Origin of the sequence: Kaistella palustris DSM 21579 (assembly GCF_000422265.1) — a bacterium.
Classification (GTDB): domain Bacteria; phylum Bacteroidota; class Bacteroidia; order Flavobacteriales; family Weeksellaceae; genus Kaistella; species Kaistella palustris.
Genome location: NZ_AULL01000017.1, coordinates 1 through 57,671 on the forward strand (window position 1 = coordinate 1; position 57,671 = coordinate 57,671).

The 57,671-nt window shown below is 41.7% G+C and carries 56 protein-coding genes and 1 pseudogene (1 of these 57 running past the window's edge); 37 read left to right on the forward strand and 20 right to left on the reverse strand.

The window, feature by feature from the left end; translation table 11 throughout:
* From H562_RS15735 to H562_RS0106865, 5 genes and pseudogenes are all read left to right on the forward strand, one after another.
* Positions 1–183 (forward strand): hypothetical protein (locus H562_RS15735; RefSeq protein WP_034690904.1); only part of this gene is annotated, 183 nt, incomplete at its 5' end.
* Positions 184–229: 46 nt separating this feature from the next.
* Positions 230–457 (forward strand): annotated as a pseudogene (locus H562_RS15545) (aminomethyltransferase beta-barrel domain-containing protein); the annotation flags it as partial.
* A gap of 179 nt (positions 458–636) precedes the next feature.
* Positions 637–1,587 carry a hypothetical protein gene (locus H562_RS0106850; protein WP_027376818.1) on the forward strand — a complete coding sequence of 317 codons (951 nt, stop codon included), beginning with the start codon at positions 637–639 and terminating at the stop codon, positions 1,585–1,587.
* Between the two features lie 859 nt (positions 1,588–2,446).
* Complete coding sequence (locus H562_RS0106860; RefSeq protein WP_262493288.1) at positions 2,447–2,839, forward strand: DUF4365 domain-containing protein; 393 nt, start codon at positions 2,447–2,449, stop codon at positions 2,837–2,839.
* Positions 2,824–3,738 (forward strand): NmrA family NAD(P)-binding protein, encoded by a 915-nt coding sequence (locus H562_RS0106865; RefSeq protein ID WP_027376821.1) that lies wholly within the window; start codon positions 2,824–2,826, stop codon positions 3,736–3,738. Before H562_RS0106860 ends, H562_RS0106865 begins: the two co-directional genes overlap by 16 nt.
* A gap of 37 nt (positions 3,739–3,775) precedes the next feature.
* Here the strand turns inward: H562_RS0106865 and H562_RS0106870 are convergent, their stop codons facing one another.
* The 6 genes from H562_RS0106870 to H562_RS0106895 form a co-directional block, all read right to left on the reverse strand.
* Positions 3,776–4,519, reverse strand: coding sequence for a LytR/AlgR family response regulator transcription factor (locus H562_RS0106870; RefSeq protein ID WP_084466342.1), 744 nt, complete (start codon positions 4,517–4,519; stop codon positions 3,776–3,778).
* A gap of 123 nt (positions 4,520–4,642) precedes the next feature.
* Positions 4,643–4,933: a 2TM domain-containing protein gene (locus tag H562_RS0106875; protein ID WP_027376823.1), complete on the reverse strand. Its 291-nt coding sequence runs from the start codon at positions 4,931–4,933 to the stop codon at positions 4,643–4,645.
* Positions 4,920–5,219: a 2TM domain-containing protein gene (locus tag H562_RS0106880; RefSeq protein ID WP_027376824.1), complete on the reverse strand. Its 300-nt coding sequence runs from the start codon at positions 5,217–5,219 to the stop codon at positions 4,920–4,922. The genes H562_RS0106875 and H562_RS0106880 overlap by 14 nt, the downstream gene beginning before the upstream one ends.
* Before the next feature lie 4 nt (positions 5,220–5,223).
* Positions 5,224–6,540, reverse strand: coding sequence for a 2TM domain-containing protein (locus tag H562_RS0106885; protein WP_027376825.1), 1,317 nt, complete (start codon positions 6,538–6,540; stop codon positions 5,224–5,226).
* 46 nt (positions 6,541–6,586) lie between these two features.
* Complete coding sequence (locus tag H562_RS0106890; protein ID WP_027376826.1) at positions 6,587–6,877, reverse strand: 2TM domain-containing protein; 291 nt, start codon at positions 6,875–6,877, stop codon at positions 6,587–6,589.
* 166 nt (positions 6,878–7,043) lie between these two features.
* Positions 7,044–9,164 (reverse strand): carboxy terminal-processing peptidase, encoded by a 2,121-nt coding sequence (locus tag H562_RS0106895; RefSeq protein WP_027376827.1) that lies wholly within the window; start codon positions 9,162–9,164, stop codon positions 7,044–7,046.
* Positions 9,165–9,298: 134 nt separating this feature from the next.
* Between H562_RS0106895 and surE the strand changes: the two genes are divergently transcribed.
* Positions 9,299–10,066 carry a 5'/3'-nucleotidase SurE gene (gene surE, locus H562_RS0106900; RefSeq protein WP_027376828.1) on the forward strand — a complete coding sequence of 256 codons (768 nt, stop codon included), beginning with the start codon at positions 9,299–9,301 and terminating at the stop codon, positions 10,064–10,066.
* Between the two features lie 40 nt (positions 10,067–10,106).
* A complete protein-coding gene (gene guaC / locus H562_RS0106905) occupies positions 10,107–11,147 on the forward strand; it encodes a GMP reductase (protein WP_027376829.1) in 1,041 nt (346 codons plus the stop codon).
* A 13-nt stretch (positions 11,148–11,160) separates the two neighbouring features.
* Here guaC and H562_RS0106910 read toward each other — a convergent pair whose 3' ends face one another.
* The 7 genes from H562_RS0106910 to H562_RS15400 form a co-directional block, all read right to left on the reverse strand.
* The gene (locus tag H562_RS0106910) at positions 11,161–11,826 is read right to left on the reverse strand and encodes an aspartate/glutamate racemase family protein (protein WP_027376830.1); all 666 of its coding nucleotides are present in this window, start codon (positions 11,824–11,826) and stop codon (positions 11,161–11,163) included.
* The gene (locus H562_RS0106915; protein WP_027376831.1) at positions 11,823–12,776 is read right to left on the reverse strand and encodes an L-histidine N(alpha)-methyltransferase; all 954 of its coding nucleotides are present in this window, start codon (positions 12,774–12,776) and stop codon (positions 11,823–11,825) included. Before H562_RS0106915 ends, H562_RS0106910 begins: the two co-directional genes overlap by 4 nt.
* Complete coding sequence (gene egtB / locus H562_RS0106920; RefSeq protein ID WP_027376832.1) at positions 12,773–13,924, reverse strand: ergothioneine biosynthesis protein EgtB; 1,152 nt, start codon at positions 13,922–13,924, stop codon at positions 12,773–12,775. The genes H562_RS0106915 and egtB overlap by 4 nt, the downstream gene beginning before the upstream one ends.
* A gap of 74 nt (positions 13,925–13,998) precedes the next feature.
* A complete protein-coding gene (gene fabG, locus H562_RS0106925) occupies positions 13,999–14,742 on the reverse strand; it encodes a 3-oxoacyl-[acyl-carrier-protein] reductase (protein ID WP_027376833.1) in 744 nt (247 codons plus the stop codon).
* A gap of 6 nt (positions 14,743–14,748) precedes the next feature.
* A complete protein-coding gene (gene rsmI / locus H562_RS0106930) occupies positions 14,749–15,480 on the reverse strand; it encodes a 16S rRNA (cytidine(1402)-2'-O)-methyltransferase (protein ID WP_027376834.1) in 732 nt (243 codons plus the stop codon).
* Positions 15,481–16,857, reverse strand: coding sequence for a UDP-N-acetylmuramate--L-alanine ligase (locus H562_RS0106935; RefSeq protein WP_027376835.1), 1,377 nt, complete (start codon positions 16,855–16,857; stop codon positions 15,481–15,483).
* 42 nt (positions 16,858–16,899) lie between these two features.
* Positions 16,900–17,943 carry a hypothetical protein gene (locus H562_RS15400; RefSeq protein ID WP_051190436.1) on the reverse strand — a complete coding sequence of 348 codons (1,044 nt, stop codon included), beginning with the start codon at positions 17,941–17,943 and terminating at the stop codon, positions 16,900–16,902.
* Between the two features lie 60 nt (positions 17,944–18,003).
* On the opposite strand from H562_RS15400, the gene H562_RS0106945 reads away from it, so the two are divergent.
* The 6 genes from H562_RS0106945 to H562_RS0106970 all read left to right on the forward strand — a co-directional run bounded on the left by H562_RS0106945 (position 18,004) and on the right by H562_RS0106970 (position 26,446).
* Positions 18,004–18,585, forward strand: coding sequence for a thymidine kinase (locus tag H562_RS0106945; protein WP_027376836.1), 582 nt, complete (start codon positions 18,004–18,006; stop codon positions 18,583–18,585).
* Between the two features lie 5 nt (positions 18,586–18,590).
* Positions 18,591–21,032, forward strand: a complete 2,442-nt coding sequence (locus H562_RS0106950) for a bifunctional UDP-N-acetylmuramoyl-tripeptide:D-alanyl-D-alanine ligase/alanine racemase (protein ID WP_027376837.1) — start codon at positions 18,591–18,593, stop codon at positions 21,030–21,032.
* Positions 21,033–23,198: a patatin-like phospholipase family protein gene (locus tag H562_RS0106955; RefSeq protein WP_027376838.1), complete on the forward strand. Its 2,166-nt coding sequence runs from the start codon at positions 21,033–21,035 to the stop codon at positions 23,196–23,198.
* Between the two features lie 3 nt (positions 23,199–23,201).
* Positions 23,202–23,609, forward strand: coding sequence for an rRNA maturation RNase YbeY (gene ybeY, locus H562_RS0106960; protein ID WP_027376839.1), 408 nt, complete (start codon positions 23,202–23,204; stop codon positions 23,607–23,609).
* A gap of 77 nt (positions 23,610–23,686) precedes the next feature.
* A complete protein-coding gene (gene mnmG / locus H562_RS0106965; RefSeq protein WP_027376840.1) occupies positions 23,687–25,549 on the forward strand; it encodes a tRNA uridine-5-carboxymethylaminomethyl(34) synthesis enzyme MnmG in 1,863 nt (620 codons plus the stop codon).
* Positions 25,550–25,627: 78 nt separating this feature from the next.
* Positions 25,628–26,446 carry a class I SAM-dependent methyltransferase gene (locus H562_RS0106970; protein ID WP_027376841.1) on the forward strand — a complete coding sequence of 273 codons (819 nt, stop codon included), beginning with the start codon at positions 25,628–25,630 and terminating at the stop codon, positions 26,444–26,446.
* 176 nt (positions 26,447–26,622) lie between these two features.
* On the opposite strand, the gene H562_RS0106975 is transcribed toward H562_RS0106970, so the two are convergent.
* Positions 26,623–27,813 (reverse strand): phosphoglycerate kinase, encoded by a 1,191-nt coding sequence (locus H562_RS0106975; protein WP_027376842.1) that lies wholly within the window; start codon positions 27,811–27,813, stop codon positions 26,623–26,625.
* A gap of 625 nt (positions 27,814–28,438) precedes the next feature.
* On the opposite strand from H562_RS0106975, the gene rpiB reads away from it, so the two are divergent.
* From rpiB to tsaB, 8 genes are read left to right on the forward strand one after another with little or no spacing between them, the layout of a single operon-like run.
* Positions 28,439–28,870 carry a ribose 5-phosphate isomerase B gene (gene rpiB, locus H562_RS0106980; RefSeq protein ID WP_027376843.1) on the forward strand — a complete coding sequence of 144 codons (432 nt, stop codon included), beginning with the start codon at positions 28,439–28,441 and terminating at the stop codon, positions 28,868–28,870.
* 25 nt (positions 28,871–28,895) lie between these two features.
* A complete protein-coding gene (gene rnr / locus H562_RS0106985) occupies positions 28,896–31,049 on the forward strand; it encodes a ribonuclease R (protein WP_027376844.1) in 2,154 nt (717 codons plus the stop codon).
* A 47-nt stretch (positions 31,050–31,096) separates the two neighbouring features.
* Positions 31,097–31,777 carry a LysE family translocator gene (locus H562_RS0106990; RefSeq protein ID WP_027376845.1) on the forward strand — a complete coding sequence of 227 codons (681 nt, stop codon included), beginning with the start codon at positions 31,097–31,099 and terminating at the stop codon, positions 31,775–31,777.
* On the forward strand, positions 31,777–32,706 hold the full coding sequence (locus H562_RS0106995; RefSeq protein ID WP_027376846.1) for a S66 peptidase family protein: 930 nt from the start codon (positions 31,777–31,779) through the stop codon (positions 32,704–32,706). The genes H562_RS0106990 and H562_RS0106995 overlap by 1 nt, the downstream gene beginning before the upstream one ends.
* Positions 32,707–32,710: 4 nt before the next feature.
* On the forward strand, positions 32,711–33,064 hold the full coding sequence (locus tag H562_RS0107000; protein ID WP_027376847.1) for a DoxX family protein: 354 nt from the start codon (positions 32,711–32,713) through the stop codon (positions 33,062–33,064).
* The gene (locus H562_RS0107005; RefSeq protein ID WP_027376848.1) at positions 33,064–33,435 is read left to right on the forward strand and encodes a YraN family protein; all 372 of its coding nucleotides are present in this window, start codon (positions 33,064–33,066) and stop codon (positions 33,433–33,435) included. The genes H562_RS0107000 and H562_RS0107005 overlap by 1 nt, the downstream gene beginning before the upstream one ends.
* A 9-nt stretch (positions 33,436–33,444) precedes the next feature.
* On the forward strand, positions 33,445–34,197 hold the full coding sequence (locus H562_RS0107010) for an SDR family NAD(P)-dependent oxidoreductase (RefSeq protein WP_027376849.1): 753 nt from the start codon (positions 33,445–33,447) through the stop codon (positions 34,195–34,197).
* Between the two features lie 44 nt (positions 34,198–34,241).
* Positions 34,242–34,919, forward strand: coding sequence for a tRNA (adenosine(37)-N6)-threonylcarbamoyltransferase complex dimerization subunit type 1 TsaB (gene tsaB / locus H562_RS0107015; RefSeq protein ID WP_027376850.1), 678 nt, complete (start codon positions 34,242–34,244; stop codon positions 34,917–34,919).
* A gap of 75 nt (positions 34,920–34,994) precedes the next feature.
* Here the strand turns inward: tsaB and porW are convergent, their stop codons facing one another.
* From porW to H562_RS0107035, 4 genes are all read right to left on the reverse strand, one after another.
* Positions 34,995–37,520, reverse strand: a complete 2,526-nt coding sequence (gene porW / locus H562_RS14825) for a type IX secretion system periplasmic lipoprotein PorW/SprE (protein WP_051190437.1) — start codon at positions 37,518–37,520, stop codon at positions 34,995–34,997.
* Between the two features lie 73 nt (positions 37,521–37,593).
* Entirely contained in the window at positions 37,594–38,169 is a 576-nt protein-coding gene (locus H562_RS0107025) for a Maf family nucleotide pyrophosphatase (RefSeq protein ID WP_027376851.1), read from the reverse strand.
* Positions 38,170–38,189: 20 nt separating this feature from the next.
* Entirely contained in the window at positions 38,190–38,708 is a 519-nt protein-coding gene (locus H562_RS0107030) for a KdsC family phosphatase (protein WP_027376852.1), read from the reverse strand.
* Positions 38,698–39,450, reverse strand: coding sequence for a Rossmann-like and DUF2520 domain-containing protein (locus tag H562_RS0107035; RefSeq protein WP_027376853.1), 753 nt, complete (start codon positions 39,448–39,450; stop codon positions 38,698–38,700). The genes H562_RS0107030 and H562_RS0107035 overlap by 11 nt, the downstream gene beginning before the upstream one ends.
* Positions 39,451–39,553: 103 nt before the next feature.
* Between H562_RS0107035 and H562_RS0107040 the strand changes: the two genes are divergently transcribed.
* The 7 genes from H562_RS0107040 to H562_RS0107075 all read left to right on the forward strand — a co-directional run bounded on the left by H562_RS0107040 (position 39,554) and on the right by H562_RS0107075 (position 46,432).
* Positions 39,554–40,105 carry an RNA polymerase sigma factor gene (locus H562_RS0107040; RefSeq protein ID WP_027376854.1) on the forward strand — a complete coding sequence of 184 codons (552 nt, stop codon included), beginning with the start codon at positions 39,554–39,556 and terminating at the stop codon, positions 40,103–40,105.
* Between the two features lie 13 nt (positions 40,106–40,118).
* The gene (locus tag H562_RS0107045) at positions 40,119–40,667 is read left to right on the forward strand and encodes a hypothetical protein (protein WP_027376855.1); all 549 of its coding nucleotides are present in this window, start codon (positions 40,119–40,121) and stop codon (positions 40,665–40,667) included.
* Between the two features lie 10 nt (positions 40,668–40,677).
* Positions 40,678–41,190, forward strand: a complete 513-nt coding sequence (locus H562_RS0107050) for a hypothetical protein (RefSeq protein WP_027376856.1) — start codon at positions 40,678–40,680, stop codon at positions 41,188–41,190.
* Between the two features lie 98 nt (positions 41,191–41,288).
* A complete protein-coding gene (locus tag H562_RS0107055) occupies positions 41,289–42,296 on the forward strand; it encodes a hypothetical protein (protein WP_027376857.1) in 1,008 nt (335 codons plus the stop codon).
* 69 nt (positions 42,297–42,365) lie between these two features.
* Complete coding sequence (lepA, locus tag H562_RS0107060; RefSeq protein ID WP_027376858.1) at positions 42,366–44,162, forward strand: translation elongation factor 4; 1,797 nt, start codon at positions 42,366–42,368, stop codon at positions 44,160–44,162.
* Between the two features lie 167 nt (positions 44,163–44,329).
* Positions 44,330–46,027, forward strand: a complete 1,698-nt coding sequence (locus H562_RS0107070; protein WP_027376859.1) for a M14 family zinc carboxypeptidase — start codon at positions 44,330–44,332, stop codon at positions 46,025–46,027.
* A 21-nt stretch (positions 46,028–46,048) separates the two neighbouring features.
* Positions 46,049–46,432: a DoxX family protein gene (locus H562_RS0107075; protein ID WP_034690910.1), complete on the forward strand. Its 384-nt coding sequence runs from the start codon at positions 46,049–46,051 to the stop codon at positions 46,430–46,432.
* Positions 46,433–46,473: 41 nt separating this feature from the next.
* Here H562_RS0107075 and H562_RS0107080 read toward each other — a convergent pair whose 3' ends face one another.
* Entirely contained in the window at positions 46,474–47,355 is an 882-nt protein-coding gene (locus tag H562_RS0107080; RefSeq protein ID WP_027376861.1) for a cupin-like domain-containing protein, read from the reverse strand.
* A 151-nt stretch (positions 47,356–47,506) separates the two neighbouring features.
* On the opposite strand from H562_RS0107080, the gene H562_RS0107085 reads away from it, so the two are divergent.
* Positions 47,507–50,239 (forward strand): TonB-dependent receptor, encoded by a 2,733-nt coding sequence (locus H562_RS0107085; protein ID WP_027376862.1) that lies wholly within the window; start codon positions 47,507–47,509, stop codon positions 50,237–50,239.
* A 6-nt stretch (positions 50,240–50,245) separates the two neighbouring features.
* On the forward strand, positions 50,246–51,121 hold the full coding sequence (locus tag H562_RS0107090; RefSeq protein WP_233701981.1) for a GLPGLI family protein: 876 nt from the start codon (positions 50,246–50,248) through the stop codon (positions 51,119–51,121).
* A gap of 3 nt (positions 51,122–51,124) precedes the next feature.
* On the opposite strand, the gene H562_RS0107095 is transcribed toward H562_RS0107090, so the two are convergent.
* Positions 51,125–51,625: a DinB family protein gene (locus tag H562_RS0107095; RefSeq protein WP_027376864.1), complete on the reverse strand. Its 501-nt coding sequence runs from the start codon at positions 51,623–51,625 to the stop codon at positions 51,125–51,127.
* Positions 51,626–51,755: 130 nt separating this feature from the next.
* Here H562_RS0107095 and H562_RS0107100 point away from each other — a divergent pair, with 130 nt between their 5' ends.
* The 7 genes from H562_RS0107100 to H562_RS0107130 all read left to right on the forward strand — a co-directional run.
* Positions 51,756–52,649 (forward strand): GLPGLI family protein, encoded by an 894-nt coding sequence (locus H562_RS0107100; RefSeq protein WP_027376865.1) that lies wholly within the window; start codon positions 51,756–51,758, stop codon positions 52,647–52,649.
* 161 nt (positions 52,650–52,810) lie between these two features.
* On the forward strand, positions 52,811–53,065 hold the full coding sequence (locus tag H562_RS0107105; RefSeq protein ID WP_027376866.1) for a FeoA family protein: 255 nt from the start codon (positions 52,811–52,813) through the stop codon (positions 53,063–53,065).
* A 29-nt stretch (positions 53,066–53,094) separates the two neighbouring features.
* The gene (gene feoB / locus H562_RS0107110; RefSeq protein ID WP_027376867.1) at positions 53,095–55,131 is read left to right on the forward strand and encodes a ferrous iron transport protein B; all 2,037 of its coding nucleotides are present in this window, start codon (positions 53,095–53,097) and stop codon (positions 55,129–55,131) included.
* Complete coding sequence (locus H562_RS15625; protein WP_156831975.1) at positions 55,131–55,283, forward strand: hypothetical protein; 153 nt, start codon at positions 55,131–55,133, stop codon at positions 55,281–55,283. Before feoB ends, H562_RS15625 begins: the two co-directional genes overlap by 1 nt.
* Before the next feature lie 55 nt (positions 55,284–55,338).
* On the forward strand, positions 55,339–55,488 hold the full coding sequence (locus tag H562_RS15685; protein WP_169463266.1) for a hypothetical protein: 150 nt from the start codon (positions 55,339–55,341) through the stop codon (positions 55,486–55,488).
* Between the two features lie 108 nt (positions 55,489–55,596).
* Positions 55,597–56,979 (forward strand): phosphoglucosamine mutase, encoded by a 1,383-nt coding sequence (gene glmM / locus H562_RS0107125; RefSeq protein ID WP_027376868.1) that lies wholly within the window; start codon positions 55,597–55,599, stop codon positions 56,977–56,979.
* A 94-nt stretch (positions 56,980–57,073) separates the two neighbouring features.
* On the forward strand, positions 57,074–57,671 hold the beginning of the coding sequence (locus H562_RS0107130; RefSeq protein ID WP_027376869.1) for a tetratricopeptide repeat protein. Its footprint extends 773 nt past the window's final position; only the first 598 of its 1,371 coding nucleotides appear in the window; the start codon lies at positions 57,074–57,076; its stop codon lies off the right edge, out of view.

Here is a 57,671-nt window from a genome sequence, read left to right on the forward strand (position 1 = left end):
GAAGTGTACGGTAAGGAAAATTTTAAAATTAAGGATATTGACACCCCTAAAGTACCTATTGGAAATACTTTTGGTAGGAAACGAATTGTAAAACATGAGGATAAAGAGGTCGAATTCATTTTTATTAGGCATCCAAGTGCTTTTTTTTCTTGGAAAATATGGAACGAAAAAATGATTAAATAGTACAGCCCTTAGAGCTGTTGCATACCTGCACGGCTTTATAAATAGAAATGTGGAAGTTCACTGGGTTCGTGAGGATCTGCGTTTGCAAAACGGCGAATCGATGAAAGTTCAGGCCCGGATCCGGTACCGACAACCGCTGGAAGAAGCGACGCTTTACCAGTTTGAAGATGGTTTCTACATCGAGTTTGAAAACCCACAATCCGCGATTGCAGAAGGACAGTTTGCTGCGTGGTATCTGGACGATGAGCTGGTGGGAAGTGGCGTGATTGCGTAAAATATTCTCTTTTAATGAATTATATAATTCCTTTTGATTTTTCGAGAGGAATTTTTTGGTATTTTAGCAAGGAGATATTGTATGAAAATTCTGATACCAAATCCGCAAACTAGCTTGGTTTTTATTTTGTAATTTACATAAACGTCTTACTTGCAATATTTAACAAAAAACATAAATAAATGAGTGAAAGAATTCTACTTAGTTCATATTCAATTAAAATTAAAAATAATAAAGATTTCGCTTATTTAAGTGCATTTAATGACGTTGATGATTTTTATAAAGTTCTTGAAAAGTTTCTTGATTTTATCCTTAAAAATGTTAATGAATTAACAGACAGATCTGGTGAACATAAGATATATTTAACCCTAGAAGAGAAGCCTAAATTTCTAAAAAAGGAAAGGGTTTGTTATGGTTATTTTTCCAGTGGAATAAGTGGTGATGATTATAAGGTAAAAGAACTTGCAACAAATACAACTGTTCTAAATGTAGATCGTACAAATCACGCATCATTTCGAGACGTTTTCTTTTACTTTTATATTCCACAAAATAAATCTTTAGGTTATCTAATCCTACAAAGAAAAAAAAACTTTGGAATTAAGACAAAATTACATCCTGCATTGAACAGTTTTCTTATAAATGAAGGATATGTAAATAATTATCTTATTCTTCAAAACATCATTCACATCTCCGTATATCAACAAATGATGAAATTAGGAAAACTTAAGAAGGTTGAACTAGTTAAAAATAAAATCCCCGATAGTTTAGAGGACTATGTAAATAATGATCAAAATTACAAACAAACGAAAGGAACTTTTAGAACTTCATTCTCAAGTAGAATTTCACTGCCAGAAAAATGGAAAACTTATATTGATAACTTAATGAGAAAAGAACCTAATGAAACAGTTGAAATTGACGGTCTTGACGATAATTTTACGGAATTAGAATTTCAATTAGACTTAAATGGAAAACAAAAAACATTTTATATCAAAAATCGTCATAGAGTTCAGCCAGATATTGATGTCACAAATAGTATTGAGTTTGAAAATGACATCCCAAAAACCGAATCGCTTGTTCAAAATTCTAAAGAACTTATCGATGACATTCTTAATTTAGCTCCGAAAAATGCTTAGTAGAATTGATATTAGAAAAATTATAATTGCCCACTATGGATCACTTTCGAGTCTTAACTCTAAAGGAATATCATTTAGTGATATTTTTCTATTTATCATTGTGCCAATATTAATTTCATTCGGATTGACATATAATAACATTTCAATTCAAAATCAAGTTCCAAATCTGATAACAGCAATGTCAATATTAGCAGGTTTCTTATTCAACCTACTCGCAATTATTCATACATCATTAGGAAAAATTAAACAAAGAGTGAAAAATAAAAATGAAGAAAAAAATTTAATAAAATTTAGATTTGCAAATGAGATACACGCAAATATCTCTTATAATATTTTAGTCGCATTGTTTCTTATAATATTTTTAGTGATTTTCGCATTTGATATAAAATTTAATAATATTAGTTTTAGCTGTCTATTCACAGACTCTCTAAATTTCATTTGTTTATTTCTCTTAAGCCAGTTTATATTAAATCTTCTAATGATATTAAATAGAATTTATATTTTACTTGATAAAGAAGACGACTGATATCAGAGGCAAAAAGTTATTCAGTGAGTATGAATTTTTTAGTGAACATTTTAGCAAGGAGAAAGTTTTCTTGTTTTATAAAACTAGCATAAATAGCCAATCGAAAGGTATCTTAAAAAAGATAATATGAATACAATCGCATCATGATAAGTCAGAAATAGTAGCTCGTTCTTATAAACCAGCAGATCACTAATTTGGTCTGAGTTTACCAATAAATCACATTTTGACCAATAAAAAATGAAATTTCCGAAGCGACATAAAAACCATAGTTTAGAAGAAGAGTCTATTACATTTTTCAGATAAAAACTTCCAATAGATTGGAATTTAAATTCAATCGATCGAGACTATGGACAAGACTTAAATATTGAAATTTGTGAAGATGGAGAGTATCGTGGATTAGAATTTATTACTCAGTTGAAATCTTCTGCTAATCAAAACGATAATTACGAAACCGAAAAAATTACGTTAAGGTTATCAACTTATAATTATCTATGGAACAACTTGAAGGTAGTACTATTGATAAAATATGTACAATTAGAAAATGAAGCATATTGGTTGCTTTTAAAAGATGTCCCCGAACCAAATCAAGAAAATGACACATTTACAATTCATATACCTAAAGAGAATACCTTATCAAATTTAGATTGGAATCTCATTTCGGAATATGTTCGAGAAGTAACAAATGATAAATTAAGTGCAAGAAGAACCAAATGCCCAACAAAATAATAACCATCGCCGGCGGAACCGGAAATCTTGGTGGCAGAATCATCAGGGAACTGCTGAAAAAAGAAGTTGAAGTTCGGGTTCTCGTTCGTTCCGGCAGCAACCAGGAAAAAATCGCTGAACTGGAACAACTTGGTGCGAAAATTTTTACGGTGGATATGAACAGCGAACAGGAAATCGCCGAGGTCTGTAAAGGCGCAAGCTGCGTGGTTTCTGCTTTGGCCGGCTTGGAAGATGTAGTGATTGAGGCGCAAAAGGTGTTATTAGACGCTGCGATTTTGGCGGGAGTTCCGCGTTTTATTCCCTCGGATTATTCTTTGGATTTTACGAAATTCAAGGACGGAGAAAACCGGAACTTGGATTTAAGAAGACAATTCCACAAATACCTGGATGCACAACCTATCGCAGCAACGAGCATTTTCAATTTTACATTTATGGATATGTTGACAAACGAAATCCCGATGATCATCTTTAAGAAAAAATGGGTTTTATACTGGGGAAATGCAGATCACAAAATAAGTTTCACGACGATTGAGGACACCGCAACTTACACGGCAAATGTCGCTGTTGATGATTCTTCGCCGCGCTATTTAAGAATTACGGGCGATCAGATCAGTCCAAAGGAAATTCGGGAAGTTCTAAATGATCTGACCGGAGAAAAATTTCGTCTGATCAGAACAGGCGGACTTGGTTTGCTGAGCGCGCTGATTAAGATCACGAGATTATTTTCTCCCGCAAAAGACGAATTGTATCCCGCGTGGCAGGGAATGCAATACATGCGGAATATGATGGATGAACGCGCGGACCTCAAAACCACCGACAACGACCGCTATCCGGGGATGGAGTGGACAAAAGTGGAAGATGTTCTTGCGCAATATCTCCAGGAAAATCCCATTTCGTAGAAAATAATCTTGACTTTGAATGTTGTTCCCGTAAGACCTAATTACTCAGCCAGTCTTTAAAATCCCTTACCCGGTCACGGCTTACTGTGATTTCATCCTCCGGCTGAAACTCCATTTCAACTTTATAGTAAGGCGAAGTATGAATGTTTTTAATGTAGTTTGAACTGATGATAAACTGCCTGTTCACCCGGAAAAACTTTTTTTTATCCAGAACTTCCTGCAGTTCATCCAGCGTAAAATCCGTGGGAAAATTTCGCTCTTTGGTTTGAAGATAGACGATTTTGTTCTCGCTGTAAAAGCACGAAACCTCATCGGTTTGAACGATTTTTAAATTGTAGCCGATCTTCACCAGAATCCGCGATAATTTCTGCTTCTCTTCTTTAATTAAGGATTTGATTTCCAAAGGATTATTAGATAATTCTGAAGGTAAGAAGCTTTTGAATTTATTGATGGCTTTTTCCAGGTCTTCTTCCATGATCGGCTTCAAAAGATAGTCGATGGAATTCAGTTTGAAAGCCTTTAAGGTATATTGGTCAAAAGCCGTCGTGTAAATCATAAAGCTTTTGGTAGGAATTGTTTCGAATATATCGAAAGACAAACCGTCGCCTAAAACAATGTCGGAAAAAACCAGATCCGGATGCGGATTGTTCTGAAACCAGTCAAGACCTTCTTCCACTGAATTAAGCGTTGCAACCAATTCTAAATCAGGAAACAAAGTAATTAACCGCTCAAGTTTACGAGCTGCAGGTTTTTCATCTTCGATGATAACGGTTTTGATCATGCTTTAAAATTAAATAAAAGAATCTGGTTTTTGTCTTTTGTGAGAAAGGCAGACTTTAAATATCTAAAATTCAAAAGGAAAAATATATAAGTCAGTGAGATTCTACACATATTGATTGCGATACTAATGGTTTTTATCCATCAGTTCACGGATCTTTTTTTCTTCCCAATCTTTTCCCATCACCATATTGGGCAGAAAAACACTAGCAGCATGTCCCAACAGACCTACGCCCCAGAAAATAGCCGTCCAGTAGGTATTGATGCTGTAAAGAGAAGAGCCGGTCTGCACACCCTGTGCAATGATCAGCAGATTGACAAGCGCGTAAACCAATGCGTGAATGTAAAACCCTTTCAGGCGTTTTACGCGCTTTTTGGCTTCTAAATATTTGATGTTGTCTTCGTTAAAATTTTCCATGATGTCCGTTGTTTAGTTCTTTCTGAATCATTCGTTTTTCCCAGGCGTGGTTGAAGAAAAATATTTTAAAAGCTTTGGCAGCTAAAATAATTCCCCAGATCCAAAACAGTATGGTGAATTCTCTGAACTCGAAAAAGGTGAGATCACCGGTTTTATAGTACTTCCGGAGACTGTATGCCGCAAATACGAGTATAAAGATGGCTGCGCTGGCATAGAATTTTTTCATCTGTTCCACTTTTGCCCTGGCAACTGCATAATCGGTTTGCGTATTGGTTAAATTTTCCATTGTTTTATTTTTTTGAATGTTGTTTATTGAGAATTTTCTGAATCTGTTTTTCCTCCCAGTTTTTACCGACGCCAAATGTTTTCAGCGCGTGCATCGAGAGTCCAAAACCCCAACCAATCATCGGCCATATAAACCAGTAATACTGTGGCGAAGTGTAGATATTTATAAAAATCAAGGCCGGGATGACCAGACAATATGAGATCAGGTTGCTGTAGAAACCTTTCAGTTCCTCAACCCTCCTGGCTGCCCGCCGGTAAGCGACGGATTCTTTTGATGGCTGTGTTTCCATAGCGGTTGTTTTTGTAGTAAGCATGGGTATCTTAACCCTGAAAAATGAATCTGACTTTTCAATGAACACATTCTGTCTCGTGAGTAAAGAATATCGCTGCACAATATTTGAAATGCCGATTCCGGCGCTTTCCTTCACCTGTTCGCGCTGCTGTAAATTATTTTCGATGAAAAGAAATCCGTTTTCTGAAAAGATCTTAATATTCAGCGGTTTGCTGGAGGTGGCAAAATTATGTTTGATGCAGTTCTCCAGCAGCAACTGCAGTGAAAGAGGCACTACGTATGATTTCAGTGAGTTTTGATCTACATTGAAAGCAAAACTCACACTGTCTTCAAAGCGGGTTTTCAGCAGGTTACAGTAGGTTTTTGCAAACTCAATTTCCTCTTCAACCGTCACGAGTTCCTTATCTTTCTGCTCCAGCACATATCTGTAGATTTTCGACATGGAGGAAGTAAACCGCTGGGCCTGATTTGGATTTTCATCAATCAGTGCGCTTAGAACATTCAGCGAATTAAACAGAAAATGGGGATCGAGTTGGTTTTTTAAACTTTCGAACTGCGCATTAGCTGATTTTGCGATCAGTTTCTGCTCTACCACTTCTTTTCTGGTGGCTTTTTTCCATTCATCAATGAAACCTTTTGCATGCAGAATTGCGGAAATCAGTAAGGCAATATTGATGGTAAACCAGTTCGAGAAAGCCAGGTCGCCCTGAAAGAATTCGGCAGAATCCCTTTTCTGAAAAACGATATAATTTACATAATTACAGCCCAAAACCAATATGATGTTTACGATAACCGTGGTGACTACACCATATGCCGTGCGTTTCCGGGTTTCCTCCACCCACGAGAACCGGCTGTTCAGATAATCATTAACGACGCCATTACCAAAGGCAATTGTGAAGGAATAAAGGCCTGCGACCAGGAGATAAAAAAAGTAATTCTGAATTGTTTTTTCACCACTGTAAATCAGGAAGAGAAATGTGCCCACGATAAGCGTGATCCAGGCGGTGGTGATGAAATTCTTTTTAGTCATTGGGCCGTAATTCAAACAAAGATATAATCATTAAAGAAATCCCGAATTATTTATTTAAGATTTTCTGAACCTGTTTCTTTTCCCAGTTTTGGCCGAAAAGCAGATCCTGGCCGAAAACCGCCATGCCGTGTGCCGCCAGCCCAATACCCCAAAACACTGCGGTCATATAAGGATCTGTGGTAAACAGACTTTGCAGATCATCTGCCGCGCAGCCCGCGATGATGAACAAGTTTACGAATACGAATACGGTGGCGTGCACGTAAAAACCACGTATGCTTTTTACTTTTTTTTGCGCTTCCTGTAATCTTTCCTGCTGAGTTGAACTGTAGATTTCCATTGTTTTTGTTTTAGTGTTATTTAATGGTGTAAAGATACAGCGCGGAGTATCTGCCATCAACTTTTTCCGACCGAGTGGGAGGTTTTGGCGACTGAACGGCAGTAAAAAACAAAAAACCACCGTTCGCGATTGGAAACGGTGGTTTGTGCAAAGTTGGTGTAATATATTATTTCATTTCCGAAACTACGTTTACCGCTTCCTGCAGGTACAGGTCACGCACCAGATTTTTGGTCCAGATCTGTGTTTTTTTGGTAAAGGCTTCGTCGGTTTTTTCGCGAACGACTTCATCGGTATTCAGGGTAAATTTCAGACCGTTGTTGAATTTATCAAGCGCTTTAAATTTTTCGATCTGCGCTTTCCGTGTTTTCATCACTTCATTGAATTTTGCCTGATTCAGGGAGATTGTTTCTTCTTTATCCAGATTTTCCTTCCATTGCGCCGATTCCTGCATCAGTTGGTAAGTTCTGTTGTTTTTCAGTCTGCCTTCAATGTTCTTCTGCAAAGCAGCTACCGAAAAATAATTCACCGGCTGGTAAGGTACGGCCGGGATTTTGTCCCACGCCAATGCGTAATCGTCATAACGCTCGCCGATCTCTGCATAGGTGAAGAAATCTTTCATTTTAATGTCGGACTCAATTCCTTTGCGCTGTGTTGATTCTCCTGTTATTCGGTAGAACTTCTGGATGGTGAGCTTCAGGGAACCGAAATCATCATTCGTATTTAAAAATCTGTTCAGATCTACAAAAGTCTGTACCGTTCCTTTTCCGAAAGACTGCGGCGAACCGATCACCACGCCTCTACCGTAATCCTGCATGGCACCTGCAAAAATTTCAGAAGCGGAAGCTGAAAGTTCGTTCTGCATAATTACAAGCGGACCTGTCCAAAGCGGTGTATTAGCTTTATTTTTTAAGGTCTGGATCTTTCCGTTGCCGTCTTTCACCTGAACATAAGGACCGGCGTTCATGAACAGTCCCATGATATCGCCGACTTCCGTCAGACTGCCACCACCGTTATTGCGGAGGTCAAGAATAATTCCCTCTACATTTTGGGTTTTTAGTTTGATGAGTTCATTTTTAATGTCATCGGAAGCGTTTCTTCCCTTAGCATCTTCAAAATCCGCATTGAAACTCGGCAAATTGATCAGACCATATTTTTTTCCATTCGGTGCGTTTACGATGATACTTCTCGCAAATGTATCTTCAATCGCCACTTCTTCGCGGATCATGGTGACTTCCTTGATGCTTTTATCTTTTTTCTCGACCGTCAGCGTAACTTTGGTTCCTTTCTCACCACGGATCAGGCGTACTGCTTCATCGGAAAGCATGCCAACTACGTTTACCGCATCTTCATTGGGTTTGGAGCGGACTTTCAGTATTTTGTCACCTTCAGAAAGCTGCTTCGACTTCCACGCCGGTGCACCAATCGTTAACGCGCCCAGATATAGGAAACCTCTTTTTTCCTGAATTATGGCACCAATACCGATCACTTTCCCTTTGAACTGCGTATCGAAATCTTCTTTGTTTTTCGGCGAGTAATAATTGGTATGCGGATCGAAAACCTCGGTATATGCGTTCATATACACCGTAAACCAGTCCATTTTATTTCTTTTCTTAAACCTGCGGAAGGTATCTGTCACCAGATCTTTTACCTCTTCGGTGGCTTTTATTCTTTTTTGTTCCGGCGTCAGGATCTCCAGTTTGATGGTATCTTTCAGATTAAACCGCTGTACAGAATCTTTCTTTTCTTTCTGCATTTCTTCCTTGGAAGTCAGCGATTCCATTTCCTGCAGGATATTATACTTGATGTATTTCTTCCATTCGGCGGCCAGCTCCGCCTGGGTTTTCGCATTTTTTTTCAGTTTCGGTTCGAGCACCAAGGTTTCATCCTCATTCAGATCGATCGGTTTGCTCAGAATATCCTGAGTTATTTTATCGATGTCATCAACTCTTTTATAAAGCCGGTCAACGGTAAGTTTGTAAAAAGTGAGATCGCCCTGATTCAAATAATCGTCGAGTTTGGTTTCATGTTTGGCAAATTCATCCATATCCGACTGCAGGAAATACCTTTTGGAGGCATCTACCATTTCGAAGTAATGCTTATAAACTTCCTGAGAATAAGCATCGTTGACGGCTTTTGGGGAATAGTGAAGATAACTGAGCGTGTTTTTTACGCTGACCATGATGGTCGACATTTTCTCATCATCATTTTTGGGGGAATTAAAGCAGAACACCAAACTTGTGAGCGGAATGAAAAGCAGTAATGTATTGATTTTTAAGTTTTTGAACATATAATTTATTAATATCTAATTTGTTGGTAAGAATACCCTTTTGTTACAGGATTTTACAAAGTATCAAAATTAATACCTTATTTATTTCCGACCACCATATTTTAATTAAATTTGTAGAAATCGAAAGAAAGTATATGCAAAAACCCCTAATCCTGGTGACAAATGACGACGGCATTACCGCGCCCGGCATCAGACACCTTGTAGAATTTATGAATGAGATCGGCGATGTGGTGGTTGTAGCACCAAACTCACCGCAATCCGGAAAAGGCCACGCAATTACTATAAATTCCACCCTTACCTTCGAAGAGATCAGTCTTGAGGGACCTCAAAATGATTATTCGCTGAGTGGAACTCCCGTGGACTGTGTGAAATTTGCGCTTGACAAGATTCTGCCGCGACGCCCGGATCTTGTAGTTTCCGGCATTAATCACGGTTCCAATTCTTCCATTAATGTCATTTACTCCGGCACCATGAGCGCCGCGGTAGAAGCTGGAATGGAAGGCTTGCAGGCTATCGGCTTTTCGCTTCTTGATTTTTCCTGGGATGCAGATTTTACCCAGGCAAAAGAATTTATACAGAAAATTGTAAAAAAAGTGCTGGAGAACCCTTTACCAAAAGGCGTTGTGCTCAATGTGAATATTCCGAAACTAAAAAAAGAAGAGATAAAAGGCGTAAAAGTCTGCAGACAGGCAGAAGCGAAATGGGAAGAAAACTTCGATGAGCGAATAAATCCGCACGGCAAAAAATATTACTGGCTCACAGGCTATTTCAATAATATGGATTCCGGCGCTGACGCTGATGAAACAGCGCTATCCGATGGATACATTTCAATTGTTCCGGTTAAATTTGACCTTACAGCCCACGAGCATCTGCAGCATCTTCGGAATACTTTGGAATTTTAAGATATCGACTTTTTCCTTTAATGAATTACACCACAAAAAAATGCGCATAGAAAACGACCTTAAACTGGGATTTAAAGATGTCATGATCCGTCCGAAACGGTCAACTTTACAATCCAGATCGCAGGTTTCGCTGGAACGCAGTTTCACTTTCCGAAACTCGCAGAAAACCTGGAGCGGCGTGCCGATCATCGCTGCCAATATGGATACCGTGGGAACTTTTGAAATGGCGGTGTCACTTGCCCGGCACAAAATTCTGACCGCCGTGCACAAGCATTATTCCCGCGAAGAATGGCAGGCTTTTCTGGCGGACCAACCAGTATCAATTTTTAATTATATCGCCCTTAGTACAGGCATTGGCGAAGCTGACGAAGAAAAAATCGCACAGATCATTTCCGATCATCCGCAGATCCAGTTTTTATGCATCGATGTGGCCAACGGTTATTCGGAGCATTTTGTAGCTTTCGTAAAAAAAATGCGCCAAAACTTTCCGGAGCAGACCATCATTGCAGGCAATGTGGTGACGGGTGAAATGGTGGAAGAACTTATTTTGGCGGGCGCAGACATCATTAAAGTAGGAATCGGTCCAGGCTCGGTCTGTACCACGCGTATTAAAACCGGCGTCGGTTATCCTCAGCTTTCGGCGATCATTGAATGTGCTGATGCGGCGCACGGGCTTGGCGGCCACATTATTTCTGATGGTGGCTGCAAAATCCCTGGTGATGTATCCAAAGCTTTTGGTGGCGGTGCAGACTTTGTGATGCTTGGCGGCATGTTTGCCGGTCACGACGAAAGCGGCGGTGAGATTGTAGAGGAAAACGGCAAGAAGTACCGGCTTTTCTACGGCATGAGTTCCCAAACTGCGATGGAAAAGCATTCCGGCGGTATTGCAGAATACCGTGCATCTGAAGGTAAAACAGTTCGGGTTTCGTACAAAGGTGCCGTTGAAAGTACGGTGAAAGATATTTTGGGCGGTGTACGTTCCACCTGTACTTATGTAGGTGCGTCGCAATTGCGCGAACTTTCCAAACGGACCACATTTATCCGCGTACAGGAACAGGAAAACCAGATTTTTGGTGAATAACCCTTTTGCTTTTTTACTCCTTTAAAAAATCTTCGATCTGCAGTTCCGCGATATCAATACAGAATGTTTCTTGTTTTAAAGAATATACAGAAAGTTCGGTGCATGCAAGAACTACGGTCCTTTCTTGTCCGTATTTCCTAATCAAATTCTGGAAATATTCAATATCTGAAGTTGTAGTTTGCCCGGTATAAACCGTTTTTCGGAAACTGTCGAGCCACTGCTGATCTTCGTCGGAGGGCAATATAATTTCGATATCATTGAAAGTGAATTTCTGTTTAAACCAGCCGGATCTCATGGTGAATTTTGTACCAAAAAGAATAATTTCCGGAATATTTTTCTCACGGAGAAAATTTAGTGTTAAATTGACAGGATGACAAACAGAAAGCGATGTTTCGATCTGATCCAGTGCTTCGTGAAGTGTAATATTAGGAATGATTAACTTTGAAATTCCGATATTTTCGACTGCTTGTAATACATTTTTTAGTCTCGGCAAAAGCACGTCAAACTGCCGCGGTAAATAAGGGTTTATTTCCTGAAAATCAATTTGATACATCATCAGCGGGCAGGTTGAAAATTCCAGATGCCGCTTCTGATACTTTTTGTGGATGCGCTGCAGATAATATTGAGTTGAAACCGCACCTAAGCCCAAGACTCCACGCAATGGTAACTCGCTGCTCATTGTTTGTTGATGATATAATCGGCAAAATATTTTCTGGAATCCAGAAACTTCTGCTCAATTTCCAGGGAAGTGCCTTTCATTAAATCATTTAAGATCATATCGTTATATTTCCTGGAAATCTCGGTATGAATTTTTTCACCTTCGTCAAAATCAAATGATCTTCCCAAATCCCTGATGAAGACTTTTTGCGCTTTGGTACTCTTTAAATAACTTTTTGCAATACCTTCAGATTCATCATATTCCGGTACATGTTCAAACTCCGCGATATTGAAATCTGCGCCAAATTCCCGGTTGATCCGTTTCAAAAGATTCAGGTTAAAATCTCTGGTAATGCCGGCCGCATCGTTGTAAGCGGGCAGAATTATCTCCGCCGACTTCATCAAATCCAGACCCAGTAAAAGTTTTTCCCCTGATTTAAGATGGCGCGAAATCTTAGCCAGAAACTGTACCGCAACCTCATCTACCATATTACCGAGATTGGAACCGATGAACATGATCACTTTGGGATTTGGCGACCTGAAAAGCGCGTCCAGGACCTGAAAATACTCGCCCTGCCGCGTTTCGATATTCAAACCGGGAAAGAGATTTCGCAGCCGGCCGGAAATCACCTGCAGACTGTTTGCAGAAATATCCACCGGGATGTATTTAAAATTATATTCCTTTTGTAGAAGCGCCTGCAGCAGGTGCTGTGTCTTTTTTCCGTCGCCCGCGCCGAGTTCTATTAACTCAAATTCTTCCGTCGGCACCATGGAGAAAGCCTCAATAATCGTCTCAGACTGTTCCCGGAAAATTTCCATTTCCGAATTGGTCAGATAATATTCCGGCATTTCCATGATTTGCTGAAACAGCACATCACCGGCTTTGTCGTAAAAGTAATGGGACGAAATAAATTTTGGTTTATTACTTAAACCTAATTCGACATCCTTTAAGAAAGATATGTTTCCACTCATTTCACCAGTCTTAATCCGGTTATTTGCCACCGGTATTTCGGGTGAAAAAAATTTCGGTAGGTTTTTCTTTCGTGTCCTTTAGGAGTCGCGGTCGAGGCGCCGCGCAGCACCATTTGACTGATCATGAATTTGCCATTGTATTCGCCCACGGCTCCTTCTGCAATTTTGAAATTAGGGTAAGGAAGATATGCAGAATAAGTCCATTCCCAGCGTTTCCCCCAATCGAGTTGGTCTGCCGCAGCTTCCCATTCAAATTCTGTCGGCAGACGCAATCCTTTCCAGGCAGCAAAAGCCTGCGCTTCGTAGAAAGAAATATGTGTTAAAATATGGTCACCTTTTAGCGGCTGTAAACCTTCAAGCGTGAAGGTGAACCATTCTCCATCTTTCTTCTGCCAGTAAAGCGGTGCGCTGATGTGGTTCTCATTTACCCAGCTCCAGCCTTCATCCAGCCAGAATTTAAAGTTTTCGTAACCGCCTGCCTCTATAAATTCCAGAAATTCTGCGTTTGTTACCAACGCCTCGGAAATCTCAAAGCTGTGGAGAAAAACCTTATGCCGTCCTTCCTCATTGTCAAAATGGAAACCTTCTCTTTCAAAACCGATTTCATAAATTCCTTCAGGTATTTTAAGCCACCCGGTTTTCCCATTCGTTTGGGCGGTCAGATTAAATCCTTCGCTGTAAACAGGATGGATCGGGTTGTAGGACAGGGTATGTTTAAGATCCGTTATTAATAATTCCTGATGCTGCTGTTCGTGATTGATCCCTAAAGTCAACAGGTCCTGGAGCTCTTGACTCATCTCTCCTGCCAAAAGTTTTTCGATATGTTCATCTACATATTTGCGGTACTCATATACTTCCGAAACTGTCGGTCTTGTCATCACGCCACGTTCCGTGCGGAGGGCGCGCTCCCCAACGGTTTGGTAATAACTGTTGAACAAAAACGAAAAATCAGGATGAAAGATCTGATAATCTTTATAAAATTTTTTCAGAATCATCTCTTCGAAAAACCACGTCGAATGACTTAAATGCCATTTCGGCGGACTTGCAAAATCCACGGGTTGCGGTATGTAATCCTCAGTTTCCAGCGGTTCGCACAACCTTTCGGTCTGCCTGCGGGTCTGCTTAAATTTTTCTGCTAATGACTTCATCTGGAAATGGTAGTGTCGGTATAATTATAAGCCCGAATCTATACAATAATTGTTCCGCGAAACCGCAGAAATCATTAAGTAAGCATTCCGCCATCTACATTCAGCACCTGCCCTGTAATATATGCGGACATATCGCTCGCCAGAAAAACGCATGCATTGGCAACATCTTCCGGGTGACCGCCGCGTTTCAAAGGAATAGCTTCCCGCCAACCCTGCACCGTTTTTTCATCCAGAGCTCCTGTCATTTCAGTTTCAATAAAGCCTGGCGCAATCGCATTGCAGCGGATGTTACGCGAACCCAATTCCAGCGCGATTGATTTTGAAAAACCTATTACACCTGCTTTGGAGGCTGCATAGTTTGCCTGTCCCGCATTGCCTTTTACACCAACTACAGAAGTCATATTGATTATTGAACCGGCTCTTGCCTTCATCATCGGTTTTACAACGGCTTTGGTCAGATTGAAGACGGAATCCAGGTTTACCCGCAATACAGTATCCCAGTCATCTTTAGACATTCTGAGCATCAGGTTATCGCGTGTAATTCCCGCATTGTTGATCAGAATATCGATTTGCCCGAATTCTTCCAGCACATCAGCAACGAGCTTTTGTGCAGCATCATAATCCGACGCATCCGACTGATATGATTTCACGGTGGTAATCTTTGCCAACTGCTCTTCGAGCGCCTTCGCCTTATCTACAGAACCTGCATAAGTGAAAGCAACCTTTGCACCTTCCTTTGCGAAAATCTCGGCAATCCCTTTTCCAATTCCACGTGTTGCGCCTGTGATCAGGGCTACTTTTCCTGCTAATAATCCCATGGTATTTTAGTTTTCTATATTTTTATATTTATTTTTTGTAGGATTTACTTCTACCAGTTCCTTATTTCCCACATTGTTGACGACAAGAACAATTTCACCCTTCAGTGTTTTTGTTTTTGAAAAGGCAATTACGTCGCTGATGGAACCCCGTTTTGTTTCTTCGAATTTTTTTGAAATTTCGCGGCTTAAGCTCACCTGTGTTTCATCGCCGAAAAACTCTTTGATCTGTTCTAAGGTGGTGTTGATCTTGTGCGGACTTTCGTACAGTATCACTGTTCTTTTTTCTGCGGCCAGCTGTTTCAGTTTTGTCTGTCTGCCTTTTTTCTGTGGCAGAAATCCGGCAAACAGAAACTCATTATTTGGCAAGCCGGAAACAACGAGTGCCGGCACAAAAGCGGTGGCGCCCGGCAAACACTGCATTTCCAGATTCTCATCGGCGATAGCTTTTGCCAGAAGATATCCCGGGTCGGAGATTCCGGGTGTACCGGCATCTGTAATAATCGCAATATTCTGACCTTTTTTCAGATCATCAATGATTTTCTGCGTGGCCTGATGTTCATTGTGTAAATGATAGGATTTCAGTGGTTTAGCTATTTCATAATGCTTTAATAAAATACCTGATGTTCGGGTGTCTTCACACAAAATATAATCGACTTCCTTTAGAATACGTACAGCCCGAAAGGTCATATCTTCGAGATTGCCGACAGGCGTAGGAACAAAGTACATCATGCCGCTCATCTAAAGATTTTCATAAAGGTTTGAACAAAAATTCTCTAAACCGGGATCCCTTGCACCCATCAGTAACAGTACGGTACCAGGCTGTAAATCAGGCCTCAAAATTTTCAGCAGGGCATTTCTGTCCTCCACAAAAAAGGCATTCTTTCCGCTGGCTTCGATACCATCGGTCAGTTCTTCGGCGGAAATGTCTTTTACAGCGGTTCCGCCGGCATAAAATATTTCGCTCATCCAGATTTCATCCTGCGGTCTTAGCGCTTCGGAAATCTCTTTAATAAAGTCATCTTTCAGAAACCGTGTGGGCTTGTAACCGTGCGGCTGAAACCACGCAACCACTTTTTCGGCCAAAGGTTGGCAGGCGCGGATTGAGGCTGCACATTTTGCAGGATTGTGCGCATAATCATCGATTACCCAGACGCCATTCTTTTTGCCCAATATTTGGTGGCGGCGATAGATACCTTGATATTTGGCCAGACTGGCGGCACAGGTTTCCAGATCAACGCCGATTTGATTCGCCACAGCTACAGCAGCCGCAGCATTTTCTACGGAATGTTGCCCGAGGGAATTCATCTGAAATTGTTGACCTCTGATTTCAAAAGTCAGTGACAGACTGTCCTGCTTAAACCTTTCAGCATTATATCCGGCATTACTGTCTTCGAAACCAAAATCATTTTCAGAGTTTGCAGACAAAGATTTCGCCAGTGTATTTGATTGGTTTACAATAAATAAGCCTTTGGTATTTTTTTTAAATACAGTGAATAAATCAGTCAGTTCCTCAATCTCCTGGTGGTCTTTATCGATATTTAAAAGGAGCCCAATCTCGGGGGTGTACTGGACCACGGAACCATCGCTTTCGTCAGCTTCAATAATGAGCCATTCACCAGCTCCTACGGCGGCATTACCTATTTTCCCCTTTTTAATGATGCTCGTTAAACCTGCGCCGGAAATGATGCTCGGGTCAAAACCCGCATCCAGCAAGATCTGGTAGAGCATTGCTGAGGTCGTAGATTTACCCGAAGTTCCGGCCACGGCTATTGTTTTTTTACTTTTTGCAATCAGAGCAAGTAATTCACTCCTTCTGATCACGGGGATTCCCAGTTCTTTGGCTTTCTGAATTTCGTAAACCGTATCTTCAATAGCTGTAGAAGCCACCACGAGGTCTGTTTCGGCACCTATTCCGCTGCCATCCTGCAAATAACATTTGATGCCTTCATTTTCCAGCTGTTCCTTCGTTTTGTTGGATTCTCCGGGGTGAAAATAGCGGTCACTTCCCGAAACATCTTTGCCCGTGCCCTGCAGATATTGCGCCAGCGCGCTCATACCCGTACCGGCCACGCCGATAAAAAATACATGTTGAAAGTCGTGGATATCTTTAATCATTCGATGTGTTCGTAATTTTTGCTGAAGTGCTTTTTTAGATTTTTAAAGGAATTTGCTTTCTACCAAATCCCAGAGCCGTTGCGCATATTCATCGACCTTACTCCAGTCTTTCTCGTAGTAAAGTTCGCTCAGGTACTGTTTTGCATCCTCCATATTTTCGAAGGTATTCAGGTGCGCAACAGTTGCCCTTAAAGCTTCTTCGTCACCATTGAAAAGGAGTTTGGTAAAGGCGATCTTATCATTGAAATCAATTTTGAACTCAGGTTTTTTCTTGGGCGCTTCCATATATTCAGTGGGAATATTGGCTTTTAACAGGCTTCCGGAAGTTTCCGGCGATTCGGAGTCGGCTGGTTCTTCCTCATAATTATCCAGCGGATCGCCATCGAACAGATTTTGCACCGCCTTCAGACCTTTGATATTTGCAAGCTTAAATTTTTTCTCAATATGCGGTTCCGGCGTCCTGGTTTCATGAAAAATCGTTTCCGGTGTACCCACTGGAGTTTCCTCTTTGGTAATTTCCACGATTTTCCGGCGACGTTCCTCGAGTTCCTGAAGTTCGTGTTCTTTCTCAGCAACGCGCTGGTCGTAGGTCAACTGCTCTTCTGGCTGACCTTCATTTTCAGTAAAATTTCCACCGGTAGATTCAGTATTCTCCGCGGTGGCTGAAGTTTCTGTTATATTGTAGTAGACGTTATCGATCTGATCTCCAGAATTTTCTGCTTCCAGTTCATCATCTTCCATATTCTGGTCTTCTTCCAGATCGTCAATTTCATTTATCTCGTTGGTGAAGATAACTTCTTCTTCGATGATTTCATCTTCGGGCGCTTCATCAGCCGGATCAGAATTCTGTGCGTTATATGCACTGAAGTTTTCGGCGTGTTCGCCAAAGATTTCGTGGTTCGCCTCCTGGATAAAAAAGTCCTTATTTTGATCTAAAATCCTTAAGAAAGCCAGGCGGTCGGCGATCTCAGCGAAGATATCCTGTTTTGCGAGAAGTTCTTCTTTGGTGTCGACTTTCGCCAGATTATCCAGCACATTTTTTAATTCAAAAAAAATTTTATCTTCTAGTTCCCGGACGTTCTGCATAATAAAGTCTTATTAAATTTCCTTAATTTTGGCATTTAAATAGTACGGCTAAATTACCAAATGTTTTTAGAAAATACAATTAATCACGCAAAACAAAGCGGTTGGATGGAAGTCATCTGCGGCTCCATGTTTTCGGGCAAAACGGAAGAATTAATCCGCCGTCTGCGCCGTGCTGAAATGGCCGGACAAAAAGTCGAGATCTTTAAACCAAAGCTCGATGTACGCTACGCCGAAGAGGAAGTAGTATCACACAATAAGAATAAAATTCGAAGCACACCTGTCGAAAGTCCGAATGAAATTCTACTGCTTGGCTCTACGTGCGATGTGGTAGGAATTGATGAAGCGCAGTTTTTTGATGAAAGTATCGTAGATGTAGCTAATCACCTGGCGAACACAGGAATACGGGTAGTTATTGCAGGCCTGGACATGGATTTTATGGGCAGGCCGTTTGGGCCGATCCCCAACCTTATGGCCACCGCGGAGTATGTGACCAAAGTACACGCAATCTGTAAAAGAACCGGGAATCTTGCCAACTATTCCATGCGGATTTCTGCCAGCCAGGATCTTGTTGAACTTGGCGAGATGGAGAGTTATGAAGCCGTGAGCCGCAAAGTCTTCAACGAAGAATTTCTGAACAGATAACTTAAATGAATTATACTACAGGCCAGATCGCCGAGTTCACAGAAGCCAACCTGATTGGCGACAGTCAAATCATCATTAAAAATATTGAGTTTGACAGCAGGAATATTTATTCCTGGACCGAAACTGCCTTTATCGCTATTCCCACAGCCAAAAATTCTGGTGAGAAATACATTCAGTCCGCGGTGGAAAAGGGCATTCAGGTGATTATTTCTGAACATCAGCTACCGCATGTAGAAAATATCACCTGGATCATTGTTGATGACGCTGTACAGTTTCTGCAGCGTTTCGCAAAGTATCATTTGTCACGGTTTAATCTCAGAACGGTTGGTATTACAGGGAGCAACGGAAAAACAATTGTAAAGGAATGGCTTTACAGAAGCTTGTTTCAAAGTTTTGTTACGGTAAAAAGCCCGAAGAGTTTCAATTCCCAGCTTGGGCTTCCGCTTTCGCTCCTTCAGATTAAAGGTCAACATGAAATCGGCATTTTTGAGGTCGGCATTTCGAAGCCGGGCGAAATGAAAAAGCTGGAAGACATTTTCTCTCCGGAAATTGGCATTTTAACGCATATTGGTTCAGCGCATTCCGCCAATTTTGAAAGCGAAGAACAACTTATCAACGAAAAAATTGTTCTTTTCAAGGATTCCAAAACCATTATTTTCAACGGAGATAATGATGCGGTTTTAAAACTTATTGATGAACATTTTTCCGACAGGAAATTAATTTCATACGGTTTTAAAGAACGTAATGACCTGTCCATTAAAGATGGCTGGCTTCACAGCAAAGAAATTACAGTGCAATATTTCGGTGAAAGCCTTTCTATACCGGTACGCCAGCGAGATGAAGCTACGCTGAGCAACGCACTGGCTGTGATCGCGGTTCTAAAAGAACTTAAGTTTGACAATGCAGCAATTGTCGAAAAAATCAATTTGCTGAAATCGGTTGAAATGCGCCTGGAAAGCGTAGATGGCGTACGCAAAAATCTCCTCATCAACGATTCCTACAATCTGGATCTGGACTCGCTTATCATTTCATATCAATTTATAAAACAGTATAATAAGAAAAAGAAAACCCTCATTCTAACGGATTTTCTGGAGGGAAAAGATGCGGGCTCACTTTATCAGACTGTTGCAAACCTTACCAATCTTCAGGATTTTGGCACTGTTTTCCTGATTGGTGACGAAATTACTCAGTCTGCTCACCTCTTTGAAGCAGAAACATTTACCTTCCAAACCACCGAAGAACTGATTCACAGCACGCTTTTGAACCAGATCGAAGATGAACTTATTCTGCTGAAAGGCGCACGGCGTTTCGAAATTGAAAAAGTAAAAAATCACCTTGAACTGCAAAAACATGATACTGTGCTGGAGGTAAACCTGAATGCAATCCTTCACAATATTAATGTTCATAAATCTCTCCTGAAACCGGAAACCAAAATGATGGCGATGGTGAAAGCATATTCTTACGGTTTGGGTGGTTATGAAATTGCAGAATTCCTGCAGCATCATCACATTGATTACCTGGGAGTTGCGTACGCTGATGAAGGTGTGGACCTTCGGAAGAACGGTATAACTACTCCTGTGATGGTGATGAATCCGGAACAGCACAGTTACAGCAGTATAATTGATTATAATCTGGAACCGGAAATTTACAGTCTGCGGGTATTACGCTTGTTTAATGAGCAACTTATTCAGAAAGGAATAGACCGCAGGTACCCCATCCACTTAAAAGTTGAGACCGGCATGCACAGGCTTGGTTTCAAACAGAGCGAAATCCCTGAACTGCTGCAGACGCTTCAAGGCATGAATGTAAAGGTAGAATCGATTTTCAGCCACTTATCTTCCGCTGATGATTTATTGGAAAAAGAGTTTACCTTTGATCAGCTGACGGAATTTGAAGCGTTTTCAGGAAAACTGATTTTAGGACTAGGTTACAAACCTTTACGACATATTTTAAATTCTGCAGGAATCGCGACTTATTGTGATTATCAGTATGATATGGTTCGTATCGGCATCGGTATGGTCGGCATTTCGCCGGTTCCCGAGGTGAGTAAACATTTATTGCAGGCTGTAGCTTTCAAGACGGTAGTGTCACAAATCTCGGAAGTTCATGTGGGTGACTCTGTAGGGTACAACCGAAAACACCGCCCCGCTAAAACTACCAAAATAGCGACTGTTCCGGTAGGTTATGCCGACGGGATTCCGCGGCTCATCGGAAACTCCAGAGGAAATGTGGGGATCCGCGGAAAGCTTTTTCCAATCGTCGGAAATGTCTGTATGGATATGATGATGGTCGATATCGGTGACGAACCCATTGCTGAGGGCGAAGAAGTGGTCATTTTTAATGAAAATCCAAGTCTGTCCCAATTTGCAATATACTGCAATACAATTCCGTACGAGGTTCTCACTTCTGTTTCCCGGCGGGTGAAACGAATTTATATAAAAAAATAGATGAAAAAATTTCTGATTTTTCTGAGCCTTTTCCTCTGCAGTTACATTTTGAGAGCGCAGGTGAAGAGCGGATTCAACGTACCGCCACATGCTAAGGTTGGCCTTTCGCTTTCGGGTGGTGGTGCCAAAGGTTTTGCGCACATTGGTGTGCTGAAAGTTCTCGATTCCCTGGGTGTGAAAGTGGACTATATTTCGGGAACCAGTATGGGTGCCATTGTCGGTGGACTCTATGCCTCCGGATACACCGGCAAAGAAATAGAAAAAATCGTAATGGATACCGATTTCTACAATATCATCGCCAACGAAAAAACCCGGCAGGAAACTACTTTTTTTAATAAAGCCGTGGATAAATACATCCTGACTGTTCCTGTGAAGAACGGAAAAATCAATGTGCTGCCGAAAGCAATCTCTACAGGACAAAAAAACATTTATCTGCTGAAAGAACTATTTAAAAACGTTTCCACCATCGACGATTTTTCTAAGCTTCCGATTCCATTTATGTGCGTGGCTACAAATCTTGAGAGCGGTACAAAACAAATCTTCGAGAAAGGAGACCTGGTAAGTGCGATTATGGCGAGTTCAGCATTTCCCTCGTTGATGGATCCTGTGAAAATTGGTGATTCCCTTTACATTGATGGCGCAATGACCGTGAATTACCCCTCAAAACCATTAAAGGACAAAGGAATGGACATTGTAATTGGTGTGGATCTAAGCCAGGGTTTGGCAAGTGGTAAAAACCTGCAGAGTGCGATTGAAATTTTAAATCAGGTCATCGATTTCGGAATACAAGCGGAAACAAAGAACCAGTATCAGTATACTGATATCAATATTCACCCCAACCTGGACGGCACCGGAGCGACAAGTTATGACGCCAAGAAAAGAATTCTGGACTCGGGCTATGCAGAAGCTGTAAAATATGTCGAGCCGCTTTCGCTGTTGCCTAAAAAACAGATCGACCTCCTGCGTGCGCCCATGAGTTCGGTTTACACCAATGTCTATAAGATCGACAGCCTGATACTGGAAAACAATCATATTTTTTCGCGCAACTATATCCGTGGAAAAATGAATCTGCAAATCCCCTCGCTTCAAACCTACGGTGGCATTAATAAGATGATTGACCGCCTGTATGCGACGAACAATTACACACTCATCAATTACGATATCATTCACGAAGGTGAAAGGAACTATTTAAAACTAAATGTAACCGAGGATAATACACGCTTCTTTTTGAAGTTCGGCCTTCATTATGATGAGATCTTTAAAACCGGTCTCTTGCTCAATGCTACTGCGAAAAGACTGCTTTTCCGAAACTCCACCATTTCTCTGGATGTCATTGTGGGCGATAAACCGCGGTATTATTTTAATTACTTTATCGATAACGGTTATATACCCGGTTTCGGCGTTTACGCTTCAGGAATGACACTCGACTTAAAGGATATAAGTGGCAATCCTTATGAGCGCTGGAATTGGTTTCGCAATGATGCCTTCATTCAGTCTGTCTGGCGCGATCGCTACGCTGTTGGTGGCGGCCTGAGTCATGATTATTTTGAAAATAAATTCGCCGGAGCAGCAGATTTTACCGACAGCCAAAACATCATTAATGCTTATGGATTTATAAAAAGCGATACGCAGGACGACAAAAGCTTCCCTACCAAAGGAATTTTGCTGGATATCGAGGGAAAACTTCTCGATCTATTTAAGAAAGACGGCGAAGGGCGCACCTTTCAGGGCAGCTTATATGCGAGGCTAAACTTCCCAATTTCCCGCAAATTTACGTACCGGGTGGGGCTGAGAGGCGGCATTACGCTGGGTGATGAACTTCCGAAATATTACCGCTATCATCTGGGAGGAATTTTCGAACAGAATCTGGGGAATTTCATCAGTTTTCCCGGCTATGAATTCGGACAGCTGTTCGCTGAAAATGCGCTGATGGCTTCAAATGCATTGCAGTACAACGTTTACAGGAACTATTATTTGGAAGCCAATGTAAACCTGGCAAATCTTTTTGATGATATTAAAGTCGACAGTCTGTTCCACGTTACCGCATCATCAGTTGGTTTAACTGCCGGATACAAATCGCCCTTTGGCCAGATAAAAATAAATTACAGCAGATCACTTTCTGTGAAAAATGACATCTTCAGCGTAATCCTTGGACATTACTTCTAAAACATGATACAGTTTTTTTTTGAGAATATTGATGAATTAGCCATTGAACCCTCCACTACACGCTGGCTGGAAGATCTGCTGTATTCCGAACACAAAAAAGTAGGCGACATCAATTATATCTTTTGTGATGATGAATATGTGCTGAAAGTGAACAGGGAATATTTACAGCACGATTATTACACCGACATCATCACTTTTGACTACGTAAAGGGCAATACCATCTCCGCTGATATTTTCGTATCTTTGCCCCGCATTTTTGAAAATGCTGATACCCATTCTACTGCTTCTAAGATAGAGATGCACAGGGTTTTAGCACACGGTCTTTTACATCTTTGCGGCTATAAAGATAAGACAGATATGGAAATTAAAGAAATGCGCTTTAAAGAAAACTTTTACCTCAATAAGCTATAGATACTGATTCTAGTACAGCTTGAACAGGTGAAAAATCTTAAATGTTTCACGTGAAACATTAAATTAAAAAAAAAGAAATGATAAGCGAAATATACGATGTAATAGTAGTGGGTGGTGGTCACGCAGGATGTGAAGCCGCAGCGGCCGCAGCTAATCTTGGATCAAAGACTCTCTTGATCACTATGAACATGCAGACCATTGGCCAAATGTCCTGTAATCCGGCAATGGGCGGAATTGCGAAAGGTCAGATCGTTCGCGAAATCGATGCAATGGGTGGTTACTCGGGAATTATTGCCGATAAATCTGCAATACAGTTTAAGATGCTGAATTTATCAAAAGGTCCGGCAATGTGGTCTCCAAGAACTCAAAATGACAGAATGCAGTTTGCACAGGAGTGGCGAATTGCCCTTGAACAAACGCCAAATCTCGACTTTTTCCAGGATATGGTAAAAAGCCTTCTGATCGAGAATGGAAAAGTTACCGGCGTAGTGACCTCCCTGGGTTTAACCATCAGGTCAAAATCTGTTGTTTTGACGAACGGAACATTTCTTAATGGCCTCATTCATGTAGGTGCGAAACAGCTCGGCGGCGGAAGAATGGGCGAACCACGCGCCATGGGAATTACAGAGCAGTTGGTTTCTCTCGGTTTCGAAGCAGGAAGGATGAAAACAGGAACTCCTGCACGTGTTGATGGCCGAAGCCTCGATTACTCGAAAATGGAGGAACAGAAAGGAGATGAAAATCCACAGAAATTTTCCTTCAGTAACACCGCCAAACTGACAAAACAGTTGAGTTGCCACATTGTGTATACAAATGAAACCGTACACGATATTTTACGTGAAGGATTCTCGGAAAGCCCCATGTTTAATGGAACCATTCAAAGCACAGGACCAAGATACTGCCCAAGTATCGAAGATAAAGTGAACAGATTTGCAGAACGCACCCGTCATCAGCTTTTCGTTGAACCCGAAGGTTGGAATACTGTTGAAATTTATGTTAACGGTTTCAGTTCTTCTCTGCCGGAAGATATTCAAATGAAGGCAATGCGACATATTCCCGGTTTCGAGAATGCTAAAGTTTTCCGACCCGGATATGCAATTGAATACGATTACTTCCCTCCTACCCAACTTCACCACACGCTTGAAACCAAAATTATCGATAATCTCTATTTTGCCGGTCAAATCAATGGTACCACAGGTTATGAGGAAGCTGCGGGACAAGGTATTATGGCAGGAATTAACGCGCACAATAAAGTCCACGAAAAAGAACACTTCATCTTAAACCGCGACGAGGCTTATATTGGTGTCCTTATTGACGACCTTATCACTAAAGGCACAGAGGAACCTTACCGTATGTTCACCTCACGGGCAGAATACCGGTTACTTCTGCGACAGGATAATGCCGATATCCGCCTGACCGAAAAGGCTTATAAATTAGGTCTTGCTGATGCAGAAAGGCTTCGAAATGTCGAGAAAAAAATAGAAGATAGCGCGAAACTGGAAAGCTATCTGAAAGAAACTTCATTAAAACCTGGCACTATAAATCCCCTTCTAGCTTCTATAGACTCCGCACCGGTCGATCAGGCATTCCGCGCCTCGCAAATACTTACACGTCCAAACATGACAGTGGAAAAACTCGAAGAAATTGACTTTATTAATCAGGAATTGTCAGTATTCTCTGGCGAGATTAAAGAACAGGCAGAGATCAATATCAAATACCGCGGCTACATTGAAAAGGAAAAAGAAAATGTAGCAAAATTAAACCGGCTCGAAACCATTAAGATCCCGGAAGATTTTGACTACCAAAAAATCTCATCTCTGTCTTCGGAAGCAAAGCAAAAGTTGACCAAAGTGCAGCCTAAAACAATAGCACAAGCCGCAAGAATCAGCGGTGTTTCGCCGTCTGACATCAACGTACTTTTAATTTTCCTCGGTAGATAATATATATGTTTCACGTGAAACGTCATTTAAAGATTATAGATTAATAAAAGAATATTCCTGAAATAAATTATTGGAAGCATGACTATTAAAGACCATTTTCTGACTCAGGAAAATTTTCAACTTACCGAAACAGATATTCCTGGTGTTTATAAAACTTCTCCCATACCCAAAGAGTTGGACAAATATTACGAAACTGTCAACTATATTTCACACCACCAGGATGCAAAAAGTTTTAAAGTCCAGCTATATAAATTTTTCCAAAGGTTTAATCTAAAATATAAATCGAAAATCTTAAAATCGGAAATTGACCTGCAATCACCTGTCCTGGATTATGGCTGTGGCGCAGGAGAATTTCTTCATTTTATAGAAAATGATTACAAGACATTTGGGTTCGAACCGAATATTTCCGCAAGAAATGCAGCAGCTTCGAAACTGCACAGATCTGTACTGCTGGAAAATATAAACGATATTGCAGATGAAAGCCTTGGCGCAATAACGCTTTGGCATGTGTTCGAACACGTAGGAAATCCCGAAGAACTTTTGGATACTTTCCACCGGAAACTGAAACCAGAAGGCTGTCTGATTATTGCGGTTCCAAATCATACATCTTATGACGCGGTTCATTATGGCGAATATTGGGCGGCTTATGATGTACCCCGACATCTCTACCACTACACCAGAAAAGGAATGACGAACTTCCTTAAGGATAAAACCTGGAAACTGAAAAAAGTGAAACCACTTCGCCTGGATTCATTTTACATATCTATGTTGAGCGAAAAATACAAAAAATCAGCCTTAATATGGCTAAAAGGAGCCGTTTTTGGAACTATTTCCAATTTTAAGGCATCAAAAACCGGCGAATATTCCAGTCTGATATATGTTATCGGAAAAAATTAGAAAATTGATTTTTGACCTGTTTCTGAAGGTCAAAAATCGACCTTTTTTATTAAAGTTTTAAAATTTTCACGGAAATCCAATTTAAATTTTATTTCAGTTTAATTATTGCCAAAAAAAAATCCCCGAAATTTGAAATGATTTCAAGTTTCAGGGAAATTTACTGTAACAAAATTTCTTTAGTCATTGATGGCTTTTACGCCCGGGAGTTCTTTTCCTTCTAAACTTTCCAGCATGGCACCACCGCCTGTAGACACATAGCTCACTTTATCTTCGTAGCCAAACTGTTTCACAAAAGCAACACTGTCGCCACCACCGACAAGCGAAAAAGCGCCCAACTCAATAGCCTCCGCAATACTGTCACCTAAAGATATAGTTCCTTCTGAGAAATGCGGCATCTCAAACACACCGATCGGTCCGTTCCATAAAATTGTGCGGGAATTGATAATAACGTCGTGAAATAGTTTTCTTGATTTTTCGCCGGCATCCATCCCCATCCATTCCTCGGGAATGTCGAATATATCTACTTCACTGCGGTCCGCATCATTGCTGAATTCATCAGCAATCACCGAGTCAACCGGCAGATGAACTTTTACATTCTGCGCCTTTGCTTTCTCCAGAATCTGCAGCGCCAGTCCCAGTTTATCTTCCTCTACAAGGGATTTTCCAATAGAACCTCCAAGCGCTTTTACAAAGGTAAATGCCATTCCACCACCAATAATCAGGTGATCGACGGCCGGCAACATATTCTCAATAATCGTAATCTTTGTGGAAACTTTGGAGCCTCCCAAAATAGCCAGAACGGGTTTTTCACCGTTTTTTAAAACTTTGTCAATAGCGGTTAATTCTTTAGCCATCAGTAAACCGAAAAACTTAGTTTTAGGAAAAAACTGTGCAATAACTGCTGTTGATGCATGTTCCCGATGTGCAGTTCCAAAAGCGTCATTAACATAAGCATCTGCATATTTCGCAAGTTTATGTGCAAATTCCACATTTCCCTCCTCCTCTTCATTATAAAACCTAAGGTTTTCGAGTAAAAGGATTTCGCCATTTTTCAACGCACCGGTCATATTCTGCGCATCCTCGCCAAGGCAGTCGCTACAAAACTCTACATGGTGACCTAAAACGTGCTCAATTTCAGGAACGATATTCTTTAATGAAAATTCTTCCGAAGGCTTACCTTTCGGCCTGCCCAGGTGCGTCATCAGGATCACGGAACCGCCGTCATTCAGAATCTTATCAATCGTCGGTTTTACGGCCTGAATTCTGGAATTATCGGTAACTTTCAAATCCGCACTCTGTGGCACATTAAAATCTACGCGAACTAAAACCTTTTTATCTTTAAAATTATAATCATTCACTGTTTTCATAGTTTTTCCCGTTTTGAGTAGCACAAATCTAAGATTAATTCGGCCGAATTAAAACTAATTCTGATTTAAAATTCCCCAATCCCCAAAATACATTTTCTCTACATTATCTTCTTATTTATAAAAAAAGAAATGAATAGTGTTGTTGTAATGTGGGAGTTCGTGGAGAACTAAAATGCCGTTTTCTGTATACATTGAACCAAGCTGATACCGGTACTTTACTAACAAAGTAGAGCGCTTATTTTCAAGCTGATAATAAAGTTATCAATAAATGTTCGCAGCTGTATTTTCGCCGGTTTATGGAGAAGTGCAGTATGGAGAAGTTCTGTTTTGAGCCCTGAAAAAATTCTTTAAAGTTTTTCGGAAATGTTGGTTAACAATTTGCACTATGGATTTTAACCGGATAAAAAAAGAGAATCTTTCTGCGACTTATCCACAGTGTACTGATAACAAGTCCACATACTTTCGGCATCGCTTTCGGTACGGTTTTTACTTTTGAGCTTCTATTAAAAAGCTGATTCAAAATTCCTGCCGAAATTTTAAAATATTAGAGCCAATAAAACGCGGTTTATATTAATAGTATTAAATTTGTCAGAACTGTATACATATTAAGGAAACAAATTTCTTCATGAAAAAAATTGCTCTTGGCTGTGACCATGCCGGTTTCAACTATAAAGAAATGCTTAAAGCGTCTTTAAAAGACCATTTCATTATTCAGGATTTTGGAACTTTTTCCACGGATTCTGTAGACTATCCGGATTTTGCGCACGCGGCGGCTGAATCGGTAGAAAAAGGTGAAAATGATTTTGGAATTCTACTTTGCGGCAGCGGAAATGGTGTTCAGATCACGGCCAACAAACATCAGCATATCCGGTGTGCATTATGCTGGATGCCTGAAATTGCAGAACTCGCCAGAAAGCATAACGATGCAAATATGATGGCGCTTCCTACGCGTTTTATCGCGGAACAACTGGCATTGGAGATTGTACAGAAATTCCTGTCCACAGAATTCGAAGGTGGACGACATCAAAACAGAGTGGGAAAAATAGCCTGCTGCTGATAACCACTTACTTTAACAAAAATTAATGGCAAACAAAAAATTTATATCTCATAAAAACAACCAGAAGCTCCAGCAAATTGGCCGCTTGATCATGTCCTTTATGAATAAAAAGTCGACCAAGATCTACAATTACAAACAGATCGCGGAAGGTATCGACTATAAAAATCCCCGCCAGCGCGAACAGGTCATCCAGACACTGCATAAACTTCTTGCAGATAAACACATCAAAGAAGTTGAGAAAGGCAAATATATACTGAACCTGAATATTGAGGGAACGCTCACCGGAACCATCGATTTTAACCAGGCCGGAAATGCGTATGTGAATGTAGAAGGTATGGATGACGATATATTCGTACATTCCAAAAACGTGAAAGATGCGCTGCAGGGCGACAAAGTTCTGATCGTCACTTACAACTTCAAGGGAAAAAAAATCGAAGGTTCGGTCCTGGAAGTCCTCGAAAGGAAACGCGATGAATTTGTAGGAACTTTTCAGCTGATAAAACATAAAGATTTTGGATTCGTGGTAAGCGATAAGAAATCGATGAATACAGACATTTTTGTACCGCGCGGTAAAATCGGCGGTGCGCAGGATGGCGATAAAGTCGTAGTAAAAATGACCGACTGGAAAGCCGGTGAGAAAAATCCTGAAGGCGAAATCATTAAAGTTCTGGGTGCGCCCGGCGAGCACGAAACCGAGATTCACTCCATTCTTGCAGAGTATGGTCTGCCCTACGCTTTTCCGGAGGAAGTTGAAAAAGAAGCACAGAAAATAGACCAGAGAATACACGACAGCGAGGTCGCAAAACGCCGCGATATGCGGAATGTCTGCACTTTTACCATCGATCCCAAAGATGCAAAAGATTTTGATGATGCACTTTCAATTCAGAAACTTGAAAACGGAAACTGGGAAATTGGCGTGCATATCGCCGATGTGTCGCATTATGTTGTGCCGGGAACATTGCTTGACGACGAAGCGTATGACCGTGCAACTTCAGTTTATCTCGTAGACCGTGTGGTTCCCATGTTGCCTGAAGTATTGAGTAATGAAGTATGTTCCCTGCGTCCAAATGAAGATAAATACACTTTTTCGGCAGTTTTTGAACTGAATGAGAAAGCCGAAGTTATAAAAGAATGGTTTGGCCGAACCGTAACGCATTCTGACCGGCGGTTCACCTATGAAGAAGCTCAGGAAAGAATCGAAACGCAAAACGGCGATCTGACCGACGAAATTTTGACTCTCAACCGGCTTGCAAAAATTCTGAGAAAGGAAAGGATTGAAAACGGAGCGATTACTTTCGACCGCAGCGAGGTGCGCTTTAATCTAGATGAAAACAGCGAACCGATCGGTGTTTATTTCAAGGTCAGCAAAGATTCCAACCATCTTATTGAAGAGTTTATGCTTTTGGCCAACCGCAAAGTTTCGGAATTCATTTCGCTGACGCGGAACGGAAAACCAACCAACAATACTTTCATTTATAGAATTCACGATGATCCGGATCCTACAAAACTTGAGGCTTTACGGGAATTTGTGTCCACTTTTGGCTATAAGATGGATTTAGCGAACACTAAACAAGTTGCTCAGTCCCTGAATAAACTTTTAAGCGATGTGCAGGGCAAAGGAGAAGAAAATATGATTGAAACCCTCGCGATGCGGTCTATGAGCAAAGCGATCTACTCTACTGATCCTATTGGCCATTATGGTCTGGGCTTCGAATATTATTCCCATTTTACCTCGCCCATCCGCCGATATCCGGATCTTATTGCGCACCGTCTCCTGCAGCATTATCTTGATGGAGGAAAGTCGCCCAATAAACCGGAATATGATGAGAAATGCAAACACTGCAGTGCGATGGAAAGGCTTGCGGCAGATGCCGAACGCGATTCGATTAAGTTCATGCAGGTCAAATTTATGGAGAAACATTTGGGACAGGAATTTACCGGCGTCATTTCAGGTGTTGCAGATTTTGGTTTCTGGGTTCAGATTCCTGAAAATGGAGCCGAAGGACTCATCAAATTGCGCGATCTTATGGATGATTCATATTCCTACGATGCTAAAAATCATCTGGTTGAGGGCAGCCGCACCGGTAATAAATACCAGCTTGGCGACAAGGTCACCATCAAGGTGATGAAGGCCAACCTTATTCAGAAGCAGCTGGATTTCAAGATCATCGGTGATTAAATTTAATTTACTTTTTTCTAAAGTAAGCGGAACATTAAAGTAGCAATATGCTGGAACTCATTCTCTCTGCAGTTGGCTTAGGAATAATGCTGAGTTTGGTTTTTATAGGACCTATATTTTTTTTGTTAATTGAAACCAGTTTTTCACGAGGTCCCAGACATGCGCTGGCCCTGGATCTGGGGGTTATATTTGCCGATATCCTCTGTATTGCTGCCGCATTTTTTGCAAGCGGTGATCTGGTAGAGATCATCGATAAGCACCCCGGATTTTACCGCATCACGGCGTTCATCATTTTGGTTTATGCCCTGTATATGATCGTTTCCAAAACAAAAATGCATTTAGCCGGCGAAGAAAAAATGATCAGCCAAAACTACCTGAAGACTTTTCTTAATGGATTCTTCTTTAATATACTGAATATTGGTGTGGTACTTTTCTGGCTCGTCACCGTGATTTCGGTGCGAAATGCCTATCCGAACCTCGATGATTTTTTGCTTTATATGGCTTTGGTCGTGGGAACTTATCTTATTATTGATTTCATTAAAATCTCGCTGGCCAAGAATTTTCATTATAAACTTACAGAGAAAGTCACCAATCAGATCCGGAAAATTGTAGGATTTGTGTTGGTCGGTTTCAGTATCTTTATTTTTCTTCAAAGTTTTAAAAAATTCAATCAGTTTGATAAAAAGCTTGAGAGAGCCGAACAAACTGTTCAAAAACACATTCATTAATGCAAACCCTCACCTTTCCCGGATCTCTGCAAAAAGGCGATAAGATCGCAGTCATCTCGCCGGCTGGTTCTGTAAACGAACAACAGCTTACAGATGGTTTGAATTTGATTGAAATGCAGGGCTATGAGCCGGTTTTAGGCAAACATGTGTATACCGAATTTAAAAATGGATATTCTTACGCCGGTACCGAAAAAGAACGAATTCAAGATTTAAACTGGGCGTTCAACGACGCGGATATTAAAGCAGTTTGGGCTTCCCGTGGCGGGTACGGCTGCCAGCATCTGTTAGGACACATACAACTTTCCGCATTCCGGAAAAATCCCAAATGGTTTATCGGTTATTCCGACAATACCGTGATACAAAGCTTTTTATTTAAAAATCATTTTCCTTCCATCCACGCACAAAGTATAAAAACAGCGAGTTTCGGCGTTTCAGCTGAAAGTTACACGCAGGTTTTCGATATCTTAAAAGGAAAATTTCCGAAGTATAAAGTTGAAAAAAATCTGCACAATAAAGCAGGAAATGTGGAAGGTCTTTTGATCGGCGGCAATCTGGCCTTAGTTTACGCACTTCTGGGTACCCGGTACAGTTTTAATTTTAAAGATAAGATCCTTTTTATCGAAGAGGTTGGCGAACAGTATTATTCGCTCGACCGCATGTTGATGAGTCTGGAACTGGCAGGCGCTTTCCGCCAGATCAAAGGATTGATTATAGGGGGAATGACGAATATGGGAGACGAAAAGCAGAACAAAAACTATGAAACCAGCTTTGATGAATTTGCATATCAGCTCATTTCAGAGCGGCTCAAAAAATATGACTTCCCTACCCTTTTCGGTTTTCCCAATGGACACATTTATGAGAACCGTCCGCTTATAATCGGTGGGAATGCGAGATTAAACGTGGGAAAACTCAATACCGTAGAATTTTAGAATTATGGTTGAAGCAGGAAAATACATATTTGCCTTTCTGATGATCTTAGCGGGATTGATGCATTTCCTGAAACCTAAATTTTATCTGAAGATCATGCCGCCATACCTGCCGGCTCCCTATAGTTTGGTTTTAATAAGTGGAATTGTGGAAATTCTCTGTGGAATTTTACTGCTGTGGCCAACGACACAAACACTTGGCGCTTATCTCACAATTGTCCTTTTAATCGCTGTTTTTCCGGCAAATATTGAAATGACACGGCAGTATTACGTGAGAAAAAAGAAAGGATTCTGGTTAACGGTTTTGCGTTTGCCACTGCAGATATTACTCATTTGGTGGGCTTTTCAATTCATTAAATAATGGCAGAACACAATGACTTTGGAAACATTGCCGAGAATTTAGCCGCAGATTTCCTGGAGGCTAAAAATTATCGGATCCTCGCCCGGAACTTCCGCTATCAGCGCGCTGAAATTGATATTGTTGCAGAATATGGAAACCTGCTGGTTATCGTTGAAGTAAAAGCGCGTGGAACGGATATTTTTATGGAACCCCAGGAAGCGGTGACCAAAAAGAAAATTAAGTCAATCGTCCTCTGTGCGGATTTTTATATGCAGCACAATAATATTGATAAGGAAGTGCGGTTCGATATTATCGGAGTTCTTCCCGATAAAAGCGGAAAACTGCAAATCACACACATCGAAGATGCTTTTCAGAGTTTCGATGCAAATTAATATAAAGAAATGAAAACAGCACTCATCACCGGCGCAACTTCCGGTATCGGAAAAGCAACTGCCGACCGCTTTGCTAAAGAAGGGTACAGGCTAATTCTTTGCGGCCGACGTACTGAAATTCTGGCCGAACTTCAAAAAACAGTCTCTGCGCTGACTGAAGTTTATACTTTGAATTTTGATCAGCGTTATTTCGAAGAAGTGAAAACTGCGCTGAACTCCCTTCCCGCCAACTGGCAGAATGTGGATATTGTCATCAATAACGCAGGTAATGCCCACGGTCTGGAGACTTTGGAAGATGGTAATGTTGCGGATTGGGACGCCATGCTCGATGGTAACGTAAAAGGAATTCTGTACGTCACCAAATTGCTGATCCCTAAAATGAAAGAAAATAAGTCCGGACATATCGTGAATATTTCTTCGGTCGCCGCACGCCAGACTTATGCAAACGGCGTGGTTTACTGCGCTTCTAAACGTGCGGTAGACGTACTTTCCGAAGGAATGCGTCTTGAACTCACAGAATATGGCATCAAAGTAACCAATCTGCAGCCCGGCCTGGTAGAAACCGATTTTTCTAAAGTGCGTTTCAAAGGTGATGAACAAAGGGCAGAAACAGTGTATCAGGGTTATGAAGCCTTGAAACCCGAAGATATTGCGGATGCGATTTTTTATTGCGTTTCTGCGCCGAAGCACGTGGCCATTTCTGACCTTACGATTTACCCAAGCGCCCAAAGTGAATCACGCACGGTCTATAAAAACCTGTAAAACGAAACTCCAATTTCCTCACTATTTAGCATTTATTGTAAAAAATGAAAATTCTGCATATTGAAACTTCCTCTAAAAACTGCTCCGTTGCTGTTTCAGACGGTGATGAATTACTTTGCCTGTGCGAAGAACGCTCAGATAATTACAAACAGTCCGAGAGTTTACACACCTTCGTGAAATGGGCGCTGGAGGGTGCCGGAATAGAACTTTCCGGTCTTGATGCAGTGAGTCTGGGAAAAGGACCCGGCTCTTATACAGGACTGCGCATTGGCGCTTCTTCTGCGAAGGGTTTCTGTTTCGGGCTGAATATCCCACTTCTGGCCGTAAACTCACTGACCACAATAGTTCCGCCTTTCGTGAACACGGGTTACGACCTGATTATTCCGCTCATCGACGCGCGCCGTATGGAAGTATATTGCGCCGTATTCGACGGTAGGTCGGGAAATATGATCGCCAATACCGAAGCTAAAATTCTGGATCAGACTTCGTTTCAGGAATACGCCGGAAAAAAGATATTGTTTGTGGGCGATGGCGCAACTAAAGCGGTGGAAATGATAAACCTTCCACATGCTGAATTCAACGATTCCGTATATCCTTCAGCGAAACATTTAATCAAAGAAGCCGGTATTAAATTCAGAAACGCCGAATTCGAAGATGTCGCCTATTTCGAACCTTTTTATCTGAAAGATTTTCAGGGGGTGAAAAAAAAGAAACCGGAATAAATTCAGAAAAAACCAGATTCCCAAACATCTTTAAACCAAATAAAAAAGCGAAGGTCAAACTTCGCTTTTTTTCAATTATTGAATCTTGATGTCTTCGGCCGGCTGCATTCGCAGATCCTGCTGTACGCCACCCGGTTGGGGCTGCCTCAGTTCATTTACCGTTGGGCTGCTCAGCTCGCCATTTCGTGGCGGACGTGGCGAACGTGGCTGTCCCGGACCAGCATTTTCACGGATATCCGTCGGCTGAACCTGTTTCTGTGGCACCTCTGGTACTACTTTATTTCCCTGTTCGTCGGTTGCCTCTATAGACAGGTCACTTTTCAGGTATTTCAGCATTTCCAGGGCTTTCTCGCCTTCTCTGGTTCGCGCATAATTCAGGGCGATCTGCTCCAGTTGCAGGATCATGATTTCTTTCCCTGCGATCTTCCCGGAATTAAAGGCATTAAGAAGGGCAAATTTCGGAACGAGTGCATCTTTGGGATATTTCTCCAGAGATGCTTCAATTAGTGCTTTGCTTTCCTCATATTTTTCGGTATCATACAGTTCAAATGCCTGTGCGTAAGCTTTCTCGACCTCTTCCGAAGATTGCGAGAAAGAATTGCTCTTTGGGTTTTTTACAAATTCTGCGTAGGAAGTATACGGGAATTCTTCAAGTATCATGTTTTTCGCCCTTTGTGCAGCGGCAGGATTTTTTTCATAATTAAAGGCAAAGATCTGGTAAAGTGCCTGGAGTTTCAGATCATCTTCGGGCTTTGCATCTACGAGATTGTACAGTGTTTTTGTTGCCAGAGGCGTATCGCTGAAGTAGGTTTCATACATCCTTCCCAAGCCTAAACTTGCTGTATCGCGCGCTTTCTTCAAAGCAAGGATCTGCTGTGGGTCGCTTGGCAGCTGTTCAATATAAAACGCAGGTTCCAGCCGTCTGGGATCGGGTGCCGCCGCTATTCCCATCGCTTCATTCTTCAAATCTTCAATAGAACTGCCACGCGCAGAAGTCCGCCAGTTGTCGCTAAGGGTTCGGTTGCCCCACAACTGTTTGAAAGTGGATTCTCCTTTTGCCACCGTTGAAGCATTTGCGAAATAAAAGCCTCCCTTTCCGGTACCGAAATCCTGAAAACCTCCGGTGTTCGAAGCGAAAATTGAATTTGCCGAATAATCGCCGGTATCAAATCCTTTACTGCGCTCTTCGCGCTTTCTGGCGAGTTCTTCCTCGGCTTCCCTGGCTTTAATTCCATCAATATACCTGGTGAAGTAAGCGATTTTTTCATTTTCAGGCATTGCTGCCAAAGCCAGTATGCTGTCGTTTTTTTTGATCAGATAATAATTCGCTGAAACCTGTTTAATATTTCCCGACTGTTCTGCCAAAAGGATTTTAGAAGGTTCATAGGTCATTACCGCGAGTGCGGAATCGTAATAAGCGCCGGCAGAAAGGTAATCGCTGTCTTCAAAATAGGCTTTGCCGATCTCGAAATAATTGAGACCGCGGATTTGGGGATCCGAAATCTTTTCCTTGAGCGACTGTGCAAAAAATGCTTTTGCTTCATCTTTTTTGCCCGCTTTATTGGCCATAAGTCCCAGAGCGTAATAGAACTCATTTTTCCGGGAAGCATAGGTTCCTTTCTTGCTGATTTTTTCCAGGTAGTTCTTGGCTCCATCGTAATCATCATCTTTTCCGTTAAAGGTTTTTGCGATTTCTATTTGCGATTTTACCTCGAACTCGAAGTTATTGGCATTTTTGTACGCCGTCACGAAGCTTTCACGTGCTTCCTCGTTTTTCCCGAGGTTCGCCAGGATCTGACCGCGAAGAAATGCAATCCTGCTCCTTAATTTGCGGTTTTTGTTTACTGCGTATGCACTCCCGAGTTCTTCAACAGCCTCTTCTTTTTTACCTGCGGCCAGAAGCATTTCAGAGTAATACACACTTAAAAGCCTGCGTTCGTTTTTCTTAAGTTTTTTAGTTTTCAGATCTGCGAAAACTTCTTCAGCACGGTGATAATCTTCCATCTTGGTATAAGCCAAACCCTGATAGATCCGCGCCACGGCAATGCGCTTATCTTTGGGCATATTGCTGAAGATATAATTCAGTCCGTCGAGTGCTTCCAAAGGTTTGTTTTGATAGAGCCGCGACTGCGCGAGCAAAATATTGGCATCAAAAATTTTCTTGTTCTTTTCTACTCCACCTTTCATCACCGAATATTTGGCAATGGCTTTCAATGCTTTAGCTTCGGAGATCTCTAAAACTGAAGCACCCTTTTTTCCCGGCATATTGGCGAAATTCGGATTTCCTCCCGGCACGCCCGGTCCGCCTGAACGCATGTTTGCCGGTGGCGCAGGATCATCATCCGACATAGCACCGTTGCCAAGATTGCTGCCCAAAGGTTGATCCTCATAAGTTAACAGCTGAATATAGGGCGCGTAAAAATTATCCTGGTGCGATTTGTCCCGGTTGCGCAACTCGGTTTCCAGGGCATCCTTGCTGTTGAAAAGTGTATTGTAATATGAGAAGAAACCTTTCATAAAAGTCGAATCACTCGACTTTTTCCGCGAGGAACAGGAATTGAAAACAGTGAGCGCTAGAAGGAAAAATATAGTTTTTTTCATTATTTTATAATAAGTTCTGAATCGGCAGTTTAGTATGAAAAAACCGATTAATTTTGGTAAAAATAACGAAATTTTATTTTTGAAAAGTGTCTTCTCCGAAATCTTTTAAATTCTCGTAAATAAGGTGTGTGGGAAGGCCCATGATCGTGTAGAAACTGCCTTCGATCTTACTGATTTTTGCCATTCCGAGCCATTCCTGTATGCCGTAACTGCCGGCTTTATCAAACGGGCGGAAACGGCTGATATAAAAATCAATTTCCTCTGGGCTGAATTTTTGGAAATATACTTTTGCGCGGTCGCTTACTGTACGCTTTTTACCTGCTGCCCGCAGCGTAATTCCGGTATACACTTCATGTGTTCTGCCTGAAAGTTTACGGAGCATTTCCGCAGCCTGAAGCGCATCATCCGGCTTCCCCAGAACTTCACCATCGAGTACAACGACGGTATCTGCGGTGATCAGTACTTCATCTTTCTGTAACGTTTTATACGAGTTCGATTTAAGTTCCGCCAAATAACCTGCAATTGCGTGAACACTGATTTCTTCAGGATATATTTCGTCACATTCCACGCTGACTACTTTGAAGTCGTAACCTAAACTTTGAAGAAGTTCTTTGCGGCGCGGCGAGTTTGATGCCAGTAAAAGTTTCATTGATTTTCGAAAAACAAAAGTTAAACGCTCTGGGTATTGTCATCTGCCCATTTCCCCTGAACTTTCATTACCTGTTCGATGACGTCGCGTACTGCCCCTTTTCCGCCTTCAGTTGGCGAGATATAATCTGAGATTTCCTTTATTTCGGGAACCGCGTTTTTCGGGCAGGCAGAAATTGCTGAGTGCTGCATGATGGAGCGGTCCGGGACATCATCACCCATGGTCAGGATTTCTTCGTTCTTTAAATTATATTTAGCTTTAAAGTGTTCAAAATCAACAAGTTTATCGGGAGATTTTGGGTAGTAATCTGAGATGCCGAGATAATTGAGGCGAAACTTTACCATATCGTCGTTACCCCCAGTGATGACTCCAATGATGTAGTTGTTTTTTAATGCTTTTACCACCGCATATCCATCGAGAACGTGCATTACACGGGCCATATGTCCGCCGGGAATCAGATAAACGCTTCCGTCGGTAAATACCCCGTCTACATCAAAAACAAATGCTTTGATATTTTTTAACCTGTCTTTATAACTCATACATTTTTTTTATGGATTCGTTCATAACTTCATAAATTTTCAGATGTTCCGATTCTGTGAGAAGCATTTGGTGGAGTTTCAATACTCTGTTATCATTGCGCACTGCCGGACCTGTCTGCGCCAGTTTAGGATCCAGCGTTTCTATTTTGTCCGTAGTTTCACGGATCAGTGGCAGAAAATAGCTGAACGGAATTTCCTGAGAATCGCTTATTTCTTTGGCTCTTGCAAAGAGATGGTTTACAAAATTGCACGCGAAGACCGCAGTAAGGTGAATATATTTTCGTTTTTCAAATGTACTTTGCATCACCTTGCCCGAAATCAGGGAAGCTAACTTATGAAGTTCACCGTAATCTGCCTCATTTTCTGCTTCTATAAAAAATGGGATTTCGGAGTAATTAAGTACTTTCGCTTTTGAAAAGGTCTGCAGCGGATAAAAACTGGCTTTTCGGTAGTTACCACTCAAGATTTCCTTTGGCAAAGATCCCGAAGTATGTGCGACCAGACAGTCATTTTTAATTATCTTCGTGGAGATTTCTGCAACTGCGTCATCCTTTACAGCGATCAAATAAAAATCAGCGTCGGCGAGTGTACTTGTAGAAAAAGGAATTTTAAATTTTTCCGAGATTTCCTTCAGTTCTTTCGCATTGCGGCCAAAAACCTGAGCGATTGGAATATTTTTCTCGTGAAAAGCCTGGGCCAGATGAAAGGCTACGTTGCCGGAACCAAGTATTACCGTCTTCATTATTGTAATTATCAACAAAGATAATTATTTGCTTTGGACTGAAAATTGAAATACTTATTTAACTTTTTACTAAATTCCCTATCCAAACCACGAAAGCCTCACAATGAAGAGTAAGGAAGCCGAAATTATCGACTTGATGTCCAGCGAAAGATCCCGTGAAAAGGGTGTTCGTTTGATGATGGATGCTTACCAGAGCAGATTGTATTGGCATATACGCCGGTTAATTGTAGATCATGCGCTTGCCCAGGATGTTTTGCAGGATACTTTCATAAAGGCTTACCAAAATTTTCATCAGTTTAAGCAGGATAGTCAGATTTACACCTGGTTGTACAGAATCGCCACAAATGAGGCCCTGCAGCAGCTGAATAAAATGAAAAAGATGCAAAAAAGTGAGGAAGGTGCCGAATACCATCTTCAAAATCTTGTAGCTGAGAATGTGAGTGCCGATGCCGATGAAATTCAGGTGCTGCTGCAAAAAGCCATACAGTCGCTGCCGGAAAAGCAGAAACTGGTTTTCACTTTTCGGTATTATGAGGATCTGCCCTATGAGGAGATTTCGCAGATTCTGGATATGTCGGTAGGTACCTTAAAGACCAATTATCACTACGCCAAACAAAAGGTAGAAGAATATATAAAAGCAAATTACCACGAATAAAGTTTTTTCAAAGATGAAAGATTTAGATATAGAAAAACTGGAACGTAAAAATATTTACGACTGTCCTGCAGATTTCTTTGAGCAGATGCAGAGTAATGTCCTCAGACAAACCTCTACCCCGCAAAAAGGGAGGATCATAAATTTAAACTGGGCCTACGCAGCCGCGGCAGCAATCACATTGCTTTTTGGAGTTACGTTTTTTGTAACACAGGGCACTTCAGAAGCGCCGATTGATCAAACCAATGCAGTTGCTTCTAATGCAGTTACGACACCCGTAACCAATACGTTATCAGCTGTTGAGTCCCAGGAAGAAGAAGTAGTTCCTGCAGAAAAACCAGAAAATAATTTAACTTTTCAGCATCCCGCTAATCCAACAGGAGAACAGTCAAAAGCGGTAGCAGTAAAAACCGGCTCGCCAGCACGGACTGTTCAGAAAAAAGAAGCATCTGCGAAAAATGTAGAAATTCAGATGGACCAGGTTCTTGCTAATTTTCCTTCCGCGGAGTTGGCCGATCTCGGCAGAAATGCTGAGCAGGATGTATACCTGGATTTATATAACTAAAATGAAAGATATGAAAAAAACGGTATCGATATTGGCCACACTATTTTTCGCATTTCAGACTTTTGCTCAGGACCAGAAATATGACTGGAAAAATATGAAGCCGGAACAGAGAAAACAAACGATACAAAAAATGAATCCGCAACAGAGAATGTTGTTGCTGCAGCAGTTCAGGGAAAATATGGTAGTTTCCGAAATTGCTGTACCAAAAGATGATCAGGAGCAGTTTAAAACACTGTATGCGGAATATCAGGCAAAGCAGAACGAAATAAAAAAGAAATTTAAAACGTCGGAATCTTATGAAAATATGAGCGACGAAGAGGCTACCAACCAACTGAATCAAAGCTTTGAGATTGGTCAGCAACTTCTCGATAACCGAAAAATATATGCAGAAAAATTCATGAAGGTCATCAAACCGCAGCAGGTTTTGCAAATGTACCAGACCGAAGGAAAACTGCGCAACAAAATGTTGGACAGAAAACAAGACGGGCCGCGAAATTCGGGTCCGCAGAGCAGGCGACCATAATAGTTTATTTTTTTAATGTTTGAGCGACCTCTACAATTTATTTTGTGGAGGTCGTTCTTTTTTAGAAATTAAGTTTATCTTCCCGCCAAAAATAATCTATGTACAAAGGACTTTTACTTTTATTGATGCCCTTATTCTTTTTCAGTCAGACCAAAGAAGTCATTAAACTGAAATACCCGGTTACAGATTTCACCAGAACTGCCAGGAGCCTCCAGGTCATCGATGTACGAAAGGATAAAACCATAAAAGATATTGTGTTCCGCGGCAAGTACTACACTTTTAAATTCCCGACCGACGATCTGAGCGCCGATATTGAAAACTGGTTTCTGAACGGTAACAGGAAAAGAGATAAGGCGACCAACGACATCGTGATGCTGGTGGAAGATTTTTCGATTTCAAATGAAGTGCGGAACAAGGAAATTTTCTGCGTGCTCGACATGAAATTCAGCACTTTCCTTAAAAAAGATGACAGCTATCATTTTCTGAAACGCTACGATAATATGATCAGCTTAAGTACAAAGGAAGTTGGTGGAATTCCGAATATTTTTGTTGAAAACATACAAAAAGTCCTGCAAAAGTTACTGTTTGATACTTACCGCGCGTCGCCGCATAATACAGCAATTCCATTGGCAAGCCTTACGGATTACGATGGATTTTTGAAATCCACTTATCCCGCCTTCAGTTCCGCGAAATTAAAAGACGGCATCTATACAGACTATCAGAGCTTTTTCGCTCAGACTCCGGTGGCAGGTTATGAAGTCATTAAAAATAAAAACGGCGAAGTTTTAAAGGCAGTTAATTCCACAGAAGAAAGGATTCCGGCCAGAAAAATTTATATTTACGTTGAAGGCGGAAATGCCTGGAAAAACTCACAGGCGGGATTTTTGGAACTTCAGCACGATGACAGCGGCTATTATGTGATGGCCAATAAATATATGCTCTTTCCGGAAGAGATCAATGTTTCCTCAGCCTACTTTCTCTTTGGTATTGCGGGTGGAGTTGTAGCTGCCATACAGATCAACAACAAATTTAACCAGGCACTGGAAGGTGAGAAATATAAGACCTATATCGATTATCTGAATGGTGAATACAGTTTCACCCAGTAAAACCGAACCCAAAATAAAATTGGGAGTTTTCTTCTCACTTTCATTATCTTTGCGAATTGCAAACTTTTAATGAAAAATATACGTAACTTCTGCATTATTGCACATATCGATCACGGCAAATCTACCCTGGCTGACCGTCTCTTAGAATATACCGGAACCGTCACCCAGCGGGAATTACAGTCCCAGACGCTGGATGATATGGACCTGGAAAAAGAGCGCGGCATCACCATTAAATCCCACGCTATACAGATGGATTATGAGGTTGATGGTGAAAAATATGTACTTAATCTGATCGATACACCGGGACACGTGGATTTTTCCTACGAGGTCTCGCGTTCGATCGCCGCCTGCGAGGGTGCGCTTCTTATTGTAGATGCCGCACAAAGTATTCAGGCTCAGACGATAAGCAACTTGTATCTCGCGCTGGAAAATGATCTGACCATCATTCCTATTCTTAATAAAATCGATCTGCCGTCCGCAAATCCGGAGGAAGTCACCGATGAGATCATGAACCTGATCGGCTGCGAATACGAAGATGTTTTGAGGGTGTCCGGCAAAACCGGCGAAGGAGTTCATGAACTTCTGGCACACATCGTAAAAAAAATTCCCGCTCCTGTCGGCGATGAAGGCGGGCCTTTGCAGGCTTTGATCTTCGATTCGGTTTACAATCCTTTCCGCGGGATTGAGGCATATTTTAAAGTCGTCAACGGCAGCATCAAAAAAGGTCAGCGCATCAAATTTATGGCGACCGGAAAAATGTACGAAGCCGATGAGGTAGGAACGTTAAAACTGAAACAGTTACCGAAGAAAGAAATAATGACCGGCGATGTAGGTTACATCATTTCAGGGATCAAAGACGCCCGCGAAGTGAAAGTAGGCGATACCATCACCACTTTCGAGAAAGGCGCCGAAAAACCGATCGAAGGTTTCGAGGAAGTAAAACCGATGGTTTTCGCCGGAATCTATCCGATTGAAGCCGAAGATTTTGAGGAACTGCGTTTCTCACTGGAAAAACTCCAACTCAACGACGCTTCTCTGGTCTTCGAACCTGAAAGTTCTGCCGCACTTGGCTTCGGTTTCCGTTGTGGATTCCTGGGCATGCTGCATATGGAGATCGTACAGGAAAGACTGGACCGCGAATTCAATATGGACGTGATCACCACGGTTCCCAACGTTTCCTACCACGGGTATACCAAGCGTGAACCTGAGAAAATGATCCTGATCAACAATCCCTCGGAAATGACCGACCCAATGACGATGGACCGGGTAGAAGAACCTTTCATCAAAGCGTCTATTATTACCAAATCCGATTATGTAGGTCCGGTGATGACGTTGTGTATCGAAAAAAGAGGCGAGATTGTGAATCAAAGTTATTTAACCGCCGACCGTGTAGAACTTGTTTTCAACATGCCTTTGGCAGAAGTGGTTTTCGATTTTTATGACCGTTTGAAATCCATTTCCAAAGGGTATGCATCTTTCGATTACCATCCCATCGGTTTCCGCGCGTCCAAACTGGTGAAGATGGACATCCTCATCAACGGCGATATGGTCGATGCACTGTCGTCGCTCATCCACGACAGCAACGCTTACTATATCGGAAAAAGAATGTGCGAGAAACTGCGCGAACTGATCCCGAGACAGCAGTTTGATATCGCGATCCAGGCGGCTTTGGGGGCTAAAGTCATTGCCAGAGAAACCATAAAAGCTTTAAGAAAAGACGTGACCGCAAAATGTTACGGTGGCGATATTTCCCGTAAACGTAAACTGTTGGAGAAACAGAAGGAAGGAAAAAAGAAAATGAAACAGATCGGTCGGGTAGAGGTGCCGCAATCCGCATTTATGGCGGTGCTGAAGCTGAACGATTAATTTTTTTATTTGGGCAGCTTTTTCCGTCTTCCGTTCCCGCTTCCGCCGCGGCGGAGAGCTTCACTCAAGCCGGGCTGCAGATTTTCGGTTTTTTCCAAACCCTCACTATCAATCAATTCCTGAATTTATTCGGGAATTTTTTATTTAAATTCGTAGAAATTTATTCCATGAAACTGCTCTCCGCACTTTTTATTTTTGTTTCCGCATTTTCTTATGCTCAGAAATCTTTTCCTACACCCTACGAAAAAGGCAACGGCAACCAGACCACGACCTATGCCGAAATGGTGAAGTATTATGATGATCTCGCCAAAAATTTTAAAACAGTTACCGTAGAATCTTTCGGGACTGATGATAATGGTGAACCGGTCAAAGTCGTTATTTTCAACGCTTCAAAAGATAAAAATGTGCCTGCAATACTGATCAACAACGGAATTCATCCCGGTGAACCCGACGGTATCGATGCGACTATGATGATGATGCGCGACTTCGCTACAGGAAAAATCACTGCGGGAAATCTGAAGATTGTTGCGGTTGAAGCCTACAATATTTCGGGTATGCTGAGGCGGGGAAAATTCAGCCGCGCCAACCAGAACGGACCGGAAGAATACGGTTTCCGCGGAAACGCCCGAAACTACGATCTGAACCGCGATTTCATTAAGAATGATACCGAAAATGCAAAAGCTTTCCAGCAGATCTTCCAGCATTTTAAACCGATATATTTTATTGATAATCACGTTTCTAACGGTGCCGACTATCAATATTTATTCACCTACATATCCACCAATAAAGAAAGACTCGGAAAAGATCTTGGAACGTATTTCAACGGAAAAATGCAGCCCGCCATCCTTCAGAAAGTTGAAGAAAAAGGAATTCTTGCCACACCTTATGTGAACATCCACGGTGATTCGCCGGACGAAGGTTTCACCGCTTTTATGGATACACCAAGATATGCAACGGGTTACACCACACTTTTCAACACTTTGGGAACCGTGGCAGAAACTCACATGCTGAAACCCTACAAAGAAAGGGTTCGTGCGACGTATGAATATATGTTGGGCGCCATTAATTATACAGAAAAAAATGCAACTGAGATCCGGAGCTTAATGGCCGAAAGTTTAAAAGAAGTCCAGCCAAAAATGAAATATCCTGTTCAGTGGAAAGTCGACAGTTCTAAATACCAACTGATTGATTTCAAGGGATATGAAGCCGGGCAAAAACCAAGTGGCGTTTCCGGTCAGGACCGTTTGTTTTATGACCGCGCGAAACCATTTACCCGAAAAGTGAAATTTTATAATGAATATATTCCCACCAGGGAAATTACAATTCCCACCTTTTACGTGGTCCCGAAATCTGAAAGAAAAGTGTTGGACTATTTAAAGCGGAATCATATTTCAATGAAGGAAATCCAGCAGGACTCGACCATTTATGTGCAGCAGTACAGGATCGCGGATTTCAAGACGGTAAAAAGTCCCTACGAAGGACATTACCTGCACTACGACACTCAGGTGAAATCCGGGATGAAAATGACACAGTTCCGCCAAGGCGATTACATTGTTCCTACGGAGCAAAACGGTGTAAAATATCTGCTCGAAACTCTGGAGCCCGAAGCCGTGGATTCTTTCTTCAACTGGAATTTCTTCGATGGAATTCTGGGACAGAAAGAATATTATTCCGATTATGTTTTTGAGGATACAGCGGCAGATCTCTTAAAGAATGATCAGGTTTTGAGAACTGCATTTGAACTGCAGAAAGCAGCAGATCCTGAATTTGCGAAAAATGGTAAAGCACAGCTCGACTGGATTTACAAGCACTCTGATTATTATGAGAATACGGTTGGTTTATACCCGATCTACCGGATTTTGTAGGGAATTTTCACATCGCCGCACATGAAAAATTTAATCAGAATTGCACTTGGTCTTTTTATGCTTTTTGCGGGTGCCGGTCATCTTACTTTTGCGCGCGGAACTTTTCAGGCGCAGGTTCCGGACTGGATCCCTTTGTCCAAAGATCTCACCGTTGTGCTTTCGGGCGCAGCAGAAATTTTGCTTGGCCTTGCCATGATATTTTTAGTAAAATATAAGGAATGGGTCGGATGGTGTCTCGCTTTGTTTTATGTAATGGTGTTTCCGGGAAATATTGCACAATACCTGGAACACCGCGATGGTTTCGGACTGGATACTGATACCAAAAGATTTATAAGACTTCTGTTCCAGCCGGTTCTGATTTTTCTCGCACTTTACTCAACGGAGGCTTATCGCAAACACAAGTAAATTAGAAAAGCGCTTTAGAAAATTTTTCCATAGCGCTTTTGTTATTTCGGTAAACCTTTTGCCAGTGCGTAATTGGCGCGTTTTATAGCTAATTTTTCTTTCCAGTCCATGTATCTGTTTTTGAAACGGCCTTTCATAAAGTTATCGATGTTCCGCTGTATGGTAAGATTCCAGAGCGAGCGGGCTTTTACCGCCCACGATTTATCCCACGCACGCTGCGAAATCGAGAAACTGCCGTCGAGATAGCGCATATAATGCCACCAACCTGTCGGCATAAATAAGGTGTCGCCGTGTTCCAGGAAACACTCAATGCCTTCTACGCCTTCCAGCGCCGGGAATTTTTCGAAATCGGGATTTGAAATATCATAATCTTCCAAAGCATACGTGGCGTATGGAATCTGGTAAAGCCGGTCCTTCCATTTATTGTCGAAAAGTAAAATATGTTTTCTGCCGTTGAAATGGGTGTGGAAAATATGCGCCATATCGATATCGTAATGCAGAAAGGTCTCGGAGCCTTTGCCACCGAAAAACATATTCGGGAATTTATCCAGAAAACCGCCCATCAGATCTTTTGGTGAGATATAGTCTTTCAGCAGTTTCGGTGCAGATTTTATAGGATCAAAAAGAAAGATGCGCAGATCGGTCGGCTCCCTTTGTATGAGGTCGATGTAATCTGTAAACTTCATCTTTGAGGCTGAAGAATTGATCGGTGCGGCGGGATCGGCTTTTGAAGAATCATAAAGCGGAACTTCTACATCGCCTACCACTTCCTTCATATAGTCCATGGTCCATTTCTGGTAGGCCGGCCACTTTTTTGCCATATTTTTCAGAACAACAGGTTTCCGCGGAATCAGATATTTCTCCCGGAATTCTTCTTTGGTGATGTCTTCCACCACATCGATCGGCGTTAAATGAAGTCCCATATTCGTAAATCTTAGTCACAAAAATAACAAAAAAGAATTCTGCGTGCGAAAAAGGGAAGTACATTTCTGCGTCATCATAAAAACGTGAGCTGCACAAAGCGCTCAGAATGTAACAAAGAAGCTGAATTTTATACTAATTTCTAAAACATTTATGAAAAAACAGTTACTTTTTTTCTTCGCCTTTTTTTGTGTGATGATGTCGTACGCTCAGTCCGTGATCAGCGGCAGGATTACCGATTCCGATGGGCATCCTGTGGCAAGCGCCAGTGTGACCATTGAGGAACAGGGCAAAGATGCGATCATGGCTTTCTCCATCTCGAACTCGAAAGGGGAATTTAAAGTGACCTTTACTTCGCCGGAAGCCAATGTGGATTTAAAAATCAAAGCCTTTAATCAAAAGCCACTGACGCGCACGGTTAAAAATCAGACTCAAACCTTAAACTTTAGTTTAGAACCGGATGCTACGGAAATTAAAGAAGTAAAGCTGAAAACAAAACTTATTACCAAAAAAGGCGACACCATTTCCTATGATCTGAAAGCTTTTGAAAGTAAAGCCGACCGGACGTTGGCCGATGTGTTGAAGAAAATTCCCGGCATCGATGTAAATCCCGACGGAACCGTTCTCTACCAGGGTGAACCGATCAATAAATTTTATGTGAACGGGAAAGATCTGATGGAAGGCGGCTACGGAACCATCAATAATTCTTTGCCTAAAGATGCCGTGCAGAAAGTGGAAGTGATGGAAAATCACCAGCCTGTAAAAATTCTGCAGGATAAAGTTCCCTCGGAAAATGCCGCACTGAATGTAAAACTTAAAAAAGGAATCACCACCACTGGCCGGGGAGAAATTGGTTTAGGTCTGGATCCGCTTCTGTGGAATGTGAAAGTTACGCCGATGTTTTTCAGCCCCAAGACGCAGTGGGTAGTCAATTACAAAGCCAATAACAACGGCGAAAGTGTGGAGAAGGAAGGCAACCTGCTGAGTTTTGGTTCCCGCTGGGAAGGCCGCCGCGCCCAAGCCGCACCAAACCGCTGGCTGAGTGTTGATAATGCGGCGACACCGGATCTGCCCGAGAAAAGATACCTGATGAACAACGTTCACTTTTTTTCTGCGAATGTTTTGGTGAATCCGTTTAAAAATAAAGAGTGGGAATTAAAAGCGAGTTCCAGTTATACCAACAATGCGATCTCGCGGGAATCTACGCGCGAAACTACGTACGAACTCGATACTGATTTCTTCACCGCCGGAAAAGTCACCACCACAGAATCCAATAAATTTTACAGCAATGCGGCAAAAGGGGAGATCATATTTACTAAGAATGCAAAAAAAGGTTTCTTTAAAAATACCACGACCTGGAACGGTTTCTGGAATGATGACCGTGGAAACTCGGCTACACAATACAATTTAGCGGTGCCGGATCCAAATCTTAAAAATATTCTGCTTGATGAAAGTCTGACTTCGCCAACCGGGATTTTTCAGAATTCCCTGAGTACAATTATTCCATGGAAGGAAAAACTGGTAAATGTGATGAGTTATTTTTCGTACCAGAAAGACCGGCAAACCCTTTCGGCAACCAACCAGAACTTTTTCGATCTCGATGCTCAAATTGATTCGCTTTCGCAGACCACAAAACATTTCGACCGGCTCGATCAGCAGATCTCTTTAAAGACATTAACAGCAAACCATTCCGCGCTGGTTGGCTTTTCCTATAAGAAATGGACAATGACGCCGGAAATTGGTTTAAATCTAACGCTGAACGATATGAATTCGCAGCTGTATGGTGACCGCGTTTTACTGAACCAGTCGTTTCAAAACCACCTGGAATGGAATGAGCTGAATCCGTACACTCAGGTTGGTTTCAATTATAAAGGTTCCGCGCTGAATCTGAACTTTACCTTACCGCTGAACTTCTACAGCATCGATTACAAGGATCTGATCCGACAGAAAGACTCCGAGATCGCCAAAACTGTATTTGAACCCAATCTTTGGGGAAGTTTCGATTTTGCCTCGTTTTGGAAACTCTGGACTTTTGCTTCCTTAAATTATAATTTCGGCGATTTCGGTTCGGTGTACGATGGCAGAATTCTTACCAATCCGAAATCACTGAACTATCGCGACAGTGGGCTTTTGCCGGAAAACAGGACTCTTAATTCCGCTTCGCGCCTTGAGTACAGAAATCCGCTGAATAATTTATTTTTTAATATTCGGTATTCCTACAACAGCATCAATAAAAACCTGATTTCCAGGTCGCAATTGTTTGCTTCGGGCGCTTCCAGTACAAGTCTGGAATATGTGGATAACACGAATTTTTCCCAGAGCGAAGGTGCAGAAATCGGAAAGTATTTCCCGAAATTTAAAACCAATGCGTCGGCGACTTTTACCAACCGCGATTCGAATTCCTTCAGCATTTTGGTGGATCAGAACCTGGTGGATAATCTGATCGAAACCAAAACCAATACCCAGAGCTTTGCCTTTAAATTCAACAATACTTACTTTTCGTGGATGAGCCTGGATTATAATATCTCTTTGAACTGGTACAAGAACCGCGACGATTACCGAAATAACGTAAATAAAAACAGCGGCTGGAACCATAATCTGAATGTCTTCTTTTACCCGCTCGAAAATCATACGCTGGGTTTTGTGTGGGATGATATTTCGACTTCCCAGGGGAATACGACACTTCGAAACTCTTTCTATGACCTTTCTTACCAATACACATGGTCAAAAAAGAAAATTGATTTCGAAGTAAAATGGCTGAATATCGCCAACAGGAAAACATACGAAACCATCAGTTATAACACCACTTATTTTTCAACGGTTCGCAATAATATCGAGATCCGCCCTAGTCAGGTGATGTTTACTGTCAAATTTAATTTCAAATAATTTTTAATGATGAAAATATTAGTTGCCTTCTCTTTATTTTTTGGCTTAATGGTTTTCGCTCAACAGAACAGGGTGATCTATGAATATACCTACCGCCCAGATTCTACCAAAACCGACAGCCTGAAAAAAGAATGGATGTATCTGGACATCAATAAAAATGGTTCTAAATATTACAGCAAAAGCACTTTTGAGAGCGATTCCATCGTAGCGGAAAGCGTGAAAAAACAAATGGAAGCCGGGATGCAGCGTATTTCTGTTTCGCGACAGTCCAGCGGTGGCGAAATTAAATATGAGATCACAAAAACGTATCCGGCATTCAAAACCACACTGATTACTAATATTGGCAACGACACTTATGAAGTGCCGGAGGACCGCCCGATCAGCTGGCAGATCTTACCGGCGAAAAAGAAGTTGGGCGAGTTCGCTGTTCAGGAAGCACGTACCCATTTTGCCGGCCGCAACTGGACCGCCTGGTTCACCACCGATATCGCAATCCAGGACGGACCTTACAAATTTTCAGGCTTACCGGGCTTGATCGTAGAAATTTCCGATGAAAGCGGCAGCCATAAGATGGAACTCAAAGGCATTAAAAAGATTCCCGAAAGCACTGTTCCGGAACTGAACACAAAAGGCAGGGATATTCCGCTTTTAAAGAAAAAACCGCTCGAAATCAGCCGCCAGCAGTATGTGAAACAGCTCAGGCAATATGCGAACGATCCGGTGCAAAGTATGCGCGAAATCCTGGCAAAACCGAATTCACAGGTTAAAATTAACGTGAACGGCAGAGAAATTTCTGATCCCAAAGATATCCTGCGCGAACTCGAAAAGAATGCCCGCGAAAAAATGCAGAAAAATAACAATCCGCTCGAACTGATTCCTTAAGTATCAATAATCGTTTTGCTGATCGGCGCTCGGACCGTAACTTCCCGGTAGCGGAATATCATTTAACCGGTAATAAACTCCCAGCTGCGCGCGGTGGTGTATGATCTGACTGAGTGCGTGGCGAATTGCCTCATATTTGCTGAGATCCAAAATCACTTTGCCGCTAACACTCATCGACCATCTGCCTTCCAGCTCATCTTCCTGCATGTTGTCGAGTGTCTGGCTGCTTTTGCGATAAGATTCCTCCAGCTTCTGAAGCAGTTCCGAACCTGATGTTAAAAGCAAAGGCTGATATTCGCCCGGTTCGAAATTCTGATTTTCATTTTTCATTATAAATTCCGGCCAGCCAAAAATCTCGACAATATGTGTGGCGAGCGGCATAAGTTTCATACTTTTCGGGTGTGGCGAATAGTCGTTTTTATCCGTAGGAAAACTTACGAGGAACTTTTTGGTGGTTTCGTATTCGTCCCGAAACTCTTTTTTTAAAAGCGGTATAATTTCCATTATTTTTTGTTTTAATAAAGATATAAATGTTCCACTGCTTACGGAAATAAAAGTTATTTTTTTCTAAAACCAAACCCCAGATCTGTAACAAATAAGTAGTTTTGTTTACCAATGATTAAACCTCAAGAAAATGAAAAAATTATTTACACTGTTTTTAGTAACCGCATTTTTCGCAATAAATGCACAGGAGACAGCCAACCGCTTCTTTTATGAACTCACTTTTAAACCAAAACAGGATTCCGCACGTTTGGATAAAGTGATGACGATCCTCGACATCACCAAAGACAAATCGATTTACCGTGATTATACTATGGTTGCCCAGGATTCTACCCTGAAGATCCAGTTTGAGCAGATGCAGAAATCAGGCGTTTTCAAGGATTTCTCGAAAATGGTAACCATGCCCAAATTTGGGGAAAAGATTTACAAGTTTTATCCGGATATGAAAGTGCAGTATGTGGAGCGAATCTCCAGCGGCTTTACTCCGCTGAATATCGGTTACAATGATGACAGCAAATTCAACTGGAAGATCTTAAACCAAAAAGAAAAAATCGGCAGCTATAATACCCAGAAAGCAACCACAGATTTTGGCGGCAGAAAATGGACAGCCTGGTTTACCAGCGATATTCCACTGCAGGACGGCCCTTATAAATTCCACGGTTTGCCGGGCCTTATCGTGAAAATTGAAGATGAAGGTAAAAATTATTCCTGGGAACTGAAGGGCAATAAAAAAGTGCCGAACTACAGCGAAGCTACCTTTCTGGAATCAATATCACCCGGTGGCGATGGCGGCAAAGTACAGGAAGTCAGCCGTGAGAAATTTGAGAAAACTTATGCTGAATACAAGAAAGACCCTTTCGCTTCGATGCGGCCGCTGCTGAAACCGGAAATGCTTTCCCAAAAAATGCCCGGCAGTGAAACTACAGTGGGCGATATGCTGAAACAGCAGGAAAAAATGGTGAAAGATTTTTTCGGCGCGAATAGCAATCCGATTGAAATTTACACGCCCGCTCCGAAAAAAAAGTAAGTCATCACAAAAAAAAAGGACAAACCGGGAACTACAATTTCCGGTTTTTCTATGGTCTTTTTTTAGTTTCCGGGGACTTCATCACTAAATAGCTGCACTTTTCCCGAAACCTTATTTAGATTTGATTTAAATAACATATCTTTGCACATCAAAATTTAGCTTTGAAAAGACCAGATTCTCACAAATTATGCTGTTTTCCGAAAGATGTTTCGGGCAAGATCGTTGGTTATGAAAATGATGACCTGCAGATGCCCAACAAAATCATAGAAATGGGACTTTTGCCGGAAACCGCCTTCAAAATACTTTATCAGGCACCATTTCGCGGACCGCTCTACATAGAGTTCGGCGACGAAAAAAGCCGTATCGCACTTCGCGAGGAAGAAGCACGTTTCATTATTGTGGAAAAGGCCGTGTAAAGCGAACCATTTTTAAGTGGAATTAAGAAATGCAGGAAACTTCTCAAAATAAACAGGTTCTTCTTGTCGGAAATCCCAATGTAGGTAAATCAACAGTTTTCAATTTACTCTGCCACAAACAGCAGAAAACCGGAAATTACGCGGGCGTTACGGTCGCCAGCCACTCGGGGTTTTATGATTTCAATGGCGAGAGTGTAGAGATCATCGATCTCCCTGGATCATACAGCATATATCCGACCTCAGAAGACGAGGCAATCCTCTCAAAATTTTTAGTCGATGAGCAACACAAATATGCGGGTGTTGTGTACATCCTGGAAGCTCTAAGTATGAAACGGGGTTTGCTGCTTTTTCAGCAGATCCAGGATCTCGGCATTCCAATCTTGCTGGTGGTCAACCAGATCGATCAGGCGCAGCGCCGGGGAATCAACATTAACATTAACCAGCTTTCAAAAGAACTTGGGGTCACGGTTTTGCAGAGTAATGCGAAACAGAATCAGGGGATTGAAGAACTGCGGCAGGAAATTGCAAAGAACAGTTTTACCAGATCACTGAAGATTTCTTTTGAAATCCCTTTGGAACAAAAAGGACTTGTGTTCAAGATCCTGGCAGGTACTAAAGAGGAAAACCAATATAAAGTATGGACTTTGCTGTCATCGGAAACCTATATTGGCAAGCTGGAATCGGTAAAGGACCAAATGAATTCCGATGAGGTTAAATGCCTGATCCCGAAGCGGCTGCAGACACAGGAAACCATCAGAAGATATCAGACGATCGACCGTGTAATCGCTAAAGTTTTATCAAAGGAACCTCAGTTCAAGGAACTTTTAACAGAGAAACTTGATAAGATTCTGGTGCATAAGGTATGGGGCTATCTCATTTTCGGCCTCATCCTGCTGTTCATGTTTCAGAGTGTGTTTTTCCTGGCCGAATATCCTATGAACTGGATTTCGGATTTTTTCCTTTGGCTCTCAGCTTTTGCCAATACATATTTGCCGGCAGGACCTATCAATTCGCTTATTGCGAACGGAATTATTCCGGGACTTGGCGGGATTATGGTATTTGCACCACAGATCGGTATTCTGCTTTATTTCCTTTATCTGCTGGAAGATTCGGGATATATGTCGCGCGTCATTTTCTTAATGGACCGTTTCCTGCGGCCGTTTGGACTCAATGGCAAAAGTATCGTGCCACTTGTTTCGGGTACAGCCTGCGCGATTCCTGCCATTATGTCGACAAGGAATATAGAAAATGTAAAGGAAAGACTGATCACAATTCTCGTCACTCCGTTTATGACCTGCTCGGCCAGATTGCCGGTTTACAGTATTATAATCGGTCTCATAATTCCGGATAAATTTTTTCTTGGTATCAGCTACAAGGCACTGGCATTGATGGCGATGTATTTTCTTGGTTTTTTTACTTCGTTAATGGCGTCACTGATATTGAAAAAAGTCATTAAAAGCAAAGGCACTTCATTTCTCGTAATGGATCTTCCTTCTTATAAAATGCCGCTTTTCGGCTATGATTTCAAGGTCGTACTTGGCAAGGTGTGGGAATTTGTAACGGGAGCCGGAAAAATTATCTTTCTCTTCAGTATTGTAATTTGGTTTTTCAGTTATATCGGGCCGGCGCAGAATAAGACCGAATATGTGGCTACCGATGTGAAGCTTTCTCAGTCTTACCTGGCGAAAATGGGCAAATCGATCGAGCCTGCGATTGCACCTTTGGGTTACGACTGGAAAATGGGCGTGGGAATACTGACGAGCTTCGTGGCACGTGAGGTTTTTGTAGGAACCATGTCTACACTTTACAGCCTGGATGACGACGCACCGGAAGGCCGGATTATAGACAAAATGCGGAACGACAAAAAGCCGGATGGTGAAAAAGTTTACAGTTTTGCAACAGGTGTTTCGATTCTGTTTTTCTACGCGTTTGCCATGCAATGTGTTTCCACTTTAGCCGTTGTATATAAAGAGACCAAGTCCTGGAAATGGACGCTTGCACAGTTGTTCGGTATGTCGGGGCTTGCTTATATCGCATCATTGCTTGTTTATCAAATTTTGAAATAATGGAAGTATCACTCACATTTCAGTATATTTTAATTGGTGCTGTAGTTTTAGCAGCTTCTTATTCACTTTTCCGGATTATCAGAAGAGGATTTACATCAAAAAAGGGAAAGAAACATGCAGAATTTGGCTGCAACAATGAATGCGGAAGTTAAAGGCTCTTTTTTATTCAGAATTGTTTTCCACCGCAAATTTCGTAACTTTAAGATTATGAATTCTTTAGAATTGCAATACATCATTCTCGCTGTCATTTTGCTTTTTGCAGGCTACTATCTTTTCAGAATGGTCCGTAAGACCTTCTCCTTAAAAAAGTTTAAAAAAGGCAAAGGCGACTGCGATTCCAATTGCGGCTGTTCCTGAAAGTCGGTTACCGGTTTATTTTTTTATTGAAAGATATTCCTAATATGTTCTGGCGGACTTCTCCTTATATAATTCGTATTTTTGCATTTCAAAATATAACAAAACTTTATGGCTTTAATAAAATCCATTTCAGGAATCCGCGGTACCATTGGTGGCAAAGTTGATGAGAATCTAACGCCTTTGGATGTTGTAAAATTTACTTCCGCATTTGGAACATGGCTTCAAAACAATAAAAATAAAAAAGATATTACACTTGTTGTAGGCCGCGATGCCAGAATTTCCGGGTCCATGGTTAATTCACTGGTCTGCGCCACTTTGCAGGGACTTGGGATCCATGTGGTAGACCTGGGACTTTCTACCACACCAACTGTTGAGGTAATGGTTCCTGAACTGCACGCAGACGGTGGCATCATTCTTACAGCTTCGCACAATCCAAAACAGTGGAATGCACTGAAGCTCCTCAATGAAAAGGGGGAATTCATTACAGGAAAAGATGGCGCTGAGGTTTTGGCTCTCGCAGAAAGTGAAGATTTCGATTACGCTGAAGTCGACAGTTTAGGAAAATACGAAACGCGCGACGATGCTTTCGATATTCACATTCAGAAAATTCTGGATCTGCCACTTGTACGTGCCGAAGCCATTAAAGCAAAAAAATTCAAAGTGGTGGTTGATGCTGTGAATTCTACCGGTGGTATTGCAATTCCGCAGCTGCTGGAACATTTTGGCTGTGAGGTGATCAAACTTTACTGTGAACCCAATGGTAATTTCCCGCACAATCCCGAACCGCTGAAAGAACATCTTGGTGATATCTGCGAACTTGTAAAGAAAGAAAAGGCTGATTTAGGAATCGTGGTTGATCCCGATGTTGACCGTTTAGCACTGGTGGATGAAAATGGCGAACTTTTCGGCGAAGAATATACCCTGGTTGCAGTTGCTGATTATCTTTTGCGCCATACCAAAGGCGCTGCCGTTTCTAATTTGTCCTCCAGCCGGGCTTTGGCCGATGTTGCAGAGAAACTCGGTTGCGAATATTTTGCCAGTGCGGTCGGTGAAGTAAATGTAGTGACATTGATGAAAGAAAAAAATGCGGTGATCGGTGGCGAAGGAAATGGTGGAATCATATATCCGGAACTGCACTACGGCCGAGATTCGCTGGTTGGTGTGGCTTTATTTCTAACCCATTTGGCCAAAGAAGGAAAAACCGTTTCTGAACTGCGGGCCACATATCCGTCGTATTTTATGGGAAAGAAAAAGATTGAACTTACGACGGATATTGATGTTGATACACTTTTAACAAAGGTGCAGAATGAGTATCTAAATGAAAAGGTTTCTACGGTAGATGGTGTGAAGATTGATTTTGAAAATAACTGGGTACATCTGCGCAAGTCGAATACCGAACCTATCATCCGAATTTATACCGAAGCTTTCTCGCAGCAGGAAGCAGATAGTTTGGCTGATGAGATGATCCTAAAAATTAAAAGTTTGATTTAATCGGATTTTTAGTAATTTTAATAGTTTAATAAAATAGTGTTCCTCGAAGTTTGTAAGGTAAGTTCAAACTTTGCTGATCACGGCAGACAATATATTGGAAGAATTTTTTGACAACGAACTTGTAGCAAAGTTCGAAGAAATGATCGAAAATAATGATGAATTCTACTTCGAGACCGAAGAATATGAAGATATCATTATTTACTACCTGGAAATGGGCGACATTTCCTTTGCGGAGACGGCGACAAATTACGCGCTGAAACTCCACCCGAACTCTTTAGAAATAAAAATTAAGAAATTCGAGGTCCTTTTGGAGCTCGAAAATTATACGCAGGCCCGCGAACTGATGCAGGAACTGAAGGAAGCTTCTATGGTAAGTACTGATTTCCTGGTTTGTTGTGCCAAGTATTACTCAAATCTTGGGAATCCGCGCCGGGCGATCGAATACTGCGAAAGCGCGCTCGAACTTCACGAAGAAGAAAATTTTCTGCACAATTTTATTGCAGATGAGCATGTGAACCTGGCAGATCCTTTTAACGCTGTTAAGCATTATAAACTCGCGCTGAGTTTTGACCAGCAGGATGAATACGCGCTGGAAAATATCATGTTCTGCTACAATCAGCTGCAGAAAAGTGATGAAGCGATTGAGTTTCTGAATGGCTATCTGGATCAGTTTGCCTTTTCTGAGACCGCCT

Bases quoted from the DNA above. Each gene is read 5' to 3' on its own strand.
- H562_RS0107055 (WP_027376857.1), top strand. From the start codon at position 41,289: ATGTACAAAGGACTTTTACTTTTATTGATGCCCTTATTCTTTTTCAGT.
- H562_RS0106950 (WP_027376837.1), top strand. From the start codon at position 18,591: ATGAATTATACTACAGGCCAGATCGCCGAGTTCACAGAAGCCAACCTG.
- egtB (WP_027376832.1), bottom strand. From the start codon at position 13,924: ATGAAGTCATTAGCAGAAAAATTTAAGCAGACCCGCAGGCAGACCGAA.
- surE (WP_027376828.1), top strand. From the start codon at position 9,299: ATGCAAAAACCCCTAATCCTGGTGACAAATGACGACGGCATTACCGCG.
- H562_RS0106895 (WP_027376827.1), bottom strand. From the start codon at position 9,164: ATGTTCAAAAACTTAAAAATCAATACATTACTGCTTTTCATTCCGCTC.
- H562_RS15400 (WP_051190436.1), bottom strand. From the start codon at position 17,943: ATGCAGAACGTCCGGGAACTAGAAGATAAAATTTTTTTTGAATTAAAA.
- H562_RS0106885 (WP_027376825.1), bottom strand. From the start codon at position 6,540: ATGACTAAAAAGAATTTCATCACCACCGCCTGGATCACGCTTATCGTG.
- H562_RS0106870 (WP_084466342.1), bottom strand. From the start codon at position 4,519: ATGATCAAAACCGTTATCATCGAAGATGAAAAACCTGCAGCTCGTAAA.
- H562_RS0107085 (WP_027376862.1), top strand. From the start codon at position 47,507: ATGAAAAAACAGTTACTTTTTTTCTTCGCCTTTTTTTGTGTGATGATG.
- H562_RS0106880 (WP_027376824.1), bottom strand. From the start codon at position 5,219: ATGGAAAATTTAACCAATACGCAAACCGATTATGCAGTTGCCAGGGCA.
- H562_RS0106935 (WP_027376835.1), bottom strand. From the start codon at position 16,857: ATGATTAAAGATATCCACGACTTTCAACATGTATTTTTTATCGGCGTG.
- H562_RS0106875 (WP_027376823.1), bottom strand. From the start codon at position 4,933: ATGGAAAATTTTAACGAAGACAACATCAAATATTTAGAAGCCAAAAAG.
- rpiB (WP_027376843.1), top strand. From the start codon at position 28,439: ATGAAAAAAATTGCTCTTGGCTGTGACCATGCCGGTTTCAACTATAAA.
- H562_RS0106945 (WP_027376836.1), top strand. From the start codon at position 18,004: ATGTTTTTAGAAAATACAATTAATCACGCAAAACAAAGCGGTTGGATG.
- H562_RS0107035 (WP_027376853.1), bottom strand. From the start codon at position 39,450: ATGAAGACGGTAATACTTGGTTCCGGCAACGTAGCCTTTCATCTGGCC.
- H562_RS0107075 (WP_034690910.1), top strand. From the start codon at position 46,049: ATGAAAAATTTAATCAGAATTGCACTTGGTCTTTTTATGCTTTTTGCG.
- H562_RS0107095 (WP_027376864.1), bottom strand. From the start codon at position 51,625: ATGGAAATTATACCGCTTTTAAAAAAAGAGTTTCGGGACGAATACGAA.
- H562_RS0106975 (WP_027376842.1), bottom strand. From the start codon at position 27,813: ATGAAAACAGTGAATGATTATAATTTTAAAGATAAAAAGGTTTTAGTT.
- H562_RS0107100 (WP_027376865.1), top strand. From the start codon at position 51,756: ATGAAAAAATTATTTACACTGTTTTTAGTAACCGCATTTTTCGCAATA.
- H562_RS15685 (WP_169463266.1), top strand. From the start codon at position 55,339: ATGAATTCTTTAGAATTGCAATACATCATTCTCGCTGTCATTTTGCTT.
- H562_RS0107025 (WP_027376851.1), bottom strand. From the start codon at position 38,169: ATGAAACTTTTACTGGCATCAAACTCGCCGCGCCGCAAAGAACTTCTT.
- feoB (WP_027376867.1), top strand. From the start codon at position 53,095: ATGCAGGAAACTTCTCAAAATAAACAGGTTCTTCTTGTCGGAAATCCC.
- H562_RS0106890 (WP_027376826.1), bottom strand. From the start codon at position 6,877: ATGGAAATCTACAGTTCAACTCAGCAGGAAAGATTACAGGAAGCGCAA.
- tsaB (WP_027376850.1), top strand. From the start codon at position 34,242: ATGAAAATTCTGCATATTGAAACTTCCTCTAAAAACTGCTCCGTTGCT.
- H562_RS0106915 (WP_027376831.1), bottom strand. From the start codon at position 12,776: ATGAGTGGAAACATATCTTTCTTAAAGGATGTCGAATTAGGTTTAAGT.
- guaC (WP_027376829.1), top strand. From the start codon at position 10,107: ATGCGCATAGAAAACGACCTTAAACTGGGATTTAAAGATGTCATGATC.
- H562_RS0106910 (WP_027376830.1), bottom strand. From the start codon at position 11,826: ATGAGCAGCGAGTTACCATTGCGTGGAGTCTTGGGCTTAGGTGCGGTT.
- H562_RS15625 (WP_156831975.1), top strand. From the start codon at position 55,131: ATGGAAGTATCACTCACATTTCAGTATATTTTAATTGGTGCTGTAGTT.
- rnr (WP_027376844.1), top strand. From the start codon at position 28,896: ATGGCAAACAAAAAATTTATATCTCATAAAAACAACCAGAAGCTCCAG.
- H562_RS0107010 (WP_027376849.1), top strand. From the start codon at position 33,445: ATGAAAACAGCACTCATCACCGGCGCAACTTCCGGTATCGGAAAAGCA.
- fabG (WP_027376833.1), bottom strand. From the start codon at position 14,742: ATGGGATTATTAGCAGGAAAAGTAGCCCTGATCACAGGCGCAACACGT.
- H562_RS0107045 (WP_027376855.1), top strand. From the start codon at position 40,119: ATGAAAGATTTAGATATAGAAAAACTGGAACGTAAAAATATTTACGAC.
- H562_RS0107000 (WP_027376847.1), top strand. From the start codon at position 32,711: ATGGTTGAAGCAGGAAAATACATATTTGCCTTTCTGATGATCTTAGCG.
- rsmI (WP_027376834.1), bottom strand. From the start codon at position 15,480: ATGAGCGGCATGATGTACTTTGTTCCTACGCCTGTCGGCAATCTCGAA.
- H562_RS0107040 (WP_027376854.1), top strand. From the start codon at position 39,554: ATGAAGAGTAAGGAAGCCGAAATTATCGACTTGATGTCCAGCGAAAGA.
- H562_RS0106995 (WP_027376846.1), top strand. From the start codon at position 31,777: ATGCAAACCCTCACCTTTCCCGGATCTCTGCAAAAAGGCGATAAGATC.
- H562_RS0107030 (WP_027376852.1), bottom strand. From the start codon at position 38,708: ATGAGTTATAAAGACAGGTTAAAAAATATCAAAGCATTTGTTTTTGAT.
- H562_RS0107080 (WP_027376861.1), bottom strand. From the start codon at position 47,355: ATGGGACTTCATTTAACGCCGATCGATGTGGTGGAAGACATCACCAAA.
- lepA (WP_027376858.1), top strand. From the start codon at position 42,366: ATGAAAAATATACGTAACTTCTGCATTATTGCACATATCGATCACGGC.
- porW (WP_051190437.1), bottom strand. From the start codon at position 37,520: ATGAAAAAAACTATATTTTTCCTTCTAGCGCTCACTGTTTTCAATTCC.
- glmM (WP_027376868.1), top strand. From the start codon at position 55,597: ATGGCTTTAATAAAATCCATTTCAGGAATCCGCGGTACCATTGGTGGC.
- H562_RS0106865 (WP_027376821.1), top strand. From the start codon at position 2,824: ATGCCCAACAAAATAATAACCATCGCCGGCGGAACCGGAAATCTTGGT.
- H562_RS0106970 (WP_027376841.1), top strand. From the start codon at position 25,628: ATGACTATTAAAGACCATTTTCTGACTCAGGAAAATTTTCAACTTACC.
- H562_RS0106990 (WP_027376845.1), top strand. From the start codon at position 31,097: ATGCTGGAACTCATTCTCTCTGCAGTTGGCTTAGGAATAATGCTGAGT.
- H562_RS0107005 (WP_027376848.1), top strand. From the start codon at position 33,064: ATGGCAGAACACAATGACTTTGGAAACATTGCCGAGAATTTAGCCGCA.
- H562_RS0107070 (WP_027376859.1), top strand. From the start codon at position 44,330: ATGAAACTGCTCTCCGCACTTTTTATTTTTGTTTCCGCATTTTCTTAT.
- H562_RS0107050 (WP_027376856.1), top strand. From the start codon at position 40,678: ATGAAAAAAACGGTATCGATATTGGCCACACTATTTTTCGCATTTCAG.
- mnmG (WP_027376840.1), top strand. From the start codon at position 23,687: ATGATAAGCGAAATATACGATGTAATAGTAGTGGGTGGTGGTCACGCA.
- ybeY (WP_027376839.1), top strand. From the start codon at position 23,202: ATGATACAGTTTTTTTTTGAGAATATTGATGAATTAGCCATTGAACCC.
- H562_RS0106850 (WP_027376818.1), top strand. From the start codon at position 637: ATGAGTGAAAGAATTCTACTTAGTTCATATTCAATTAAAATTAAAAAT.
- H562_RS0106955 (WP_027376838.1), top strand. From the start codon at position 21,033: ATGAAAAAATTTCTGATTTTTCTGAGCCTTTTCCTCTGCAGTTACATT.
- H562_RS0107090 (WP_233701981.1), top strand. From the start codon at position 50,246: ATGATGAAAATATTAGTTGCCTTCTCTTTATTTTTTGGCTTAATGGTT.